The sequence below is a fragment of the Amycolatopsis sp. NPDC051045 genome, from assembly GCF_040682955.1.
Classification (GTDB): Bacteria; Actinomycetota; Actinomycetes; order Mycobacteriales; family Pseudonocardiaceae; genus Amycolatopsis.
In genome coordinates this window covers 339,260-394,906 of sequence record NZ_JBFBCC010000006.1, presented here as the reverse complement: position 1 = coordinate 394,906, position 55,647 = coordinate 339,260, and the positions used below count along the sequence as shown (strand labels likewise).

General features: G+C 72.0%; 54 protein-coding genes and 1 pseudogene (2 of these 55 only partly in view). 33 read left to right on the top strand and 22 right to left on the bottom strand.

Going from position 1 to position 55,647, the window contains the following annotated elements; genetic code table 11:
• On the top strand, nt 1-771 hold the 3' portion of the coding sequence (locus tag AB0M80_RS18235) for a carbohydrate kinase family protein (RefSeq protein WP_364565675.1). The gene continues 222 nt to the left of window position 1, outside the view; only the last 771 of its 993 coding nucleotides appear in the window; the start codon falls outside the window, past its left edge; the stop codon is at nt 769-771.
• 73 nt (nt 772-844) lie between these two features.
• On the opposite strand, the gene asnB is transcribed toward AB0M80_RS18235, so the two are convergent.
• Nucleotides 845-2,779 (bottom strand): asparagine synthase (glutamine-hydrolyzing), encoded by a 1,935-nt coding sequence (gene asnB / locus AB0M80_RS18230; RefSeq protein ID WP_364565672.1) that lies wholly within the window; start codon nt 2,777-2,779, stop codon nt 845-847.
• 184 nt (nt 2,780-2,963) lie between these two features.
• Here asnB and AB0M80_RS18225 point away from each other — a divergent pair, with 184 nt between their 5' ends.
• On the top strand, nt 2,964-3,908 hold the full coding sequence (locus tag AB0M80_RS18225; RefSeq protein WP_364565670.1) for a cytochrome c oxidase subunit II: 945 nt from the start codon (nt 2,964-2,966) through the stop codon (nt 3,906-3,908).
• 32 nt (nt 3,909-3,940) lie between these two features.
• Complete coding sequence (locus AB0M80_RS18220) at nt 3,941-4,360, top strand: cytochrome c oxidase subunit 4 (RefSeq protein ID WP_364565667.1); 420 nt, start codon at nt 3,941-3,943, stop codon at nt 4,358-4,360.
• Between the two features lie 54 nt (nt 4,361-4,414).
• Here AB0M80_RS18220 and AB0M80_RS18215 read toward each other — a convergent pair whose 3' ends face one another.
• On the bottom strand, nt 4,415-5,374 hold the full coding sequence (locus AB0M80_RS18215) for a helix-turn-helix domain-containing protein (RefSeq protein WP_364565664.1): 960 nt from the start codon (nt 5,372-5,374) through the stop codon (nt 4,415-4,417).
• A gap of 83 nt (nt 5,375-5,457) precedes the next feature.
• Here AB0M80_RS18215 and AB0M80_RS18210 point away from each other — a divergent pair, with 83 nt between their 5' ends.
• Nucleotides 5,458-6,366 (top strand): DMT family transporter, encoded by a 909-nt coding sequence (locus AB0M80_RS18210; protein ID WP_364565661.1) that lies wholly within the window; start codon nt 5,458-5,460, stop codon nt 6,364-6,366.
• Here AB0M80_RS18210 and trpD read toward each other — a convergent pair.
• From trpD to AB0M80_RS18195, 3 genes are read right to left on the bottom strand one after another with little or no spacing between them, the layout of a single operon-like run.
• Entirely contained in the window at nt 6,359-7,393 is a 1,035-nt protein-coding gene (gene trpD / locus AB0M80_RS18205) for an anthranilate phosphoribosyltransferase (protein WP_364565658.1), read from the bottom strand. The two genes, AB0M80_RS18210 and trpD, sit on opposite strands and share 8 nt — an antisense overlap.
• A gap of 4 nt (nt 7,394-7,397) precedes the next feature.
• Nucleotides 7,398-7,808, bottom strand: coding sequence for a hypothetical protein (locus tag AB0M80_RS18200; protein WP_364565655.1), 411 nt, complete (start codon nt 7,806-7,808; stop codon nt 7,398-7,400).
• 59 nt (nt 7,809-7,867) lie between these two features.
• A complete protein-coding gene (locus AB0M80_RS18195; protein WP_364565654.1) occupies nt 7,868-8,281 on the bottom strand; it encodes a hypothetical protein in 414 nt (137 codons plus the stop codon).
• Between the two features lie 95 nt (nt 8,282-8,376).
• Between AB0M80_RS18195 and AB0M80_RS18190 the strand changes: the two genes are divergently transcribed.
• The 4 genes from AB0M80_RS18190 (at nt 8,377) to AB0M80_RS18175 (ending at nt 12,727) form a co-directional block, all read left to right on the top strand.
• Complete coding sequence (locus tag AB0M80_RS18190) at nt 8,377-9,003, top strand: heme-copper oxidase subunit III (protein WP_364565651.1); 627 nt, start codon at nt 8,377-8,379, stop codon at nt 9,001-9,003.
• 63 nt (nt 9,004-9,066) lie between these two features.
• A complete protein-coding gene (locus AB0M80_RS18185) occupies nt 9,067-9,885 on the top strand; it encodes a c-type cytochrome (RefSeq protein WP_364565648.1) in 819 nt (272 codons plus the stop codon).
• On the top strand, nt 9,882-11,048 hold the full coding sequence (locus tag AB0M80_RS18180) for a ubiquinol-cytochrome c reductase iron-sulfur subunit (protein ID WP_364565645.1): 1,167 nt from the start codon (nt 9,882-9,884) through the stop codon (nt 11,046-11,048). The genes AB0M80_RS18185 and AB0M80_RS18180 overlap by 4 nt, the downstream gene beginning before the upstream one ends.
• Nucleotides 11,045-12,727, top strand: coding sequence for a cytochrome bc complex cytochrome b subunit (locus tag AB0M80_RS18175; protein WP_364565643.1), 1,683 nt, complete (start codon nt 11,045-11,047; stop codon nt 12,725-12,727). Before AB0M80_RS18180 ends, AB0M80_RS18175 begins: the two co-directional genes overlap by 4 nt.
• A 50-nt stretch (nt 12,728-12,777) precedes the next feature.
• Here AB0M80_RS18175 and AB0M80_RS18170 read toward each other — a convergent pair whose 3' ends face one another.
• From AB0M80_RS18170 to AB0M80_RS18160, 3 genes are read right to left on the bottom strand one after another with little or no spacing between them, the layout of a single operon-like run.
• Entirely contained in the window at nt 12,778-12,966 is a 189-nt protein-coding gene (locus AB0M80_RS18170) for a YdeI/OmpD-associated family protein (protein WP_364565640.1), read from the bottom strand.
• Entirely contained in the window at nt 12,963-13,244 is a 282-nt protein-coding gene (locus AB0M80_RS18165; protein ID WP_364565638.1) for an Lrp/AsnC ligand binding domain-containing protein, read from the bottom strand. Before AB0M80_RS18165 ends, AB0M80_RS18170 begins: the two co-directional genes overlap by 4 nt.
• A gap of 50 nt (nt 13,245-13,294) precedes the next feature.
• Nucleotides 13,295-14,032 carry a maleylpyruvate isomerase family mycothiol-dependent enzyme gene (locus AB0M80_RS18160; RefSeq protein ID WP_364565635.1) on the bottom strand — a complete coding sequence of 246 codons (738 nt, stop codon included), beginning with the start codon at nt 14,030-14,032 and terminating at the stop codon, nt 13,295-13,297.
• Nucleotides 14,033-14,076: 44 nt separating this feature from the next.
• Between AB0M80_RS18160 and AB0M80_RS18155 the strand changes: the two genes are divergently transcribed.
• Nucleotides 14,077-14,982, top strand: coding sequence for a MerR family transcriptional regulator (locus AB0M80_RS18155; RefSeq protein ID WP_364565632.1), 906 nt, complete (start codon nt 14,077-14,079; stop codon nt 14,980-14,982).
• Between the two features lie 282 nt (nt 14,983-15,264).
• Here AB0M80_RS18155 and AB0M80_RS18150 read toward each other — a convergent pair whose 3' ends face one another.
• Complete coding sequence (locus AB0M80_RS18150) at nt 15,265-16,968, bottom strand: DEDD exonuclease domain-containing protein (protein ID WP_364565630.1); 1,704 nt, start codon at nt 16,966-16,968, stop codon at nt 15,265-15,267.
• A gap of 129 nt (nt 16,969-17,097) precedes the next feature.
• Between AB0M80_RS18150 and AB0M80_RS18145 the strand changes: the two genes are divergently transcribed.
• From AB0M80_RS18145 to AB0M80_RS18130, 4 genes are all read left to right on the top strand, one after another.
• Nucleotides 17,098-18,495: an NYN domain-containing protein gene (locus AB0M80_RS18145; RefSeq protein ID WP_364565627.1), complete on the top strand. Its 1,398-nt coding sequence runs from the start codon at nt 17,098-17,100 to the stop codon at nt 18,493-18,495.
• A 67-nt stretch (nt 18,496-18,562) separates the two neighbouring features.
• A complete protein-coding gene (locus AB0M80_RS18140; RefSeq protein ID WP_364565625.1) occupies nt 18,563-18,820 on the top strand; it encodes a hypothetical protein in 258 nt (85 codons plus the stop codon).
• Nucleotides 18,821-19,258: 438 nt separating this feature from the next.
• Nucleotides 19,259-20,314: an NlpC/P60 family protein gene (locus AB0M80_RS18135; protein ID WP_364565623.1), complete on the top strand. Its 1,056-nt coding sequence runs from the start codon at nt 19,259-19,261 to the stop codon at nt 20,312-20,314.
• A gap of 85 nt (nt 20,315-20,399) precedes the next feature.
• Nucleotides 20,400-21,557 (top strand): glycosyltransferase family 4 protein, encoded by a 1,158-nt coding sequence (locus AB0M80_RS18130; RefSeq protein WP_364565620.1) that lies wholly within the window; start codon nt 20,400-20,402, stop codon nt 21,555-21,557.
• Between the two features lie 4 nt (nt 21,558-21,561).
• Here AB0M80_RS18130 and AB0M80_RS18125 read toward each other — a convergent pair whose 3' ends face one another.
• Nucleotides 21,562-22,185, bottom strand: a complete 624-nt coding sequence (locus AB0M80_RS18125) for a uridine kinase (RefSeq protein ID WP_364565618.1) — start codon at nt 22,183-22,185, stop codon at nt 21,562-21,564.
• 64 nt (nt 22,186-22,249) lie between these two features.
• Here AB0M80_RS18125 and AB0M80_RS18120 point away from each other — a divergent pair, with 64 nt between their 5' ends.
• The 10 genes from AB0M80_RS18120 (at nt 22,250) to AB0M80_RS18075 (ending at nt 34,221) form a co-directional block, all read left to right on the top strand.
• A complete protein-coding gene (locus AB0M80_RS18120) occupies nt 22,250-22,663 on the top strand; it encodes an SRPBCC domain-containing protein (protein WP_364565615.1) in 414 nt (137 codons plus the stop codon).
• 23 nt (nt 22,664-22,686) lie between these two features.
• Entirely contained in the window at nt 22,687-23,901 is a 1,215-nt protein-coding gene (locus AB0M80_RS18115; RefSeq protein WP_364565613.1) for a cytochrome P450, read from the top strand.
• Between the two features lie 133 nt (nt 23,902-24,034).
• Nucleotides 24,035-25,315, top strand: a complete 1,281-nt coding sequence (locus AB0M80_RS18110; RefSeq protein WP_364565611.1) for an adenosylmethionine--8-amino-7-oxononanoate transaminase — start codon at nt 24,035-24,037, stop codon at nt 25,313-25,315.
• A 207-nt stretch (nt 25,316-25,522) separates the two neighbouring features.
• Nucleotides 25,523-27,754, top strand: coding sequence for a bifunctional SulP family inorganic anion transporter/carbonic anhydrase (locus AB0M80_RS18105; protein ID WP_364565609.1), 2,232 nt, complete (start codon nt 25,523-25,525; stop codon nt 27,752-27,754).
• Nucleotides 27,755-28,033: 279 nt separating this feature from the next.
• Complete coding sequence (locus AB0M80_RS18100; protein WP_364565607.1) at nt 28,034-30,217, top strand: bifunctional SulP family inorganic anion transporter/carbonic anhydrase; 2,184 nt, start codon at nt 28,034-28,036, stop codon at nt 30,215-30,217.
• 82 nt (nt 30,218-30,299) lie between these two features.
• On the top strand, nt 30,300-31,019 hold the full coding sequence (gene bioD / locus AB0M80_RS18095; protein WP_364565811.1) for a dethiobiotin synthase: 720 nt from the start codon (nt 30,300-30,302) through the stop codon (nt 31,017-31,019).
• A gap of 165 nt (nt 31,020-31,184) precedes the next feature.
• A complete protein-coding gene (gene bioB, locus AB0M80_RS18090; protein WP_364565808.1) occupies nt 31,185-32,174 on the top strand; it encodes a biotin synthase BioB in 990 nt (329 codons plus the stop codon).
• Nucleotides 32,161-32,376 (top strand): hypothetical protein, encoded by a 216-nt coding sequence (locus tag AB0M80_RS18085; protein WP_364565605.1) that lies wholly within the window; start codon nt 32,161-32,163, stop codon nt 32,374-32,376. The genes bioB and AB0M80_RS18085 overlap by 14 nt, the downstream gene beginning before the upstream one ends.
• 158 nt (nt 32,377-32,534) lie before the next feature.
• Entirely contained in the window at nt 32,535-33,131 is a 597-nt protein-coding gene (locus AB0M80_RS18080; protein ID WP_364565603.1) for a DUF2567 domain-containing protein, read from the top strand.
• A gap of 46 nt (nt 33,132-33,177) precedes the next feature.
• A complete protein-coding gene (locus tag AB0M80_RS18075; protein WP_364565602.1) occupies nt 33,178-34,221 on the top strand; it encodes a M48 family metallopeptidase in 1,044 nt (347 codons plus the stop codon).
• Between the two features lie 8 nt (nt 34,222-34,229).
• Here AB0M80_RS18075 and AB0M80_RS18070 read toward each other — a convergent pair whose 3' ends face one another.
• Nucleotides 34,230-34,946, bottom strand: a complete 717-nt coding sequence (locus tag AB0M80_RS18070) for an LON peptidase substrate-binding domain-containing protein (RefSeq protein ID WP_364565600.1) — start codon at nt 34,944-34,946, stop codon at nt 34,230-34,232.
• A gap of 83 nt (nt 34,947-35,029) precedes the next feature.
• A complete protein-coding gene (locus AB0M80_RS18065) occupies nt 35,030-35,662 on the bottom strand; it encodes an NUDIX domain-containing protein (protein WP_364565598.1) in 633 nt (210 codons plus the stop codon).
• A gap of 111 nt (nt 35,663-35,773) precedes the next feature.
• Between AB0M80_RS18065 and nadA the strand changes: the two genes are divergently transcribed.
• The 4 genes from nadA (at nt 35,774) to AB0M80_RS18045 (ending at nt 40,544) form a co-directional block, all read left to right on the top strand.
• Nucleotides 35,774-36,787: a quinolinate synthase NadA gene (gene nadA, locus AB0M80_RS18060; protein WP_364565596.1), complete on the top strand. Its 1,014-nt coding sequence runs from the start codon at nt 35,774-35,776 to the stop codon at nt 36,785-36,787.
• Entirely contained in the window at nt 36,784-38,427 is a 1,644-nt protein-coding gene (locus AB0M80_RS18055) for an L-aspartate oxidase (RefSeq protein ID WP_364565595.1), read from the top strand. The genes nadA and AB0M80_RS18055 overlap by 4 nt, the downstream gene beginning before the upstream one ends.
• Complete coding sequence (gene nadC / locus AB0M80_RS18050) at nt 38,424-39,317, top strand: carboxylating nicotinate-nucleotide diphosphorylase (RefSeq protein WP_364565593.1); 894 nt, start codon at nt 38,424-38,426, stop codon at nt 39,315-39,317. Before AB0M80_RS18055 ends, nadC begins: the two co-directional genes overlap by 4 nt.
• A gap of 87 nt (nt 39,318-39,404) precedes the next feature.
• On the top strand, nt 39,405-40,544 hold the full coding sequence (locus AB0M80_RS18045; RefSeq protein ID WP_364565806.1) for a S8 family serine peptidase: 1,140 nt from the start codon (nt 39,405-39,407) through the stop codon (nt 40,542-40,544).
• Nucleotides 40,545-40,800: 256 nt separating this feature from the next.
• Here the strand turns inward: AB0M80_RS18045 and AB0M80_RS18040 are convergent, their stop codons facing one another.
• The 6 genes from AB0M80_RS18040 to AB0M80_RS18015 form a co-directional block, all read right to left on the bottom strand.
• On the bottom strand, nt 40,801-41,157 hold the full coding sequence (locus AB0M80_RS18040) for a hypothetical protein (protein ID WP_364565591.1): 357 nt from the start codon (nt 41,155-41,157) through the stop codon (nt 40,801-40,803).
• The gene (locus AB0M80_RS18035) at nt 41,154-42,425 is read right to left on the bottom strand and encodes an alpha/beta hydrolase (RefSeq protein WP_364565589.1); all 1,272 of its coding nucleotides are present in this window, start codon (nt 42,423-42,425) and stop codon (nt 41,154-41,156) included. Before AB0M80_RS18035 ends, AB0M80_RS18040 begins: the two co-directional genes overlap by 4 nt.
• Before the next feature lie 13 nt (nt 42,426-42,438).
• Nucleotides 42,439-43,752: a WXG100 family type VII secretion target gene (locus AB0M80_RS18030; protein ID WP_364565586.1), complete on the bottom strand. Its 1,314-nt coding sequence runs from the start codon at nt 43,750-43,752 to the stop codon at nt 42,439-42,441.
• A complete protein-coding gene (locus AB0M80_RS18025; protein WP_364565583.1) occupies nt 43,749-44,135 on the bottom strand; it encodes a hypothetical protein in 387 nt (128 codons plus the stop codon). Before AB0M80_RS18025 ends, AB0M80_RS18030 begins: the two co-directional genes overlap by 4 nt.
• A gap of 101 nt (nt 44,136-44,236) precedes the next feature.
• Nucleotides 44,237-44,539, bottom strand: a complete 303-nt coding sequence (locus tag AB0M80_RS18020) for a hypothetical protein (protein ID WP_003057455.1) — start codon at nt 44,537-44,539, stop codon at nt 44,237-44,239.
• An 18-nt stretch (nt 44,540-44,557) separates the two neighbouring features.
• Complete coding sequence (locus tag AB0M80_RS18015) at nt 44,558-44,902, bottom strand: WXG100 family type VII secretion target (protein WP_143264192.1); 345 nt, start codon at nt 44,900-44,902, stop codon at nt 44,558-44,560.
• A 218-nt stretch (nt 44,903-45,120) separates the two neighbouring features.
• On the opposite strand from AB0M80_RS18015, the gene AB0M80_RS18010 reads away from it, so the two are divergent.
• Nucleotides 45,121-46,104 (top strand): hypothetical protein, encoded by a 984-nt coding sequence (locus tag AB0M80_RS18010; RefSeq protein ID WP_364565581.1) that lies wholly within the window; start codon nt 45,121-45,123, stop codon nt 46,102-46,104.
• Nucleotides 46,105-46,136: 32 nt separating this feature from the next.
• Nucleotides 46,137-47,543 carry a fatty acid--CoA ligase family protein gene (locus AB0M80_RS18005; protein ID WP_364565578.1) on the top strand — a complete coding sequence of 469 codons (1,407 nt, stop codon included), beginning with the start codon at nt 46,137-46,139 and terminating at the stop codon, nt 47,541-47,543.
• On the opposite strand, the gene AB0M80_RS18000 is transcribed toward AB0M80_RS18005, so the two are convergent.
• From AB0M80_RS18000 to AB0M80_RS17990, 3 genes and pseudogenes are all read right to left on the bottom strand, one after another.
• On the bottom strand, nt 47,544-47,630 hold the full coding sequence (locus AB0M80_RS18000) for a YdeI/OmpD-associated family protein (protein ID WP_364565804.1): 87 nt from the start codon (nt 47,628-47,630) through the stop codon (nt 47,544-47,546).
• A gap of 179 nt (nt 47,631-47,809) precedes the next feature.
• Nucleotides 47,810-47,986 (bottom strand): annotated as a pseudogene (locus AB0M80_RS17995) (DUF1905 domain-containing protein); the annotation flags it as partial.
• Between the two features lie 56 nt (nt 47,987-48,042).
• The gene (locus AB0M80_RS17990; protein ID WP_364565575.1) at nt 48,043-48,741 is read right to left on the bottom strand and encodes a trypsin-like serine protease; all 699 of its coding nucleotides are present in this window, start codon (nt 48,739-48,741) and stop codon (nt 48,043-48,045) included.
• Between the two features lie 566 nt (nt 48,742-49,307).
• Here AB0M80_RS17990 and AB0M80_RS17985 point away from each other — a divergent pair.
• Together AB0M80_RS17985 and AB0M80_RS17980 are read left to right on the top strand one after the other, a co-directional pair.
• Nucleotides 49,308-49,709: a hypothetical protein gene (locus AB0M80_RS17985; RefSeq protein ID WP_364565572.1), complete on the top strand. Its 402-nt coding sequence runs from the start codon at nt 49,308-49,310 to the stop codon at nt 49,707-49,709.
• Nucleotides 49,710-49,826: 117 nt separating this feature from the next.
• Nucleotides 49,827-50,459, top strand: a complete 633-nt coding sequence (locus AB0M80_RS17980) for a hypothetical protein (RefSeq protein WP_364565569.1) — start codon at nt 49,827-49,829, stop codon at nt 50,457-50,459.
• A gap of 43 nt (nt 50,460-50,502) precedes the next feature.
• Here the strand turns inward: AB0M80_RS17980 and eccCa are convergent, their stop codons facing one another.
• Nucleotides 50,503-54,429 (bottom strand): type VII secretion protein EccCa, encoded by a 3,927-nt coding sequence (gene eccCa, locus AB0M80_RS17975; protein WP_364565566.1) that lies wholly within the window; start codon nt 54,427-54,429, stop codon nt 50,503-50,505.
• A gap of 143 nt (nt 54,430-54,572) precedes the next feature.
• Between eccCa and AB0M80_RS17970 the strand changes: the two genes are divergently transcribed.
• Both AB0M80_RS17970 and AB0M80_RS17965 read left to right on the top strand, forming a co-directional pair.
• A complete protein-coding gene (locus AB0M80_RS17970; protein ID WP_364565563.1) occupies nt 54,573-55,343 on the top strand; it encodes a WXG100 family type VII secretion target in 771 nt (256 codons plus the stop codon).
• Between the two features lie 31 nt (nt 55,344-55,374).
• Nucleotides 55,375-55,647, top strand: the start of a protein-coding gene (locus AB0M80_RS17965; protein WP_364565560.1) for a hypothetical protein. 777 nt of this gene lie beyond the right edge of the window; the window shows 273 of its 1,050 coding nt (coding positions 1-273); its start codon is at nt 55,375-55,377; its stop codon lies off the right edge, out of view.

Below are 55,647 nucleotides of genomic sequence, written 5' to 3'. Positions count from 1 at the left end.
GGCGCCGACTTCGCCGACTACCGCTCCTGGCTGGAGCGGCACGGTGTGGACACCTCGGGCGTGCACGTGTCCGAGGTCGCGCACACCGCGCGGTTCGTCTGCACCACCGACGAGGACCTCTGCCAGATCGCGACGTTCTACGCCGGCGCGATGGCCGAGTCCCGCAACATCGAGCTGCAGCCGATCGCCGAGCGCGTCGGCGAGCTGAGCCTGGTGCTGATCAGCCCGGACGACCCGGAGGGCATGATCCGCCACGCCGCGGAGTGCCGCCAGCGCGGGTACGCCTTCGCCGTCGACCCGTCGCAGCAGCTGGCCCGGATGAGCGGCGAGCAGGCGCGCGCGTTCGTCGCCGGCGCGAAGTACCTGTTCAGCAACGACTACGAGTGGGAGCTGCTGCTCCAGAAGACCGGCTGGACCGAGGCCGACGTCCTCGACCAGGTCGGCCTGCGGATCACGACGCTGGGGGAGAAGGGCGTCGAGATCGTCGGCAAGGACGGCGTCGCCCTGCAGATCGGCGCGGTCCCCGAGCGCGTCAAGGCCGACCCGACCGGCGTCGGCGACGGCTTCCGCGCGGGCTTCCTGGCCGGCCTCGACGGCGGCCTCGGCGTCGAGCGCGCCGCCCAGCTCGGCTCGCTGATCGCGGTGCTGGTGCTGGAGACGGTCGGCACCCAGGAGTGGACGTTCGACCGCGCCGAGGCGCTGGCCCGCATCGGCGAGGCCTTCGGCCCGGACGCGGCGGAGGAGATCTCGGTGGTCCTGCCCGTCGCCTGACCCAAACGCCGTGAATGCCACCTTCAGGGATTTAACGTCCCTGAAGGTGGCATTCACGGCTTTCGGCAGGGGGTCAGAGCTTGACCGGGTACACCGGCTCCGGGATCTCGGGCTTGATCCGGTGCTCCACGAAGATGCCGTGCCACAGCATGAACACGATCAGGGCCCACAGCTGGCGGCTGCGGTCCAGCTGGCCCGCCTTGTGCTCCTCCAGCAGCGCCAGGATCGCCTTCTTGTCCAGCAGCTCTTCGGTCTTCGAGTCCGAGATGATCCCGCGGGCCCAGTCGTACATCTCGTTGCGCAGCCACAGCCGGATCGGCACCGGGAAGCCGAGCTTGCGCCGGTTCAGCACGTGCGCCGGGATGATCTTCGCCAGCGCCTGGCGCAGCGCGTACTTCGTCGTCCCGTGGGCGAGCTTCTGGTCCAGCGGGATCGACGCCGCGACCTTGAACACCTCGGCGTCCAGGAACGGCACCCGCAGCTCCAGCGAGTTCGCCATCGTCACCTTGTCGGCCTTGACCAGGATGTCGCCGCGCAGCCAGGTGTAGAGGTCGACGTGCTGCATCCGGGCCACCGGGTCCCAGCCGCGCGAGACCTCGTACCAAGGCGCCGTGACGTCCTTGAAGCCCACGCCTTCCTGGTAGGTGCGAAGGACGTTGCGCAGCTGGTCGTCGCGGAAGTTGCGGGCGTTGCCGTAGTAGCGGTCCTCCAGCGGCAGCGCGCCGCGGCGCAGCAGGTCCTTGCCGCGGGTCCCCTCGGGGATCTTCGTGGAAACCTTGCCGATCAGCTTCCGCATGCCGCCGGGGATCTTCTCGAACGGCGCCAGCGAGATCGGCTCGTTGTAGATCGTGTAGCCGCCGAACAGCTCGTCCGCGCCTTCACCGGACAGCACCGCCTTGACGTGCTTGCGGGCCTCGCGGGCGATGAACCACAGCGGGACCAGCGCCGGGTCGGCCACCGGGTCGTCGAGGTACCAGACGATGAGCGGCAGCGCCTCCATCATCTCGTCCGCCGACACCGTGCGGACCACGTGCTTCACGCCGATCGCCGCGGCCGACTCGGCGGCGACGTCGACCTCGGAGTAACCCTCGCGCTCGAAGCCGGTGGTGAACGCGATCAGGTTCGGGTTGTGCTCCTTGGCCAGCGTGGCGGTGGCCGTGGAGTCGATGCCGCCCGACAGGAAAGCGCCGACGGTGACGTCCGGGTCGGAGATCATGTGCTTGCCGACCGAGTCCCGCATCACATCGGCGATGCGCTGGTACAGCTCCTCGGCTTGGGGCTGGGTGGAAATGGGCTTCGCGCTGAACTGTGGGTGGAAGTAGCGCGTGAACTTCACCTCACCGCCGGGCACCACCTCGAACGACGTCCCGGACTCGACGCGCCGGATCGCCGTGTGCAGCGACTCGGGCTCGGGCACGTACTGCAGCACGAGGTAGTGCTGCAGGGCCTTCCGGTCCAGCTCCTGCGCGACACCGAGGACGTCCGACAGCTCCAGCAGGCTCTTCTTCTCGCTGGAGAAGGCCACCCCGCCGGGGCCGGCCGAGTAGAACAGCGGCTTGATGCCGAACGGGTCGCGTGCGCCGAAGACCCGCTTCTCCTGCGAGTCCCAGATCATGAAGGCGAACATGCCGCGCAGGCGCTTGACCCAGTCCGCGCCGAGGTAGTGGAAACCGGCGACGATGGCCTCGCCGTCACCTTCGGTCTCGAACTTCGCGCCGTGCTTACCGGCGAGCTCCGCCCGCAGCTCCAGGTAGTTGTAGATCTCGCCGTTGAAGTTCATCGTGTAGCGGCCCGGCGCCTCCGGCGGGCCCCAGACCAGCGGCTGGTGCGCGTGCTCGACGTCGATGAAGGCGAGCCGGTTGAAGCCGTAGACGACCTCGGCGTCGGCCCAGGTGTCCTGCTCGTCGGGGCCGCGGTGGCGCTGGCAGCGCATGGCCGCGCCGACGGCGTCACGCGCGTCCGCCGCGCCGGTCTCGGTCGCGCAGATCAGTCCAAGCAGGCCGCACACGGGTACTCACACACCTTCGGGGTCTTCCGGGCTGGGGAAGTGCCCAGTATGCCGGGCGGGCCGTGGTGCGTAACACGCGCGTCGAGGGTTACCCCTTGGTCAGCGGAGCGCGCCAACTCGGCTAGGCTCCGCACCTGTCACGAAGATCGGTCGTAGGAGGCTCTGGGTGAAAGGGCGAGGCGCAGTGGGACAACCCGAGCGCACCCTGGGGAAGCGGACCGTGCGCGTCGCCGCGCTGGCCGTGCTGGTCGCGCTGACCGCGACGGGCTGCTCCGGAGACGAGATCCTGCGGTTCGGCTGGCCGGTCGGCGTCACGCAGCAGGCCGAGCAGATGCGCACGCTGTGGACGTGGTCCGTGGTGGCCGCGCTGGTCGTCGGCGTGATCGTGTGGGGCCTGATCTTCTGGACCGCGACGTTCCACCGCAAGAAGAAGACCGCCGACGGCGAGCCGGAGGAGCTGCCCCGGCAGTTCCAGTACAACATCCCGCTGGAGCTGTTCACGGTCGTCGTCCCGACGATCATGGTCTGCGTCCTGTTCTTCTTCACCGCGACGACGGAGTCGAAGGTCCTGGACAAGGTGCCCAACCCGGACGTCAAGGTGCAGATCGTCGCCTTCCAGTGGAACTGGGAGTTCAAGTACGAGGACGCCAACGCGGCGAAGCCCGACGGCAGCGGCCAGGTCAGCACGGTCGGCTCGTCCGGCGAGATCCCGCTGCTGGTGCTCCCGGTCGGCAAGACCATCCAGTACGACCTGGTCTCCACCGACGTCATCCACTCCTTCTGGGTGCCGGAGTTCCACTTCAAGCGGGACGTCTTCCCGAACCCGGAGAAGAACAACCAGGACAGTTCCTTCCAGAACAAGATCGACCGCGAAGGTTCCTTCGTCGGCCGGTGCGCGGAACTGTGCGGTACCTACCACGCGGTGATGAACTTCGAGGTCCGCGCGCTGTCGGCGGACAAGTTCGACCAGTACATCGGGCTGCGCAAGCAGGTGAACCCGGCGACGGGGCAGACGTTCACCGCCGCCGAAGCGCTGGCGAAGATGAACTGCGGCGAGCTGTGCACCCCGCACGCGGTGACCACCCAGCCGTTCAACACCGACCGCACGGCGCGGACCGCGTCCAACTGACGCCCCGGCGACAACAGGAGTAGGAAAGACCCATGAAGGTCGAAGCCCGCATCTTCTTCATCGTGGCGATCTTCGCCGTGTTCATGGCGGCCGTGTACTGGGTGTGGACCGCGGCGGCCGCGACCCACGGCCCGGAGCCGGTGGGCATCGTCTCGCTGTTCCTGACCGGCGGCCTGGCGTTCCTCGCGGGCAGCTACATGCAGTTCGTCTCCCGGCGCATCGAGCCGCGCCCGGAGGACCGTGAGGACGCCGAGATCAGCGACGGGGCCGGCGAGCTGGGCTTCTTCAGCCCGGGCAGCTACTGGCCGATCAGCATGGCGGCCACGGCGGCCCTCGCCGCGCTGGCGCTGGCGTTCTTCCACATCTGGCTGCTGGTGATCGCGCTGGTCGCGCTCCTCATCACGATCGGCGGCCTGGTGTTCGAGTACCACACGGGCCCGTCGCACGACTGACCCGCCGATTCCGGACCGGCCGTCGCACCTTCCGTGCGGCGGCCGGTTTCGTTTTCAGCCCCGGAACGCCGTGCGGTAGGACGACGGACTCGTTCCCCGCAGCCGGGTGAACTGGTGCCGCAGCGCCGCCGCCGACGCGTAGCCGCACGCCGTCGCGATGTCCTCCACCGACAGGCGGCCGTCCTCCAGCAGGGCCTGGGCCCGGTCCAGCCGCCGTTCGGTCAGCCACCGGTGCGGTGTCGTGCCCGTGGCCGCCGAGAAGCGGCGCAGGAACGTCCGTTCCCCGAGCCCGCTGCGGCGGGCCAGTTCCGCCACCGTGAACGGCTGGTCCAGCCGCCGCTCCACCCACTCCAGGGCCTCCGCGACCACGGCGTCGTCGGGCGCCGCCGTCGCCGGGACCGGAGCCTGGACGAACTGGGCCTGCCCGCCCGCGCGGTGCGGGGCCGCCACCATCCGCCGGGCCAGCGTCGTGGCCGCCGCGACGCCGCGCAGCCGGCGGACCAGGTGCAGGCACAGGTCGACCGCCGCGACCGTGCCCGCGCTGGTCAGGATGCCGCCGTCGTCGGCGTACAGCGCCTGCGGATCGACGTCGGCCGTCGGGAAGAGCGCGCGGAACTCCGGCTCGTACACCCAGTGGACCGTGCAGCGGCGGCCGTCCAGCAGACCCGCGTAGCCCAGCGTGAACACGCCCGCGCAGAACCCCGCGATCCACGCCCCGCGCCCCGCCGCCTCCCGCAGGACGTCCAGCACCGGCTCCGGCGGTGGCGCCGTCCGGGGCGCGCACGTCGGGACGATGAGGAGATCCGCCGCCGCGGCGTAGTCGAGGTCCTTCAGGCCGGAGAGGCCGAACCCGGACCAGCTGGCGACCGCGTCCCCGCCCGGCGAGCACACCCCGAAGTCCCAGCCCTCGATGCCGTCGGCGCTGCGGTCGGTGCCGAACACTTCACACGCGACGCCCAGCTCGAACGGCGAAACGCGGTCGGCCAGCACCACCGCGACCCGGTTGACGTCCATGCCGCCCACTCTGTCACAAGTTTTGCGGTCGTTGTCATCTCTGACACTGGTTGGGCACCCGCCACCGGACGAACCTGGTCCCCATGACGAACTCCGAAACCCGCCCGCTGCTGCAGTGGTCCGCGGCGATGGCGATGTCCGGCACGATCGGCGCGGTCGTCCTCGAGAGCGGCGCGGCCGCGCCGGCGGTGGCATTTGCCCGCTGCTTCGTCGGCGGCGCGCTGCTCGTGCTGTGGTGCGTTTCCCGTGGCTGGCTGCAGGACTGGCGGCCGTCCCGCCGCGACCTCGGACTGGCCGTGCTGGGCGGGCTGTTCCTGGTCGGCAACTGGGTGCTGCTGTTCGCCTCGTACGCGCTGTCGTCGATCTCGGTCAGCACGGTCGTCTACCACACCCAGCCGCTGATCCTGGTCGGCCTGGCGGCGGCGTTCCTCGGCGAGAAGTTCGCCAAGCGCCACCTGGTCCGGGCCGGCATCGCGTTCGGCGGGGTGGCCTTGATCTCGCTGTCCGCCCAGGGCGAGGACGGCAAGCCGGTGAAGCTCGCCGGGATCGGCCTGGCCCTCGGCGCGGCCGTGTTGTACGCGGGCGCGTCCTTCGTCGCGAAGCAGCTGACGCACATCCGCCCGCACCTGCTGGCCGCCGTGCAGACGACGGTGGGCGCGCTCGTGCTGGCGCCGCTGCTGCTGGTCACCCCGCTGCCGTCGACGACGTCGGGGCTGCTCTGGCTGGTGCTCCTGGGCACGGTCCACACCGCCCTGATGTACGTGCTGATGTACGCGAGCATCGGCAAGCTGCCGACCACGACGGTGGCGCTGCTGTCCTACCTCTACCCGGTGGTGGCGGTGCTGGTGGACATCACGTTCTACGGCCACCGCCCCAGCTGGCCGGAAGCGCTGGGCATGCTCGCGGTCCTGGCCGCCGCCCTGGCCCCCCGGCGCGGTCGCCGTCCCGCTGCCGCCCGAACCGAGGGGCCGCAGCGGGAACGGGTCAGCTGAAGGCGATCCAGCGGTCCAGGAGCGCGGCCGCGGCGCCCGAGTCGATCGCCTCGGCGGCCCGCGTCAGGCCCGCGCGCAGGTCGTCTTCCAGGGACTCGGAGAAGCCCGTGAAGGCCGCCAGCGCCGCGGCCGCGTTGACCAGGACCGCGTCGCGGACCGGGCCCGGCTTGCCGCCCACCAGCTCGCGGACCACTTCCGCGTTCGCCGCAGCGTCGCCGCCGCGCAGGTCCTCCGCCGTCGCGCGGGGGACGCCCAGCGCGGCCGGGTCGAGGGTGCGCTCGGTGACCGTGCCGTCCGAGACCACCCACACGGTCGACGTCGTCGTCGTGGTGATCTCGTCGAGGCCGTCGTCGCCGCGGACCACCAGGGCGCGCGTGCCGCGGCGGGCGAACGTCTCCGCCAGCACCCGCGTCTTGTCCTGGTACGCGCAGCCGATCAGCGCGGCGCCCGGCTGGGCCGGGTTGGTCAGCGGGCCGAGCAGGTTGAACGTCGTCGGGATGCCGAGCTCGCTGCGCACCGGGCCGGCGTGCCGCAACGCCGGGTGGAACGCCGACGCCAGGAAGAACCCGACGCCGACCTCGGCGAGGCTGCGCTGCACGTCTTCCGGCGGCAGGCTGATCCGCACGCCGAGCGTCTCCAGCACGTCCGCCGCGCCGGACTTCGACGACGCGCTGCGGTTGCCGTGCTTGGCCACCGGCGCGCCGGCCGCCGCCGTGACGATCGTCGCCATCGTCGAGATGTTCACCGAGTTCGAGCCGTCACCGCCGGTGCCGACGATGTCGACCGCCGGGCGGTCCAGCTCGACGCGCCGGGCGTGCGCCAGCATCGTGGCCGCCATGCCCGCGATCTCCTCGGGCGTCTCGCCCTTGGCGCGCAGCGCCACCGCGAACCCGGCGATCCGGGCCGGGCTCGCCGCACCGCTCATGATCTGGTCCATCGCCCACGCCGTGTCCTCCGCGGAGAGGTCGACGCCCGCGATGAGCTGCTTGAGCAGGGGTGGCCAGGTGCGGGGGACCGGGGTGGTCACCGGCTCAGCCGTTCACGACGGGGACCCGTCGCGCGCGCAGCACGTCGGCGACGGTCTCCGCGGCGGTCAGCGGGTCCAGCGGGTGCACGAGCACGGCGTCCGCCTGGGACCAGGTGGCCAGCCACCGGTCGTCCCTGCGCCGCACCGCCACCACGATGGGGGGACAGTCGGTGATTTCGTTCTTGAGCTGACGGCAGAGGCCGATGCCGCCGGTCGGCTGCGCCTCGCCGTCGAGGATGGCCAGGTCGACGTTCCCCGCGTCCACCTCGGAGAGCACGTCGGCGATGCCGGCCGCCTCGACGTAGTCCACGCGCGCCAGATCGGCGGCGGGCCGCCGGCCGACCGCGTTGACGATCGCTTCGCGCACCTCCGCCTTGTGGCTGAACACCAGGACCCGCATCGACCGCTCGGCCATTGAACGCCTCCGTCTTGTCGCCGCTCGACTCCACCGGATCGTATCGGCCGAGACCGACATCACGCGGGCGCCTCCGGCTGGAGTGCGTCCCAGCCGAGCGCGTCACCCCCGAGCCGCTGCGCCAGACCGGCCATCCGGGACCGTTCCTGGGCGCAGTGCAGGGCGTCGAGGACCTGGACGCGCACGGCGTGCACCTGCGCCAGTTCCCCGGAAACGCCCTGGTCACGCAGTTCGTAGCCGTCCTGGGCGAGGATCGCCGCCGCCTCGGCGAGCCGGTCCGGCGGCAGGAGCAGGTGGTGCCGCAGCACGGCCGGTGCCGTGCTGACCCAGGCGGGTGAACCGGAGAGGACGGCGGAGTCCGCGACGACCGGGTCGAAGGCCTCGGCAACGATCTTCAGACCGGGCGTATCGGCCGTCAGACCGGGCGTTTCCCGCTTCTTGACCAGGTCAAGCAGCCGGTCGAGTAAACCCATGAGTAGCTCTCACCTTCCCGGGCATCCGGTGTGATCGGTTACGCAGACGACCCGCCGTGGACCCACCCGGCGGAGCGGTGGTGCGAGAGGACATAATGCGACGCGTGACAACGGCAGCTCCCACCATCAGTCAGCGGGTCCACTCGCTGAACCGGCCGAACATGGTCAGTGTCGGCACCATCGTGTGGCTGTCCAGCGAGCTGATGTTCTTCGCCGGACTGTTCGCGATGTTCTTCACCGTCAAGGCGCAGAACCCGGTCGGGGAGACCTGGCCGCCGCGCCTGCACGGCGAGCATTTCGAGCTCAACGTGACGTACGCGATCCCGTTCACGGTGATCCTGGTGCTGTCCTCGCTGACCTGCCAGTTCGGCGTGTTCGCCGCCGAGCGCGGCGACGTCTACGGGCTGCGCCGCTGGTACATCATCACGTTGATCATGGGCGCCATCTTCGTCGGTGGCCAGGCCAACGAGTACCACAACCTGGTCGAAGAGGGGATGACGATCCCGTCCGGCCCGTTCGGCACGGTGTTCTACCTCGCGACCGGCTTCCACGGCCTGCACGTCATCGGCGGGCTCATCGCCTTCGTCTACCTGCTCATCCGCACGAAGCTGAGCAAGTTCACGCCCGCTCAGGCCACGTCGGCGATCGTCGTGTCCTACTACTGGCACTTCGTCGACATCGTGTGGGTCGGCCTCTTCGGTGTGATCTACCTCCTTCCGTAGGTCCCGCCTCAGCCGCCACTACCTTCACCATCGGCCTGAACTGACAGCAAGGGTTGCCGCAAGATGACCACCAGCACCAAGTCCTCGGAGCGCCGTTACCGCGCGCGGTCGAAGCTGCGGAGGCGGTTCGCCGGCCTGCTCGCGCTCGGTATCGCGCTGGTGGGCGCCGGCGCCCTGTACGCCGTGTTCGCCCCCGAGCCGCAGACCGCACAGGCCCAGGGCACGCCGGCGCAGCTGCGCCTCGGCGAGCAGGTCTACAACAACACCTGCATCGCCTGCCACGGCGCGAACCTCGAGGGTGTGAAGGACCGCGGGCCGAGCCTGATCGGCATCGGTGACGCCGCGGTGTACTTCCAGACTTCTTCGGGCCGGATGCCCGCCGCGCGCCAGGAGGCGCAGATCGAGCGGAAGCCGCCGAAGCTGACCGAGGCCGAGATCGACGCGGTCGGCGCCTACATCCAGGCGCACGGCGGCGGCGTCCAGCGGCCCGCCGAGAAGGGCGAGGCCCTGCGCGGCAACGACCCGGCCCGCGGTGGCGAGCTGTTCCGCCTCAACTGCGCGTCGTGCCACAACTTCACCGGCCGCGGCGGCGCGCTGTCCGCCGGCAAGTACGCGCCGAACCTGGACCCGGCCAGCGAAGAGCAGATCTACACGGCCATGCTCACCGGCCCGCAGAACATGCCGAAGTTCTCCGACCGGCAGCTGTCGCCGAAGGAGAAGAAGGACATCGTCGCCTACGTGAAGTCGGTGTCGGACGGCAACAATGACCCGGGTGGTAACGGCCTCGGCGGGGTCGGCCCCGCTTCGGAGGGCGTCATCGCCTTTATCGTCGGGATCGCCGCGCTGATCGGCGTGACGTTGTGGATTGGATCGAAGGCATGAGTGCCGAGGGGCCGAAGCCGCCGTCGGAGGCGGAGCTGGCTGAGATGGACCGGGACCAGCTGGTCAAGCTGGGCGGGGCGCTCGACGGCGTCGAGATCGTCGAGTACCCGACCCCGTGGCCCGTGGAGGGCACCCGCGCGGAGAAGCGGGCCGAACGCCTGGTCGCGTTCTGGTTCGCCCTGTCCACGCTGGCCGGGCTCGGGTTCGTCGTTTCGCTGATCTGGTGGCCGTGGAAGTACGAGGCGCCGGACAACGAGAGCGGCCACTTCTGGTACAGCCTCTACACCCCGATGCTGGGCCTCACGCTCGGCCTGGCCATCCTCGGCCTGGGCATCGGCGTGATCCTGTACACGAAGAAGTTCGTGCCCGCCGAGGTCGCCGTGCAGCAGCGCAGCGACGCCGGCGGCGAGGGTTCGCCCGAGGTCGACCGCGCGACGATCCTCGCGCACCTGGCCGATGCCGGGAGCCGCAGCACGATCGCCCGCCGGTCGCTGATCAAGCGCTCGGCGATCGCCGGTGCCGGCACGCTCGGCCTCGCGGCCGCGGCGCTGCCCCTCGCGTCCTTCATCAAGAACCCGTGGAAGGACAGCGAGTCCCGCGACTCGCTGTGGCACACCGGCTGGCAGCCCCTGTACCCGGGTGAGAAGGTCTACCTGCGCCGCGACACCGGTAAGCCCATCGAGGTGGAGCACGGCAAAGAGACCGAGGTCCCCCTGGTCAAGGCCGAGGACCTCGACGCGGGCGCGATGGAGACGGTGTTCCCGTTCCACGAGTCCGAGCGGAATGACGCCGAGGCGCTGGCCGCCGCGCTGACCCGGGTGGACAACCCGGTCATGCTGATCCGCCTGCGCTCGACCGACGCCGCCAAGGTGGTCAAGCGGAAGGGCCAGGAGGACTTCAACTTCGGCGACTACTACGCGTACACGAAGATCTGCAGCCACGTCGGCTGCCCGACCTCCCTGTACGAGCAGCGGACCAACCGCATCCTGTGTCCGTGCCACCAGTCGCAGTTCGACGCCCTCCACTACGCGAAGCCGATTTTCGGCCCGGCGACCCGTCCGCTGGCCCAGCTACCGATCACGGTGGACGAAGAGGGATACTTGATCGCGCGAGGCGACTTCATCGAGGCCATCGGTCCGGCCTTTTGGGAGCGTAAGTCATGAGTTCACTCACCACGCCGACCAAGGGGTCGAGTGCCGTGGAGCGGCACCTGGGCGAGGCCGCGAACAACGCCGACCAGCGGTACCAGCTGGCCAAGGGCCTGCGGCACCAGATGAACAAGGTGTTCCCGACCCACTGGTCGTTCCTGCTGGGCGAGATCGCGCTCTACAGCTTCATCATCCTGCTGCTCACCGGCGTGTACCTGACGCTGTTCTTCGACCCCTCCATGCAGGAGGTCATCTACGACGGCAGCTTCACGAACATGCAGGGCCTGGAGATGTCCCAGGCGTTCCGCACGACGCTGGACATCTCGTTCGACGTCCGCGGCGGCCTGTTCATGCGGCAGCTGCACCACTGGGCCGCGCTGATCTTTGTCGCGTCCATGGCCGTGCACATGCTGCGCATCTTCTTCACCGGTGCGTTCCGGCGCCCGCGTGAGGCGAACTGGGTGATCGGCGGCCTGCTGCTGATCCTGGGCTGCTTCGAGGGCTTCTTCGGCTACTCGCTGCCGGACGACCTGCTCTCGGGTACCGGTATCCGCGCGACGCTGTCGGGCATCGTGCTCTCGGTGCCGGTGGCCGGCACCTGGATCCACTGGGCGCTGTTCGGCGGGGAGTTCCCCGGTGACGTGATCATCCCGCGGCTGTACACGCTGCACATCCTGCTGCTGCCGGGCATCATGCTCGCGCTGGTCGGCGCGCACCTGGCGCTGGTCTGGTACCAGAAGCACACGCAGTTCCCGGGCGTGCGCCGCAAGGAGACCAACGTCGTCGGCGTCCGGATCATGCCGTACTTCGCGCTCAAGGGCGGGGCGTTCTTCACGCTGGTCATCGGCGTGCTGGCGCTCATGTCGGGCCTGTTCCAGATCAACCCGGTGTGGAACTTCGGCCCGTACAACCCGGCGCAGGTGTCGGCGGGCTCGCAGCCCGACTGGTACATGGCCTGGGCCGACGGCATGCTCCGGATCTGGCCGGCCTGGGAGGTCTACCTCGGGAACTACACGATCCCGGCGGTGTTCTTCCCCGGCGCGGTCGGCATGCCGATCCTGATCGGCCTGCTGCTGGCCTACCCGTTCCTCGAGCGCAAGCTGTCCAAGGACACCGCGCACCACAACCTGCTCCAGCGGCCCCGGGACGCCCCGGTCCGCACGGCGCTGGGTGCGATGGCGCTGGGCTTCTTCATGGTCATCGAGCTGTCCGGCTTCAACGACATCATCGCCGACAGCTTCGACATCTCCCTGAACGCGACGACGTGGGCGGGCCGCATCGGCGTGCTGATCGTGCCGCCGCTGGCGTACTACTTCACCTACCGCATCTGCCTGGGCCTGCAGCGGGCCGACCGCGAGGTGCTGGAGCACGGCGTCGAGACGGGCATCATCAAGCGGCTGCCGCACGGTGAGTTCATCGAGATCCACCAGCCGCTGGCCGGCGTCGACAGCCACGGCCACGCGGTCCCGCTCGAGTACCAGGGTGCGTCCGTGCCGAAGAAGATGAACAAGCTGGGTTCGGCCGGTCACGCCGTGCCGGGCACGTTCTGGTCCCCGGACCCGGCCGAGGAGACCGCGGCGCTGCAGCGCGCCACCGGCAACGGTCACTCCGGCGCCGAGAACGGCCAGCACGGTCAGCACGGCGAGTTCGACTCCGCCGAGACGGCCGCGGCCGCGAAGCGGACGGACCACTAGCTCTACGCACGCCGAAGGCCACCTCCCGCGGGAGGTGGCCTTCGTCGTTTCTACGTCTTGCCGGCGCGAAGCCGGGCGATGGCCTTTTCCGCCCTTGAGACGCGCGTCTCGGGCTTCTTCGCCTCGGCGACCCACTGGACGTACTCACGCCGGTGGGAAGGCGGCAGGGCCTCGAACAGCGCCGCCGCGTCCGGTGCGGTCGCGAGCGCGTCGGCCAGCTCCGCAGGGAGCTCGTTCAATCCTCCACGCCGATCGAGAAGGCCGACTCCGTGTCGGCGCGGGAGTACGACCGGAACGCGATGTGCGTGACGGTGTCCAGCACACCCGCCACCTTCCCGATCCGGCCGGGGATCAGGTCGGCCAGCTCCTCGTGCGTGGACACCTGCACCGTGGCGATGAGGTCGACGTCCCCGGCGCACGAGTAGACCTCGCCGACACCCTCGATGTCGGCGATCGCCTGCGCCGCGTCCGGGATCGCGTCCGCCTCTACCTGGATCAACACGATCGCGGTGATCACCTGGGTCCTCCAAGACTCGTCTGCGGGGTCGCCCGCGATCCTAGTGAGCCCTACGCCACGGTGTGCGCCAGCCAGTCCACGGCAAGGGCGCGGTCGCCGGTGATCGTGACGCGGTCGGCCGGCAGGCGCCGGGTCAGCACCAGCAGCAGGTCCCGGATGGGCCCGGCCAGCGTCACGTCCGCGGCTCGGGTGGCGCGAGTCCACCGGACGCCGTCGGGGGTGCGGGTGATCAGCCAGCCCGGGCCGTCCCCGGGGTTCAACTGGAGGGTCTGGCCGGTGCCGCGCAGCTCGGCGAAGTCCGGCTTGAGGCTCGCCGTGACGGGGTCGGACAGCAGTTCCAGCCACTCGCTGATCGCGTCGGCCGCGAGGTCCGGCGCCACGGTGAAGCCGGCGCCCGTGGCGAGCGCCGCGTCGGCGTGGTGCACGGTGGTGTCGTGGAGCATGCGGCGCAGCCAGAACGTCGCCGGCTGCTGGCCGAAGAACGTCCACACCGGTGTTCCGCCGGCGGCCCGTACCGCGTCTTCCAGGTCCGCGGCGCCCTCGAGGAGCCAGCCGGACCACTTCTCGGGGGCGCCGGGGTCGGCGTCGAACGGGTCCGGCACCGGCGACGGCCCGGACCGGACGATGCTCGCGGCCCAGCGGTGTGCCTGGCCCACGTGGCCCGCCAGCACCCGCAGCGGCCACTTCGGGCAGGTCGGCACCCGGGCGTCCGGGTCGGCGCCGGCCACCGCCGCGGCGAACCCGGCGGTGTGCTCGCGCAGTCCCTCGGCAAGTCTCGTGTTGTCCATGGCCGTACCGTAGGAACTCCACCCGGCTGGAGGTTCGACCGAAGGTGACCGGAGACACACTCGGCATCGGCGATCTGGCGCGGCGGACCGGCGTGCCCGTCCGCACGATCCGCTTCTACTGCGACGAGGGCGTGCTGGAGCCCGTGCGCAGCGCCGGCGGCCACCGGCGGTTCGACCGGGCGGCGATCGACCGGCTGAACCTGGTGCGGCGCCTGCGTGGGCTCGGGCTGGGCCTGCCGCCGATCACCGACGTCCTCGCCGGCCGCTGTTCCCTCGACGACGCCGTGGCGGCCGAGCGGACCGCGCTCGACCGCGAGCTGGCCACGCTGGCCTGGCGGCGCTCGGTGCTCCGCGCGGTCGAGGAGGCGTCCCCCACGGACCGCGCGGCGCGGCTCGAGCTGCTGTCCGCGGTGCAGGACGGCTACTCCGCGCACGACACGCTGGTCCGCCTCTGGCACCCGATGACCACGGGCCCGATCACGCCGGACACGGCCCGCATGTTCCTCGGCATCAGCGCGCCGGAGCCCCCGGACCAGCCCACGACGGCCCAGGTGGTGGCCTACGCCGAGCTGGTGCTCCTCGCGGCGGATTCTCGCCTGACGTCGGAGTTGCGGGCGAGCACGCTGGCCGGTCACGGCGGCATCGCCGACCTCGGCGCGCTCCACGCGGAGGTGGGCGAGGCGTGCGTACTGGCGGCCCCCCAGGTGGCGGCGGGCGCACGGCCATCCCCGGGACCGGCACTGGACCGGTTCGTGGCGGCCCACGCGGCGGCGCTGGGAGCCGGCGACAGCCCACCGTTCCGTCGCGCACTGAACCACCGGACGGCGCCGGACCGGCATCCCCGGCTGCGGCGCTACTGGCACCTGGCGGGTGAGGTCACGGGCGAGGCCGCGCCGATGGGTGTCGCCCACACCTGGCTCCTGGACGCCCTGGACAGCTCGGTCGCGTGAGGCCCTGCGGCCGCTGAGCGAGAGTTCGCCTCACGAACCTGAACGGTCGACCGGTGTGTTCGGAGAGTCGACTCGCGCCCTGGGCGGTCGGCTCGCGTCCCTGGACCGTCGGCCGCAAACCGACCCTCCAGGGACGCCAACCGACTCTCCGGGTACGCGAGCCGACTCTCCGGGTACGCCGCCCGGCTCCTGCGGGAGCTCTGAGGCCGGGCGGGTGCGCGGACAAGATTGCTCGGCCGGGAACCGGGATTGCGGCCGTGACGGGTCGCTCCAGGCGCCGGCTCAGCCGACGTGTTCCAGTGAATGGGCGCCCGCGACCAGGTTCAACCAGCCCTGCCAGCCCGCCACCGCCGCCGGCTCGGCCCAGGGGCGGGTCGTGCGGACCAGGCGGACGCCCGGGCGGGCCAGCCAGCGCAGCAGCACCCCCACCTCCTCCGGGGGCGCGCCGTGGAGCGGGCCCGGGTCCGGCAGCACCGTCTCCGCCGACGCCACCAGCGCCTCGACCACCGGCATCGGTGGCACGCCACGCCTGGCTACGCCCGCCGAAGCCAGCCTGCCGTAGCGGATCACCGCCAGCTCCCAGCCGCCCGCGCCGTCCGGGCCGGCCGCGATCAGCTCGCCGATCGAGGCCAGCGATGCCTGCCGGTGGGCCCGGCCCAATGCGCGGATCAGGCCCGCCAGCTCGTCGCGGTGGCGGGCCGCCTGCTCGTAGTGCTGACCCGCCGCCAGCCGCTCCACGTGCGCCGCCGCCGTGTGCAGGGGACGGCCGTCCAGGCCCGCGATCAGCCCCGACACCGACTCGACCGCCGGGCCGTACTCCGCCACGCTCTGCCGTCCCGCGCACGGCGCCCCGCACCGCCCCAGCTCCGCCAGCACGCACGGGGTCCCGTTCGCCGAACGGGGCGAGATCCGCTGCGTGCACGTCCGCAGGCCCGAGGCCCCGGCCAGGGTGTCCGCCGTCGTCCGCGCGTCCGCCTGGTTGCGGAACGGGCCCAGCACCCCCGGCCGCGGCAGCCGCACCACCGACAGCCGCGGGAACGCCTCGTCCGTCAACCCGATCCACCAGCCCTGGTGCCGGTTCTTCGACCGCCGGTTGTAGGCGGGCCGGTGCGCCGCGATCAGCCGCAGCTCCCGCACCTCCGCCTCCAGCGCGTGCGCGCACACCACGTGGTCGACGCGCTCGGCGAGCGCGACCATCTCCCGGATCCGGCTCCGCCCCTCCGAACCCGTGAAGTACGTCCGCACGCGCCGGCGCAGGTCCTTCGCCGTGCCGACGTACAGGACCTCGTCCTTCGGGCCCTTGAACAGGTAGACACCCGGAGCCGACGGCAGATCCGCCGCCAGGTGCCGCTTCGCCCGCTGGGCGACGGTCACCTCCGGCAGGTACCCCATCAGCTCCTCGAGCGAGTGCACGCCCAGGTTGCCGACCCGCTCCAGCAGCCCGTGCAGGACGTCCACCGTCGCCCGCGCGTCGTCCAGCGCCCGGTGCGTCGGCCGCGTCTTCGCCCCGAACAGCAACGCCAGCGCCGTCAGGTTGTACCGCCCGACCTCGTCCCGCGGCACCACCCGCCGCGCCAGCCGGACCGTGCACACCACCGTCAGCTTCGGCCACACGTACCCGTGCCCCTCGCACGCCGCCCGCATGTGCGAGGTGTCGAAGCCCGAATTGTGCGCCACCAGCACCGCACCCCCGATGAACTCCAGGAACGCCGGCAGCACCTCCTCGATCGGTGGCGCGTCGTAGACCATCGCCTGCGTGATTCCCGTGAGCGACATGATCTGCGGCGGGATCGCCATCCCGGGGTTCACCAGCGTCGCGAACTCACCCAGCACCTGGCCCCCGCGCACCTTCACCGCGCCGATTTCGGTGATCCCCGACGGCCCCGGTGGAGCCCCGGTGGTCTCGAGGTCGAAGACGACGAAAGTCGTGTCCCGCAAGGGAGTTCCGAGCTCGTCGAAGGCGAGCTGAGCCTGGACCGGACGCATGGGCGGGACTCTAGGGGCGACCCCCGACAGTTTTGGCCCCGCGTGGGCCGCTTCGCCGGGTCCGCCGGCCGGGGTGCGGTCCGTGTGGCGCGCGGGGCGGGATGCGGGGGCGGGGCCTACCCTGGACCAATGCACCCGCAGCCGCTCGTGCCGGAGCCGTCCGGGGACCCCGTCGGTCCTTCGGGCGTGGCGTCGCGCCCCGAGCAGGCCGAGGAGGCCGCTGACCAGGCCGGACATCCCGAACCCGCCACCTGGCCCGCCCTCCCCGAACCCGTCCGCGACCGCATCGCCGATCTCGCCGCGGCGGCCGTCGCCAAGCTGCCCGCCACCGACGTGCCCCGCCAGCTGCGGCCCGTCGCCAAGTTCGCCCCGGCCAAGCGCGCCAAGCTCGGCGGCGCCGCCCTGCTCGCGGCCCTCGGCGACTCCGCCCAGTTCCGGACCGCCGTCATCGAGTGGCTCCGCGAACACCGCACCGACGCCCTCGACCCGAACGCCACCGACTCCGTCGCCGCGGCGGCCGCCGCCGTTCTCCTCGGCGAGTCCGGGGCCGCCGGGCGCGTCCGGCTGGTCGCCAAGAACGCCGAGGAAAACGCCCTGCGCGCCGAACGCGACGCCGCGCTCGCCCGCAGCCAGCGGCTCGAAGCGGAACTCGTCCAGGTCCGCGCCGAACTCGCCGCGGCGAAACAAGCCGCCGAGAACGTCCGGGGTGAGCGCGAGGGCGAAGTCGAGAAGCTCCTGAAGCGCCTTCGCGAACAAGGCGTCCAGCTGCGCCAGGCCCGGGACGCGGCGGAGGCGGCGTCCGTCGAGGCCGAACGCGGTTCCGCCGCCCGGAGCGACGAGATCGCCGCCCTCAACACCCAGCTCGAACGCGAACGCCAGCGCGTCGCCGGTGAACGCGCCCGCGCCGAACGCGCCGTCGTCGACGCCGAGATCGCCCGCCAGTCCGCTCGCGAGGCCCGGCAGGCCGACGAGGTGCGGCTCGCCCTGCTCATCGACACCATCGACGGCGCCGTCACCGGCCTCCGCCGCGAGCTCGCCCTCGGCGCGCGCGGCGCCCGCCCGGCCGACATGGTCCGCGGCGCCAGCTCCGGGATCGGCCAGGGCGGCAAGATCGCCGACGTCTCCACGTTGGACCGCTACCTCGCGCTGCCGAACGTGCACTTGATCGTCGACGGCTACAACGTCACCAAGACCGGGTACCCCGAACTCGCCCTGGCCGACCAGCGCGACCGGCTGATCCACCAGCTGTCCGCACTGGCCGCGCGCACCTCCGCCGAGGTCACCGTCGTCTTCGACGGCGCCGGCGTGCTCTCCGTCCCCGCGTCCGTGCCCCGCGGGGTGCGGGTGCTGTTCTCCGACCGCGGGGTGCTGGCCGACGACGTGATCCGCAACCTGGTGGCGGCCGAACCCGCGGGGCGGCCCCTGGTCGTCGCGACCTCCGACCGCGCGGTCGCGGACTCGGTGCGCGGCCGCGGCGCCCACCCGGCGCCGGCTTCGGTGCTGGTCAGCCGCCTGTCCCGGGTGTGACGCCGCCGAAACTGTCGGTGGTGGCCCCTACCGTGTGGAGCAGCAGTTCCCACGTGAGGAGGACCACATGCCCGACACCCCCGAGCTGTCCGAAGTAGACGTCTCGCACATCGCCGTTTCGGACATCGAGAACCTCGTGGTCGATTGCGATCGCTGCGTCGTGCGCGGCATCTCGTGCCACGACTGCGTCGTGAGCGTGCTGCTCGGCGCCCCACTCGCCGTGGTGTGGGACGCCGACGAGCGCCGCGCGGTGGACGCGCTGGCCGAGGCCGGGATGGTGCCACGGCTGCAATTGGTCGAAGAACCGATCCGGCGCCCCGCCTGAGTCGCCCGTTTCGTGTCGGCGCGCCGAATGGTCGATTGCATCGGTGAACGGTCGGTAGTCGAAAAGCGCTCCGGAGAAACCCCAGCGTGTAACGCCCATCACATCTTTTCTCCGGTGCTGGTCCGATGGTGTGCAGCGGCGTTACGCACAGTTTTTGGCCGACAGGTGGTGGACGTGGTGGCGGTCTTTTCGTAACCTGTCCGAGATCTCGTGGCCCCGGCCGTCGATGTAGGCGGCGACGCGAGATTGCCGCCGGACGCAGCTTTGTCGGGAAGCTGGGAACCGGAACCACCACCGCGTGCATTCCCTGTTGCGGCTCGTGTTGCCCTTGGGTGCCACGATCCGCGCGCGAGTGGGGGACAACGGCGAAGAGGACTCCCCGGCCTCTTCTGCCCCGGTCCCGTCGGCGGCCGAGACGCAAAGGAGACCCGCGCGACCGTGCAGTCGCATCCAGTCAGGCGCGTGGTGTCAGGTGCCCTCGCTGCGGTTTCGGTGATCACCCTCGTCACCTTCTCCCAGCCGACGGCCATCGCCGCCCCCGTCCCCGTTCTCCAAACCCCACCCACCGGCTCCGACGCCCTCGCCAAGTACCGCGACCTCGCGGCCCAGGCCGAGAAGCTCAACGAAGACCTGCTGTCGGCCCAGGACGACCTGAAGAAGAAGCAGGGCGAGCTCGACAAGGCCACCGGCGACGTCAACGCGGCGAAGGAACAGGCCGCCAAGGCATCCGAGAGCCAGACGAAGTACCAGACCGAGGTCGACAAGTTCGCCGGTGCGTCGTTCACCAGCGGTGTCCAGCTGAACAAGCTGTCGGCGCTGCTGGCGGGCACGTCCACCCAGGACTTCCTCGACCGTTCCTCGGCGCTCGAGGTCATCGCGACCGGCAAGAACGCCGCGATGGGCAACCTCACCGGCGCCGTGCACGAGGCCACCGACGCTGCCGCCAAGGCCAGCGACGCGGCGAAGCGCGCGCAGGACGCGCGTGACGCCGCGGCCAAGCTGACCGAGGACATCAAGGCCAAGCAGAAGACGCTGAACGACCAGATCGATCAGCTCGAAGAGGCCAACAAGAACCTCAGCACGTCGGACAAGGCGGCCCGGAAGGACCGCGGCGGGACACCCCCCGCCGACATCAAGGCACCCACCGCCGCCGCCCAGACGGCGCTGAACGCGGCGCTGAGCAAGCTCGGCAGCGCGTACGTGTACGGCGCCACCGGCCCGACCAACTTCGACTGCTCGGGCCTGACGTCGTGGGCGTACAAGCAGGCCGGGCTGACCATTCCGCGGACCAGCCGCGAGCAGTCGACCTTCGGCACCGCGGTGCCGCGGGATCAGCTCCAGCCGGGCGACCTCGTGTTCTTCTACTCGCCGGTTTCGCACGTCGGCATGTACATCGGCGACGGCAAGATGGTGCACGCGCCCGACACCGGTGACGTCGTGAAGATTTCGCCGCTGCAGAGCCAGTACTCGGGAGCGCGCCGCCCGACGGCGTGACCCTCGAACAGCACCGGCCAAGGGGCGGCACCGCACACGCGGTGCCGCCCCTTCGCTGTCCGTAGCGGCCGCTAGCCTCTGGGGCGTGCTCAAGACCCTGCTCGTGACCAACGACTTCCCGCCCCGGCCCGGGGGGATCCAGAACTACCTGAACTCCCTCGCGACCCGGTTGCCGGCGGACGACCTGGTCGTCTACGCGCCGTCGTGGGAGTCGCGGACGGGGTCGCACGAGGAGTTCGACGCCGAAGCGCCGTTCGAGGTCGTCCGGCACCCGACGTCGCTGATGCTGCCGACGCCGGACGTGCTTCGCCGGGCGAAGCAGATCATGCGGGCGCGGGACTGCGAAGCCGTCTGGTTCGGCGCTGCGGCGCCGCTCGCGCTGCTGGGGCACCCGCTGCGCCGGGCCGGCGCGCACCGCGTCGTGGCGTCCACGCACGGCCACGAGGTCGGCTGGTCGATGCTCCCGGCGTCGCGGCAGGCGCTGCGGCGCATCGGCGACACCGCCGACGTCGTCACCTACGTCAGCCGGTACACCCGCGGCCGCTTCGCCGCGGCGTTCGGCCCGATGGCCGGGCTGGAGCTGCTGCCGTCCGGGGTGGACACCGAGGTGTTCCGGCCGGATCCCGCCGCCCGCGCGGAGATCCGCGCCCGGCACGGCCTCGGCGACCGGCCGACCGTCGTCTGCGTGTCCCGGCTCGTCCCGCGCAAGGGCCAGGACCAGCTGATCCGCGCGTTGCCGGGGATCCGCGAGCGCGTCGCGGACGCGGCGCTGCTGATCGTCGGCGGCGGTCCCTACCGCAAGAAGCTCGCCGAACTGGTCACCGGGCTGGGCCTGGAGCGCGACGTCGTGCTCACCGGGTCGGTGCCGTGGGCCGAACTGCCGGCGCACTACGCCGCGGGCGACGTCTTCTCGATGCCCGCGCGCACCCGCGGCAAGGGGCTCGACGTCGAAGGGCTCGGCCTCGTCTACCTGGAGGCCTCGGCGACCGGGCTCCCGGTGGTCGCCGGCAACTCCGGTGGGGCCCCCGAGGCGGTGCTCGACGAGGTCACCGGGCACGTCGTCGACGGCCGGGACGTCGGCCAGCTCGGGGAGACCGTGGCCGCGCTGCTCTCGGACCCGGTGCGCGCGCGCCGGATGGGCGAGGCCGGGCGGGCCTGGGTGAGCGAGCACTGGCGGTGGGACGTCCTGGCGCGGCGGCTGTCCGGCCTGCTGGACGGCGACCCGGTGGCCGCCGTCCGCTGAGCGCTCACGGCGTGTAGAGCGCCGGGTGCCGTGGATCGTCGACGCGCACGACGACGTCGGCGAGCGAGCCCGGGTCCACCTCCGCTTCGTAGCGTTCGTACGCCGGGACCGCCCAGGCGTCCGGTACGCGGCGGCGCACGGCGGCGGGGGAGAGCCACAGGTGCACGGCCAGGTCGAAGGCGAGCCCCGCGCCGAGCAGCAGTTCGCCGTCGACGAGCACGACCCCGCCTTCGGGCACCGGCACCCGTTCGGCGCGGGTCGCCCGGTCGCGCTCGGCGTCCCACAGCGACGGCAGCACTTCGCCGGAGCCGCCTTCTCGGAGGGGTTCGAGCACTTCGCGGCGGAGGGCGCCGAGGTCGAGCCAGTCGGTGTAGCGGGCGTCGGGGTTCGTGCGGCCGTGCTCGAAGCGCAGGGAAGCGGGACGCAGGAAGTCGCGCGCCGACACGCGCAGGGTCGCGCGGCCCCGCAGGCGCAGGGGATCGACGAGGGCGTCCGCCAGTTCCGTGGTTCCGGTCGCGCCCGCCGCGCCGTCGACGGCGACCGCGAGCCTCCGGCGTCCGGCGAGCGCGTCGATGCGTTCGGCCAGTTCTTCGGCCAGGACAGCGGGGGAGATCGGGCGGTAGCGCACGGGTACAGATCCTGCACCCGGGCCGGCGGCCGTTTTTGTCGTACCCCGGTGGGAGGATGCGGACATGACTTCTTCAGTGGGGAAGACGGCCGATGTGGGGTGGAACATCGGCGTTTCGCGGACCTTGCCGTACTCCGCCGGAACAGTCTGGGACTTCCTGGTCAGCCGCGAGGGCGTCGCGATCTGGCTCGGCCCCGGGGGCGAGCTGCCGCGGGAAGCGGGCGCGGAGTACGAGACGGCGAACGGCACGGTCGGCGAAATCCGCAGCTTCGTCGACGGCGACCGGGTGCGGCTCACGTGGCGGCCGAGCGACTGGGACCACGACTCCACCGTGCAGGTGCGGTTGAGCGCTTCGGGGGCCAAGACGATCCTGCGGTTCCACCAGGAATGGCTTACGGACGCGGAAGAGCGCGAGCAACAGCGGGCATACTGGCAGGACGTGACCGAACGCGTCGTGGCGGCACTCGCCGAACGCTGACGCGGTGAGCGCCGGGGGATGACATGACGACCGACGAAATCGTCGAGGTGGCGGAAGACTTCGCCCAGGACGCGCATCTGTTCTCGGAGCTGCTGCGCGGGGGCGGTCCGGTGCGCCGGGTGCGGATGCCGCGCGGGCTGCCGTGCTACCTGGTCACCGGGTTCGCGGAGGCGCGGGCGCTGCTGGCCGATCCGCGGCTGCGGAAGAACGGCCAGGGCATCCGGGAGCTGTTCGAGGCGAAGCTGCCCCCGGAGGCCGCGCAGAACGGCCTGAGCCTGGGGCAGGATTTGAGCCAGCACATGCTCAACTCGGACCAGCCGGACCACACGCGGCTGCGGAAGCTGGTGAACAAGGCGTTCACCGCGCGCACGGTGGCCCGGTTGCGGCCACGGGTCGAGGAGATCACCGGGGAACTGCTCGACGCGCTGGCCGGGCAGGAGCGGGCCGATCTGGTGGCGTCGTTCGCCGCACCGCTGCCGATCACGGTGATCTGCGAGCTGCTCGGGGTGCACGAGAAGGACCGCGCGGACTTTTCCGGCTGGTCCAAGACGCTGCTGAACGCGGCGGTGCGGCCGGAGGAGGTGCAGGCCGCGGCGTCGAACATGTTCGGCTACCTCACCGGCCTGATCGCCCAGAAGCGCGCCGAGCCGGCCGAAGACCTGCTGTCGGACCTGGTGCACGCGAGCGACGACGGGGATTCGCTGTCCGAGCCCGAGCTGGTGTCGATGGCGTTCCTGCTGCTGGTCGCCGGGCACGAGACCACGGTCAACCTGATCGCCAACGGCGTGCTGGCGTTGCTGCGCGAGCCGGCCCAGCTGGCCCGGCTGCGCGCGGAGCCGGAGCTGCTGCCGGGTGCGGTCGAGGAGTTCCTGCGCTTCGACGGCCCGATCCACCTGGCCACGCTGCGGTTCACGGCCGAGCCGGTGGAGGTGGCCGGCGTGACGATCCCGGAGGGCGAGTTCGTACTGGTCTCGCTGCTGGGCGCCAACCGCGACGCGGAGCGCTACCCGGAGCCGGACCGCCTGGACGTCACCCGCGCGGCGAGCGGCCACCTGGCGTTCGGGCACGGCATCCACTACTGCGTGGGCGCCCCGCTGGCCCGCCTGGAGGCCGAGATCGCCCTCGGCGGCTTGCTGGCGCGGTTCCCGGATCTCGCGCTGGACGCGAAGCCGGACGAGCTGGTGTACCGGATGAGTTCGCTGGTCCACGGGCTGGAGACGCTCCCGGTCCGGTTGTGACGGGTGCGGCCGGGTGGGCGGCGTCGCGCCGAGCTCGGGGTGATGCGGGTCGGCTGCGCTGAGCGGTCCAGTCCGCGGTGGTGGGCCGCCCAGGCCCGGCACCCGGCTCGAGCGGGTGTCGTAGGGTCCCCCCATGGACTCCGCCGACCTGCTCGCCTTGGACGCCCAGCACGTGTGGCACCCCTATGCGCCGATGCCGGCGAAGGTGCCCTCGCTGCTGGTCACCGAGGCGAGCGGGGTGCGGCTGAAGCTCGCCGACGGCCGGGAGCTCGTCGACGGGATGTCCTCGTGGTGGTCGGCCATCCACGGCTACCGGCACCCGGTGCTCGACGCCGCGCTCACCGCGCAGGCCGGGCGGATGAGCCACGTCATGTTCGGCGGCCTCACCCACGAACCCGCCATCACCCTCGCCAAGACCCTGGCCGACCTCAGCCCGGCCGGGCTGGAGCACGTCTTCCTCTGTGACTCCGGCTCCGTGTCGGTCGAGGTCGCCGCGAAGATGTGCCTGCAGTACCCGCGTTCGCGCGGCCGGCCGGGGAAACGGCGGCTGCTCACCTGGCGCGGCGGCTACCACGGTGACACCTTCACGCCGATGAGCGTCTGCGACCCCGAGGGCGGCATGCACTCGCTGTGGCGCGGGGTGCTCCCGGAACAGGTCTTCGTGCCCGCACCGCCGTCCGGCTTCGACACCCCGCCCGATCAGTCCTATGTGGACGTCCTGGCCGCGGAAATCGGGCAGCACGCCGGAGAACTGGCCGCGGTGATCGTCGAACCCGTGGTGCAGGGCGCCGGCGGGATGCGGTTCCACCACCCCGCCTACCTGCGTGCCCTGCGGGAGCTGACCGAGGCGCACGACGTGCTGCTGATCTTCGACGAGATCGCGACCGGCTTCGGCCGCACCGGCGCGCTGTTCGCCGCCGAGCACGCGGGCGTGACGCCCGACGTCATGTGCGTCGGCAAGGCGCTGACCGGCGGCTACCTGAGCATGGCGGCCACGTTGTGCACCCCGGAGGTCGCCGACGGCATCGCGCGCGGTGAACTGCCGGTGCTCGCGCACGGCCCGACCTTCATGGGCAACCCGCTGGCTTCGGCCGTCGCCAACGCTTCCCTCGGCCTGCTCGCCGGCGGCGGCTGGCGAAGCGACGTCGCCCGGATCGAGAAGGGCCTGCTCGACGGCCTCGCCCCGGCGCGCGACCTGCCCGCGGTCACCGACGTGCGGGTGCTGGGCGGGATCGGCGTCCTGCAGCTCGACCACCCCGTCGACCTGGCGGTGGCGACCGACGTCGTGACGGAGCACGGCGCGTGGCTGCGGCCGTTCCGGGACCTCGTGTACGCGATGCCGCCGTACGTTTCGACTGACGCCGACCTGGCCGTGATCACCCGCGCGATGCTGGCGGTCGCCGGGAAGGCCTGAATTCAGCACATCGGGTGTGACCGCGGGCACACCGAGACCCGAAGATCCCTCATCGTCGCGGAGCGTGGCAGACCGAGGTCGAAACCACGCGAACGGCGGAGGGGGTAGGTGTGAAACCCCCGGTCCACCGCTCGATCCTGTGCGCGGACGAACGCGAGAAATGCTTGCGTAGCAGACATTTCGCGGGGTTTCGGCGATCCTTCCCCCATGATCGAGATCGTTCGTGGCGAGCACGACACCGGACCCCCGAAGAACTCCGAGCACCTGGAGAACCTCAAACACGATTTCCTCGCGTCGATAGTCGTCTTCCTCGTCGCCGTCCCCCTGTCCCTCGGCGTGGCCTTCGCCGCCGGGGCGCCGCTGCTCTCGGGCCTGATCTCCGCCGTCGTCGGCGGGCTGGTCGCGAGCGTCTTCGGCGGATCGCCGCTGCAGGTCAGCGGCCCGTCCGCCGCCCTCACCGTGGTGCTGGCCGACACGATCGCCACCCACGGCTGGCCGGTCACCTGCGCGATCACCGTCGCCGCGGGCCTGCTCCAGATCCTCTTCGGCCTCACCCGGGTCGCCCGCGCCGCGCTCGCCGTGTCCCCGGCGATCGTGCACGGCCTGCTCGCCGGCATCGGCGTCACCCTCGTGCTCGGCCAGCTGCACGTCGTCCTCGGCGGCTCGGCGCAGGGTTCCGCGCTCGCCAACGTCCTGGCGCTGCCGGGGCAGGTCGCCGCGCACCACGACCAGGCCGTGCTGATCGGCGTGGCCACCCTCACCGTGCTGCTGCTCTGGCCGCGGCTCCCGAAAGCCGTCCGCCGCGTGCCCGCGCCGCTGGCCGCCGTCACACTGGCCACCGGCCTGTCCGTCGTGACCGGCATGAGCCTGCCGCGCGTCGACCTCCCGGCCGGGCTGCCCACCCTGCACGTCGTCCCGCGGCTGCCGGACGGCGGCTGGGCCGGCTTCGCCCTCGCCGCGGTCACCATCGCGCTCATCGCCGGCCTGGAGAGCCTGCTGTCCGCGGTCTCGGTGGACAAGCTCCGCGGCGGCCCGCGCACCGACCTCGACCGCGAACTCGTCGGGCAGGGCGCGGCGAACGTGGCCGCCGGCGCGCTCGGCGGGTTCCCCGTCACCGGCGTCATCGTGCGCAGCATGACCAACTTCGAGGCCGGTGCGCGCACCCGGGCGTCGGCGATGCTGCACTGCGCCTGGATCCTCGCCGCCTGCCTGCTGCTCACCGGCGTGCTGCGGCTGATCCCGCTGGCGGCCCTGGCCGCGCTGCTGGTGTACGTCGGGACGAAGCTGGTGAACCTCAACGGGCTGAAGGAAGTCCGCCGGCACGGCGATCTGCCGGTGTACGTCGTCACCCTCGCCGGCGCCGTGGCCGTCAACCTGCTCACCGGGGTCGCCGCGGGGATCCTGCTGGCCCTCGCGATGATGCTGCGGCGGATGATCTTCTCCGGCATCCACGTCGAACGCGACGGTGACCGCCACCGCGTCGTCATCGAAGGTGCGCTGACGTTCCTGTCCGTGCCGCGGCTGACCCGGGTGCTCGCCGAGGTGCCCCCGCACGTCGAGGTCACCCTCGAACTGCACGTCGACTTCCTCGACCACGCCGCGTTCGACTGCCTGCGGGGCTGGCAGCAGGCGCACGCCGGGTGCGTCACGGTCGACGAGATCGGGCACCCGTGGTTCGGACGCGGCCGCTCGGGGGAGCCGACCGTGCGCCGCAGCGTCGCCGCGCGCGTCGTGCCGCGGTGGCTCGCGCCGTGGTCGGAGTGGCAGGCCGAGCACGTCGTGCTGCCCGCCCAGCGCACCGCCAGCTCGCTGCTGTGCCGCGGCGCTTCGGAGTTCCAGCGCCGCACCGCGCCGCTGCTGCGTGACACGTGGAGCGGGCTGGCGCACGGCCAGCAGCCGCACACGCTGTTCATCACCTGCGGCGACGCGCGGATCGTGCCGAACCTGATCACCACCAGCGGGCCGGGCGACCTGTTCACCGTGCGGAACATCGGCAACCTGGTGCCGCCGGCCGACAGCACCGACTCGTCGGTCGGCGCGGCGATCGAGTACGCCGTCGGCGTGCTGGAAGTCGCCGAGATCGTGGTGTGCGGGCATTCCGGCTGCGGTGCGATGAAGGCCCTGCTGGGCCAGGCGCCGGACGGCCTCGAGCAGCTCGGCAGCTGGCTGCGCCACGGCGAAGCGACGCTCCGGCGCCGCAGCCGCGAGGCGCCGCTGCTGCTCGGCGGCGAGCGGCCGGCCGCCGAAGCCGACCAGCTCGCCCTGCAGAACGTGCTGCAGCAGCTGGAAACCCTGCACGGCTACCCGGTGGTCGCCGCGGCCCTGGACCGCGGCGCGCTGCGGCTCACCGGGATGTACTTCGACGTCGGCGCCGCGCAAGTGTCCCTATTGGACGGTACCGCGCGCGGGTTCGTCCCCGCGGGTGCGCTGGAGCACTGATCGGACGCGCCCGAGGTGGCCTTCGGTGCTCCTCCCTTGCCCCCGCCACCACCCTCGGCGGGGGCGCTTCGCGCCGTAGCCCTGATTCAGCGCACCGAAGGCCGCCTTGGGCGCCCGGGAACCCCTGTGTCGTACGGAATTCAACTGTCACGCGACAGATATTGGCGTGTTACTGACGTGTTAACGGCGTGTCCGGTTTATGACAAAAGAGTGAAATGTGGGCACTTGTCCACTCGAAAGGGTCGAACATAGCGGACATTTCACCCGATCTCCGGTTGCATGGTGATCATGAGACCCCTCGCCGTGCTCCGCCACGACCTGCCGGCCTCACTGGTCGTCTTCCTCGTAGCCGTCCCCCTGTCCCTCGGCATCGCCCTCGCTTCGGGTGCCCCGGTCGCCGCCGGGCTCGTCGCCGCCGTCGTCGGCGGCATCGTCGCCGGCGCCCTCGGCGGCTCCGCGCTCCAAGTCAGCGGGCCCGCCGCCGGCCTGACCGTGGTCATGGCCGAAACCATCCAGACCTTCGGGTGGGCCGTCACCTGCGCGATCGCCGTCGCCGCCGGCGCGTGCCAGATCCTGCTGGGGCTGAGCCGCATCGCCCGCGCCGCGCTGGCCATCTCGCCGGCGATCGTGCACGGCATGCTGGCCGGCATCGGCGTCACGATCGTGCTCGGCCAGCTGCACGTCATCCTCGGCGGCAAGGCCCAGAGCTCGGCCGTGCAGAACGTCGCCGAGCTGCCCGCCCAGCTCATCGCCCACCACGGCGCCGCCACCGCCGTCGGCCTGATCACCATCGCCCTCCTGCTGATCTGGCCGAGACTGCCGGCGGCCGTGCGGAAGGTGCCGGGGCCGCTCGCCGCGATCGCGGTGGCCACGGTGGTGTCGGTCGCGTTCGGGATGACGCTGCCGCGCGTCGAACTGCCCGGAGACCTGCTGAACGTCCACCTCGTCCCGCAGCTGCCGGACGGCGGGTGGGGCGGGTTCGCCCTCGCCGTCGTCACGATCGCGCTGATCGCCAGCGTGGAAAGCCTGCTCTCGGCGGTCGCGGTCGACCGCATGCACACCGGGCCGCGCGCCAACCTGAACCGCGAGCTGGTCGGCCAGGGCGCGGCCAACATGCTCTCCGGAGCGCTGGGCGGCCTGCCCGTCACCGGCGTCATCGTCCGCAGCTCCACCAACGTCACCGCCGGGGCGAAGTCCCGGGCGTCGGCGGTGCTGCACGGCGTCTGGGTGCTGCTGTTCGTCGTCCTGCTCGCCGGGCTGATCGAGAGCATCCCCCTGGCGGCGCTGGCCGGGCTGCTGGTGCACGTCGGTGCGAAGCTGGTCAACCCCGGGCACATGAAGACCGTCCTCGCCCACGGGGACCTGCCCGTGTACCTGCTCACCCTCGGCGGGGTCGTCGTGTTCGACCTGCTCACCGGCGTGCTCGCCGGCATCGGGCTGGCGCTCGTGCTGATGCTGCGCCGGACGGTCTGGTCGGGCATCCACGTCGAAAGGGAGGGCGACGACTGGCGCGTCGTCGTCGAAGGCGTCCTGACGTTCCTGTCGGTGCCGCGGCTGTCGAAGGTGCTCGGGAACATCCCGGGCGGCGTCACGGTGCGGCTGGATCTGGTCGTCGACTACCTCGACCACGCCGCGTTCGAAAGCCTGCACACCTGGCAGCAGGCCCACGAGCGCGCCGGCGGCACGGTGGAGGTCGACGAGGTCGGCCACCCGTGGTTCGGCGAAGGCAAGGCGGGCCGCCCGACGCGGTCCCGGATCGCCGCGAGCCGGGCGGTGCCGCGCTGGCTCGCGCCGTGGTCGGAGTGGCAGGCGTCCGAAGGGGTCGACATCCCGGCCCAGCAGACCCGCCGCGGGGCCACGGAGTTCCACCGCCGGGCCGCGCCGCTCCTCAAGGACACCCTGTCCGGGTTGGCCGACGGCCAGCGGCCGCGCACGCTGTTCATCACCTGCGGTGACTCCCGGATCGTGCCGAACCTGATCACCACCAGCGGGCCGGGTGACCTGTTCACCATCCGCAACATCGGCAACCTCGTCCCGCCCGGGCAGGCCGACCCGTCGATGAACGCCTCCATCGAGTACGCCGTGGGCGTGCTCGGCGTCGAAGAGATCGTGGTCTGCGGCCACTCGGGCTGCGGGGCGATGGCGGCGCTCGCCGACGGCCCGCCCCCGGGGCCGCTGTCGGCCTGGCTGCACCACGCGGAACCCAGCGCGCACCGGCTCGGCTCGGCCACCCTGGACGGCGGCGTCCCGGACGCCGAAGGCGACCGGCTCGCGCTGCACAACGTGCTCCAGCAGCTGGAGCACCTGCGGGAGTACCCGTCGGTGGCGGCGGCCGAGTCGGCCGGGAAGCTGCAGCTGACCGCGATGTACTTCGCGGTCGGGACGGCGCAGGTCTACCTGTTCGACGCCGCCGAGCGGACGTTCCGGCCCGCCGGGGCCTCGGTGGGGGTGCCGGGCGCCTGATCCGGAGGCGCACGCGGGCCGTGCTGAACGCGGCCCGCGTGCGCGCCGGAGCCCGGAGTCACTATGTTGATGGTTCGTGACCATGCTGGTGATGACGGGGACCGGGACCGGGGTCGGCAAGACGATCACCACGGCGGCGATCGCGGCCGTGGCGGCGGCCGGTGGACAGCGGGTGGCCGTGCTGAAACCGGCCCAGACCGGGGTGCGTCCCGACGAGCCCGGTGACCTCCAAGACGTCGTCCGCCTCGCCGGGACGGACGTCACGACGCGCGAGCTGCGCCGCTACCCGGATCCGCTGTCGCCGGAGGCCGCGGCCCGCCGCAGCGGGCTGCCGGCGCTCGACCCCGGCGAGATCGCGCAGGCCGCGTCCGACCTCGACACCGCACACGACCTCACCCTGATCGAGGGCGCGGGCGGGCTGCTGGTGCGCTTCGACCGCACCGGCGCGAGCCTCGCCGACGTCGCCTGGTCGCTCGGCTCGCTCGTGATCATCGTCGCCGAAGCCGGCCTCGGAACGCTCAACGCGACCGCCCTCACCGCCGAGGTCGCCACCAAGCGCGGGCTGACCGTCGCCGGCGTGATCATCGGTGCCTGGCCGGCCGAACCGGACCTCGCGGCGCTGTCCAACCTCGAAGACCTGCCGGTCGCGGCGGGCGCGCCCCTGCTCGGCGCCCTCCCCGCCGGCCTCGGCCGGGCCTCCCGCGAAGAGTTCCTGGCCGCGGCGCGGGCCGGGCTCTCGCCGTGGTTCGGCGGCGAATTCGACCCGGAGCTGTTCGCGGGATGCGCTTCCGCCGGGAAGTGACCTGCGTCGCTGTCCCCTTGAGGCACCTTCGTGCACGATGAGGGACGCTTTCCGCACCACCTCGATCAAGGAGCCGCCGTGACCGCAGTCCCGGACACCGACGTCAGTGACAGCCGGGGCTCCGCCCCGGGCCGGGGGCTCCGCCACCCGGAGCCCCCGAAAGACCTGCTCGCCCTCGCGCGCGAGCAGGTCCTCGAAAACGGCGTCGGCCTCGGGCAGCAGCAGGTCCTCGACGTGCTCCGGCTGCCCGACGACCGGCTGCCCGACCTCCTCGCCCTGGCGCACGAGGTGCGGATGCGCTGGTGCGGGCCGGAGGTCGAGGTCGAGGGCATCATCAGCCTCAAGACCGGCGGCTGCCCCGAGGACTGCCACTTCTGCTCCCAGTCCGGCCGCTTCCCGACGCCGGTGCGCTCGGCGTGGCTCGACATCCCGAACCTGGTCAAGGCCGCCCGGCAGACCGCCGAAACCGGCGCGACGGAGTTCTGCATCGTCGCCGCGGTCCGCGGCCCGGACCAGCGGCTGCTCTCGCAGGTCCGCGAGGGCGTGAAGGCGATCCGCGCGGACGGCAACGACATCCAGATCGCCTGCTCGCTCGGCATGCTGACGCAGGAACAGGTCGACGAGCTCGTCGAGATGGGCGTGCACCGCTACAACCACAACCTCGAGACGGCCCGCTCGCACTTCCCCTCGGTGGTCACGACGCACACGTGGGAAGAGCGCTGGGACACGCTGCGGATGGTGGCCGAGGCGGGCATGGAGGTCTGCTGCGGCGGCATCATCGGCATGGGGGAGACGGTCGAGCAGCGCGCGGAGTTCGCCGTGCAGCTGGCCGAGCTGAACCCGCACGAGGTGCCGATGAACTTCCTGATCCCGCAGCCGGGCACGCCGTACGAGAACTACGAGATCGTCGAGGGGCGCGATGCCCTGCGGACGGTCGCGGCGTTCCGGCTCGCGATGCCGCGCACGATGCTGCGCTTCGCCGGCGGCCGCGAGCTCACGCTGGGGGACCTCGGCGCGGAGCAGGGCATGCTCGGCGGCATCAACGCGATCATCGTCGGCAACTACCTGACCAACCTGGGCCGCCCGGCTTCGGCGGACCTCGAGATGCTGGACGAGCTCAAGATGCCCATCAAGGCCCTCAGTGACAGCCTCTGACGCTTCGCTTTCCGCGTCCTACTGCGTCCACTGTGGACAGGAGTCGCCGGGTGGGGCGGACCACCCGGCGTGCCACAACCCGAGGACGGCGCTGGAGCCGCCGCGGTACTGCACGTTCTGCGCGCGCCGGCTGGTGGTCCAGGTGAGCCCCCTCGGCTGGACGGCCCGCTGCAGCCGCCACGGCGAGACGGCGAGCGGCTGACGGGCGACGGGGGACGGGGGACGGGGGACGGGGGACGGGGTGGTGTAACGAACCGGATCGTTCACAACCGCCCGCGCGGGTGACACGGGCCGCGGCTCGCCCCACCCCCGCACCGACCGGTTACCCTCGGTGGCAACGTGCAGCAGGAGGGAGTCCGGGTGAGTGAGTCGTCGGGGCCCGCGCACCGGCCGTCGGCCGTGGCCGGTCCGTGGTCGGTGCCCGTGCTGTTCCGGGAGCGGCGGCCGCGGGTGGTCGTCAAGGCCGACCTGCTGCCCGCCGTCAGCGTGCTCGGCACCCTCAGCCTGCTGAGCTTCCCCCTCGCCTTCGCGTGGTCGCGGCTCGCGCCGCCGGAGCGGGTGCGCATCGTCGCCCCCGACGGCACCCAGGGGGCCCTGGAACTGGAGAGCTGGCACCGCTTCGACGACCTGGCGGTCTTCGGGTTCCTCACCCTCGGGCTGGGGATCGTCGTCGGCGTCGTCGTCTGGCTGCTGCGCGAACGGCGCGGGCCGGTGGTGTTCCTCGCCGCGGTGCTCGGCGTCGCGCTCGCCGGTGCGCTCGCCATGCTGCTCGGCGTCGGCTGGGCGAACAGCCACTACGCCATCGCCGATCCACCCGCGCTCGGCTCGGTGATCGAGCTGGCACCGCGCCTGGAGTCGTGGTGGGTGCTGCTCACCGGCCCGCTCGGCGTGTCGGTGGCCTACAGCCTGCTCGTCACCTGGAACGGCCGCGACGATCTGGGCCGCCGCCTCGGCTGACCGATTTGCCCTAGGCTGGCGACCTCGACTACAGGGGGTTCCAGCAGTGACCGAGGACATCGAAGTTTCGCGGCACAACGCCGTCCGCTTTCCCGGCATCAGCCCACGCGCGTACGAGCACCCGGTGGACCGTGGCGCGCTCGCCACGCTGCGCGCGGTGCCTGGTTTCGCCCAGGTCGTCAAGGCCGTTTCGGGCTTCTACAACGAGCGCGGCGAGCGGCTGATGGCGCTCGCGTCGTCGATCCGCGTGGGGCCGAAGCAGTACCCGGAACTCGACCGGCTGCGCCACGAATGCGCCGAGACGCTCGACCTGCCCGCGGTGCCCAACGTGTTCGTCTACCAGGATCCGCGCATCCAGGCGTCGGCGGTCGGCATGGACGAGCCGTTCATCCGGGTCAGCACCGGGCTCGTCGAGCTGATGAGCCACGAGTCGCTGCGGTTCGTGCTCGGGCACGAGATGGGGCACGTGCTGTCCGGGCACACGGTGTACCGCACGATCATGGTGCGGCTGATCGGCCTGCAGTCGGCGGTGTCCTGGACGCCGGTCAGCGCGCTCGGCATCCGGGCGATCATCGCGGCGCTGCGCGAGTGGTACCGCAAGGCCGAGCTGTCGTGCGACCGCGCCGGGCTGCTGTGCGGCCAGGACCCGACGGCGGCGCTGCGCGCCCAGATCCAGGTCGCGGGCGGCCTCGACCCGGCACGCATCGACGTCCCGTCGTTCCTGCAGCAGGCGACCGAGTACGAGTCCGTCGAGGACATCCGCGACAGTTTCCTGAAGCTGAAGTTCGTCGAGACGGAGACGCACCCGTTCGCGGTGGTCCGCGCGGCGCAGCTGCAGAGGTGGGCGGCGTCGGAGGAGTACCGCGCGATCCTGGCGGGCGACTACCCGCGCCGCGACGACGACACCCCGACGTCGGACTGGAAGGACGACCTGAAGTCGGCGGCCAAGTCGTACAAGGACTCGTGGAGCGCCTCGGCGGACCCGCTGACGAAGGTGTTCAGCGACGTCGGTGAAGCGGTTTCCGGCGCGGCGGGCAAGGTGTGGAACAAGTTCGGCAACAACGGGAACGATGCCGGCGACAGGAGCTGAGCCGGCGGTCAGTTCAGGCTGGCGGGGCGGCTGAGGTCGGTCAGTTCGCCCGGCGGCACCGGCACCGCGCCCAGGGTCTTCAGGAAGCCCGCTTCCCGCGTCAGCAGGCGGCAGGCGATGCGGAGGCGGCGCAGCGGGTGGCGCTCCTCCAGGAGCCGCTGACGGTCTTCCAGCGGGAGCAGGCAGTCCGCGGCCAGCGCGTAGGCGAGTTCGGCACTCGTGGTGTCCGGCTCCGGGGCGTGCCAGTCGTCGCTGCGCCACGCCGTTTCGCAGTAGCGCTGGTGCGCCGCGCGCGCGACCGTCGCGAGGCGCTCGGCCATGCCGCCGGCCGGGACCACCGGGTCGTCGTCGACCCACTCCACCGACGCGATCAGGTACGGCGCCGAAACGCAGTCGAGGTCGCGCAGCCGGAAGCGGCGCTGGGCCTCCGTCACGACGTCGAAGCGGCCGTCCGGCAGGCGTTTCGCCTCGCGCAGCACCGTGCTGCAGCCGATCTCGTACAACTGGTCCAGACCACGAACCTCACGGGTCAGCGACGACCGCAAGGCGACCACGCCGAACTCGCGGCCCGGCACGGTGCCGGTCACCAGGTCCGACGTCAGCTGCCGGTACCGCGGTTCGAAGATGTGCAGCGGAAGCTTGGTGCCGGGCAGCAGCACGGTTTGAAGCGGGAACAACGGCAGGATCGTCGTCCTCGCGTCACTTTCCGATTCCGGCTCGGTCACGCGTCCACCGTAAGGGGAGAACGCCCTCGCCGCAGTGCGGTGACAACCGGGGCCCCGCCGCCCGGACCCCCGGAATATCGCGGTCACCGGTTGGGCGGCCGGAACACCGCGAACGGATCGGTGATCTGCATGCCTTTGCCGGCGAAGGAGAACAGGGCCGCGGGCCGCCCGCCCGCCCGGCCCGGCGGTGCCGTGTGCCCGGTGGGGAGCAGCAGGCCGCGCCGGGAAAGCACCCGCTGCAGGTTGGTCGCCGACACGCGGTAGCCCAGCGCCGCCGAGTACAGGCCGCGCAGCGCGGAAATCGTGAACTCCTCGGGTGCGAGGGCGAACCCGAGGTTGGTGTAGCAGAGTTTCGACCGCAGCCGGTCCCGGGCGCGCAGCACGATCGCCTCGTGGTCGAACGCCGTGCGCGGCAGCTTCGCGACGTCGTGCCACTCGGTGTCTTCGGGTACCTCGGGGTCGACGTCGGAGGGAACCAGGCCGAGGAACGCGGTCGCCACCACGCGCGGTCCCGGGACGCGGTCCGGGTCGCTGAACACCGCGAGCTGCTCGACGTGCTTGAGCTGGCGGACGTCGACCTTCTCGGCGAGCTGGCGCCGGATCGACGTCTCGACGTCTTCGTCGGGCCGCAGCCGGCCGCCCGGCAGCGACCAGCGGCCGAGGTGCGGGTCGAGCGCGCGCCGCCACAGCAGGACCCGCAGTGTGTCCGAGCGCACTTGAAGGACCGCTCCCAAAACCTCGTGGGCCAGGGGGGCCTGGGTGTTAAGATGACTTCGCACGGTTTTCGATTATAAGGCGAAAACCGGAGACAGGTCCAGGAGGGCCCGATGACCACCACGTTCGTTCCGGAAGGTCTCATCCCGTTCGGCGGGGTCGAGGCGAACGCGGCCTGGGCCGAGGAGGTGCGGCGCCTGGCCAAGCAGCGCGACGCGGTCCTGCTCGCGCACAACTACCAGGTCCCGGAGATCCAGGACATCGCCGACCACACCGGCGACTCGCTCGCGCTCAGCCGCATCGCCGCGAGCAGCGACGCGTCCACCATCGTCTTCTGCGGCGTGCACTTCATGGCCGAGACCGCGAAGATCCTCTCGCCGGAGAAGACCGTCCTGATCCCGGACGCGCGGGCCGGCTGCTCGCTGGCCGACTCGATCACCGGCGAGCAGCTGCGCGCCTGGAAGGCCGAGCACCCGGGCGCGGTGGTCGTCTCCTACGTCAACACCACGGCCGAGGTGAAGGCCGAGACCGACATCTGCTGCACGTCGTCCAACGCGGTCGACGTCGTCGCGTCCATCCCCGCTGACCAGGAAGTTCTCTTCCTGCCCGACCAGTTCCTCGGCGCGCACGTCAAGCGCGTGACCGGCCGGGACAACATCCACATCTGGGCCGGGGAATGCCACGTCCACGCCGGCATCAACGGCGCCGAGCTGGCCGAGCGCGCGGCCGAGGCCCCGGACGCCGACCTGTTCATCCACCCCGAGTGCGGCTGCGCGACCTCGGCGCTCTACCTGGCCGGCGAAGGTGCCGTGGCGCCGGAGCGGGTCAAGATCCTCTCGACCGGGGACATGGTCCACGAGGCCCGGGACACCAAGGCCAAGACCGTGCTGGTGGCCACCGAGATCGGCATGATCCACCAGCTCCGCAAGGCCGCGCCGGGCATCGACTTCCGCGCGGTGAACGACCGCGCGTCCTGCCGGTACATGAAGATGATCACCCCCGCCGCGCTGCTGCGCTGCCTGCGTGACGGGCTCGACGAAGTCCACGTCGACGTCGAGACGGCCGCTCGCGCGCGGGCTTCGGTGCAGCGGATGATCGAGATCGGGCAGCCCGGCGGCGGCGAATGACCCCGCCGGTTGCTGCCCCTCAGGCGAAAACCCCCGTCTGGGAGGCCCGCGCCGACCTCGTCGTGATCGGCAGCGGGGTCGCGGGCCTGACCGCGGCGCTGCGCGCGCAGGCTCTCGGGCTGCACGTCCTGGTGATCACCAAGGCGGCCGTCGCGGACGGCAACACGCGCTGGGCCCAGGGCGGCGTCGCCGTGGTCCTGGAAAACGAGCACGACCTGGACGACTCCGTCGCGAAACACGCGGAAGACACCTTCACCGCGGGCGCCGGGCTGGTCGACGAGGTGGCCGCGCGCTCGATCCTCGACGGCGGCCCGGCCGCGGTCGCCCGGCTGCGGGCGGACGGCGCGAAGTTCGACGCTTCGGGGAACGGCATGCTCGCGCGGGCCCGCGAGGGCGGGCACAGCGCGTTCCGCGTGATCCACGCGGGCGGCGACGCGACCGGCGCCGAGGTCGAACGCGCCCTGGTCGCGCAGGCCGGGCAGGCGGGGGTGCCGGTGCTGGAGCACCACATCGCCGTCGACGCGCTGCGCACGCCGGGCGGGCGGGTCGCCGGGGTGACGGTGCTGGACCGCCACGGCGTGCCCGGCGTCGTCCGCGCTTCGGCCGTGCTGGTGGCCAGCGGCGGGATCGGGCAGCTCTACCAGGCCACGTCGAACCCGGAGATCGCCACCGGCGACGGCCTCGCGCTCGCGCTGCGGGCCGGGGCGACCGTGGCGGACATCGAGTTCGTCCAGTTCCACCCGACCGTCCTCTACACCCCGGGCGCGCGGGGACGCTGCCCCTTGGTCACCGAGGCGGTGCGCGGCGAAGGCGCGACGCTGATCGACGGCGCCGGCCTGCCGGTGATGCGGGGCGTGCACCCGCTCGGCGACCTCGCGCCGCGTGACGTCGTTTCGGCGGCGATCACGCGCCGGATGGCGACGGCGCCCGGTGGCGTCGACGACCACGTTTTCCTCGACGCGACCGGGATCGCGGGGTTCGCGCAGCGGTTCCCGACGGTGTTCGCGGCGTGCGGGGCGCTGGGCCTCGACCCCACCGTGGACCCGATTCCGGTGACCCCGGCGGCGCACTTCTCGTGCGGCGGCGTGGTGACCACTGCGGACGGACGCTCGTCGGTGCCCGGGCTCTACGCCGCCGGCGAGGTCGCGCGGACCGGGCTGCACGGTGCGAACCGGCTGGCCTCCAACAGCTTGCTCGAGGGCCTGGTCGTCGGGCAGCGTGTCGCGGAGGCCGTCGCGGCGGACCTCGCGGCCGGGCTGCTGGCCGATCCCGCGCGCGGCCGGCTGCCGTCGCGGGCGACCGCTCCGGCGGCCGAACGCGATTCCCTGCAGCGCGTGATGAGCCGGTACGCGGCCATCGGCCGGGACGCCGACGGTCTCGCGGCGGCCGGGTCCGCCGTGGATCTGTCGCTTTCGGACACTCCGTTGTGGACGCACGCGGCGGTCGAGGACGCGGCGCTGACCGTGGTGGCGCAGGCGTTGCTCGCCGCGGCCGTCCGGCGCACCGAGTCCCGCGGCTGCCACGTGCGGTCCGACTTCCCGTCGCGCGACGACGGCTGGCGGCGCAGCCAGCACATCCGGCTCAGCCCGTCCGGCCAGCCGGTGCTGGCCGACCCGATCCCCCTGGAGGGCGTGGCATGACGTTCCCGATCTCCGAACCCGTCCGCCGCCTGATCGCCGCGGCCGGGCTGGACGTCGCCGACGTCGAGCGCGTGGTCACCACGGCGCTGGGCGAGGACCTGCGGTACGGGCCGGACGCGACGACGGCGTCGACGGTGCCTGCGGCGGCGACCTCGGTCGCCGAGCTGACCCCGCGCGTCGACGGCGTGGTCGCCGGGCTGCCGGTGGCGCTCGCGGTGTTCGACGTGGTGCTGGGCCCGGACTACGAGGTCCTGGCCCGGCGCGAGGACGGTGATCGGCTGGTCGCGGGGGAACCCGCGCTGGTGCTGCGCGGGCCGGTCCGCGGGCTGCTCACCGCCGAGCGCACGGCGCTGAACCTGCTGTGCCACCTCTCCGGCGTCGCCACCGCGACCGCCGCCTGGGTGTCCGAAGTGGACGGTACCGGCTGCGCGATCCGGGACTCACGCAAGACGTTGCCGGGGCTGCGGCTGCTGCAGAAGTACGCCGTCCGCTGCGGCGGCGGGGCCAACCACCGGCTGGGCCTCGGCGACGCGGTGCTGATCAAGGACAACCACGTCGTCGCCGCGGGTTCGGTGACCGCGGCGCTGGCCGCGGCCCGTGCGCACGCGCCGGAACTGCCGTGCGAGGTGGAGGTCGACTCGCTTTCGCAGCTGGAGGAGGCCTTGGCGGCGTCCGCGGACGAGGTGCTGCTGGACAACTTCAGCCCGGAGGAGTGCCGGCGGGCCGTCGTCCGCCGCGACGAGGTTTCCCCCAAGACGCGGCTGGAATCCTCTGGTGGCCTCACCCTCGACCGTGGTAGGGCCTACGCCGAGTCCGGTGTGGACTATCTGTCGGTGGGTGGGCTGACCCACTCGTCACCCGCGTTGGATCTGGGCATGGACCTTCGCTGAACGGCTCTTCCCGGCTAGACTGACGGTGGCGGAAGTCCTTTTCCGCCACCGTCTTTCGGTTCGGGGGTTCGGGTGCGGTTACCGGCGGTGCTCGCGGCGGCGGGCCTGGTGGCGGTCACCGGCGTGTCCGGCGCGCCGCTCGCTTTCGCCCAGGGCCAGTGTGCGAACCCGTCCGGTACCTACGCCGGCGAAGTCCCGTGGGGCCAGCGTCTGGTGGACCCGGCGCGGCTGTGGCCGCTGACGCGGGGGGACGGCCAGCTGGTGGCCGTGCTCGGCACCGGCGTCGACGGGCAGAACACGCAGTTCGCGCCCGGACAGCTCGAAGGCGGCGCCGGCACCGAACGGACCGATTGCGACGGCCGCGGCACGATCGCGGCCGGGATCGTCGGCGCGCAACCGGATCCGTCGACGACGTTCGCCGGGGTCGCGCCCGGCGCGCACCTGCTGCCGATCCGGTACACCTCGGCCGACGGTGGTGACCCGGGCGCGCTCGCCGAGGCGATCGACACGGCCGTGGACCGGCACGCGGGCGTCATCCTGGTGGCCGTGCCCGTGGCGTTCGACAGTCCCGCGTTGTCGTCGGCGGTTTCGCGGGCGCGCTCGGAAGGCGCGGTGGTCGTCTCGGCGGCGTCGGCGACCCAGCAGGGCGCGCGGACGTACCCGACGGCGACGTCCGGGGTCCTGGCCGTCAGCTCGGTGAACGCCGCGGGCGAGCCGGTGCAGACCGAAGCGGGGGACCACGTCGGCGTCGCCGCGCCCGGCGCGGAGCTGGTCAGCACGTCGGCCGGAGCGGGCGGCGCGGTCGCGCACCGCTGGCCGGTGACCGACCCGGGCCTCGCGGCGGCGTACGTCGCCGGGGTCGCGGCGCTGGTGCGGGCCTACCACCCCGAGCTGACCGGCGACCAGGTCGTCACCCGGCTCACGCTCACCGCCCACCGCCCGCCTTCGGGTGGCCACGACCCGCGTCTGGGCTGGGGAGTCCTGGACGCCTACGCGGCGGTGTCTTCGACCCTCCCGGCCGACGTCGCCCCGCCCGGCTCCGTTCCTTCGCCGTCCTCGGCTCCGGCGGTGGTCCCGGCCGCCGCCCCCACGTCCCGTCCGCCGGACGTCGCGGCAGGCACGATCGCCCTGGCCGGGGTCGCCTTGGCCGCGGCCGCCGGCGTGGCCGTGGCGGCGGTCCGCCGCGCCCGCCGCCGAGGCTGGCGCCCCACCCGCTTCACCCCGTAACCACGCGAGATCCGTCCCCAATCACGCGAATGACGTGTCGGATCACGCGAGTTCGGTGTACCGGGACGGCGAACTCGCGTACCCGGAGGGTCGGTTCGCCGGAACTCGCGTGATTGGAGGCGGGACTCGCGTGATTGGAGGCGGAAGTCGCGTGATTGGAGGCGGGACTCGTGTGATTGGAGGCGGGACTCGCGTGATTGGAGGCGGGACTCGCGTGATTGGAGGCGGGACTCGCGTGATTGGGGGCGGAAGTCGGTCAGGCGGGGACCGGGCGGGTTGAGCCGATGATGGTGACCGCCCTGGCCACGTGCACCGTGAAGTCCGCGCCTTCCCGGGTGAAGCGGGTGATCAGCTCGCGGGGCGTGCTGCGGTCGTGGGACTCCCAGCCGTGGTGCCGCAGTGCCGGGAGGACCACCTCGGACAGACGGCGTTCCGGCTCGGCCGGGTGCTCCACGCGGACCCCGTACTGCCAGCACAGCACGTGCCCCGGCCGGGTCGGGTCGCAGTCGAGCTCGCCGTCGACCGTGCGGTCCGCCGGCACGCCGAAGGCCGCCGCGACGTCGTCGATCACCGAGGTCAGCTCGCCCGCCAGGCGGTTCAGTTCGGGGGTCATGGCTGCACACTCCCACCACCGGTGAGCACGCGGTAGATGTTCGTCCACGATTCCGAGCCCGGCTTCAGCACGTCGTTGTGCGACGAGACCCCCCACAGCGGAGAACCGGCGGCGTCGTGACCGGTCTCCAGCTCCGTGACGCCGGGGAAGACGTCCGGGTCCGCGCCGTGCCCGATGCCGGTCCACTCCAGGCCCCACGCGTTGCCCTGCGCGAGCACGATGGGGTCGAGCGGCGCCGTCATCGAGAACCGCTGGATGCCGGCCTGGCTCGGCGGCAGGTCGGCCGGCGACCACACGCCGTGTCCCATGCCGGCCGACTCGACGTGCAGGACGCGGTCGACGTCGAGGCCGTGCGTCTCGGCGAGCCCGACCGTCGCGCCGCCGTAGCTGTGCCCGATCGCCGTCAGCGTGACGTCGGAACCCGCGTGGCTCGCGATCTCGCCACGCAGGTCGTCGGCGAAGTTCTTCAGGTCCGGCGCCATCGTCTGCGCGTAACCCGCGTCCGGCCCCTGCGCCACCGGGTTCTGCGGGAACACCCCGTCGGCCCAGACGACCACCGCCGTGCGTCCGGCCGGGTCCGCGGCCACCAGGCTGCGCCCGAGACCGGCGTAGGCGTCGAAGTTCGCCATCTGCGTGTTGACGCCGGGCACGAACAGCCCGACGTTCCGCGTTCCCGGCTCGATGTGCCCGACGAGCTCGACGATCCGCCCGTTGCCAGCCGGGTCGAACTTCAGGATCTGCCGGTCGTTCGCGAGGATGTCCTCGTACAGCTTGATCCGCGCGCGGGACCGCGCGATCTCGTCGCCGTCCGTCAAAGCAGCCAGCCGGGACCGCTCGGCGGTCAGCGCGTCGGCGACCTTCCCGCGGTTGCCCGCGATCGCGGGCGCCCACGCACCGGTGTCGGCGGCGCCGCCGATCCCGGCCGGGTTCCCGGCACGGGGCAGGGGGTCCTCCGGCAGCAGCGCCCGGTACATCGCGGCGACCTGCGCGTCCGCCCGCCGGTACCCCGCGGCCGACGCGGTGAGTCCACTTTGGATCGTCCGGAGCCGTGTCACGTGCGAGCCGAGCTTCCCGCCCAGCTCCGTCATGGTCTTCTCGAACGTCTTGGCCGCGGCGGCCGACGCGCTGACCTGACCGAACGCGGTGGCGGGCACCTTCTCGCCGTCCACCGCGGACTGCGCCGTGGAAAGCGCCTCGGCGCGGGAGCCGGATTCGCCGGCCACCGTGTCGAGGCGGGCGGGAGCCACGCGGTATCCAGCAGCCGTCACCGGGCCACTCCCCTCAGTAGACGTCGGGCTCTTCGCCGATCACCGGCGGCGCGACCGGAGCCGACTGGCCCCAGACGTTCTCCGTCTCCACCAGCCACGCCGGGATCCGCCGCCCGGACCCCATGTCACCGCCGCCGCCCATGCCCATCGGCATCATCGGCATCATCGGCATCGCGCCCTTGGCGGCCGCCGCGCCCGCGGCCCCGGCCGCGCCGCCGGCGAGCCCGCTCAGCGCGTTGCCCGCGCCGCCGTCGCCGGCCAAACCGGAATGCGCCGCCGGGACCTCGCCGGGGCCGGTGAGCCCACCGCCGCCGATCGGGACACCGCCGCCACCGCCGCCGAGCGACGGCGCGTCACCCCCGCCGATCGGGATACCGCCCCCGGACCCGCCCTCGACACCGGCGCCGCCCCCGCCGAGCTTCGTGCCGGCGGCCTCTTCCTTCTTCTCCTTGGGATCCTTGCCGGTCGCCCACGACGGGACCTTCGGCATGATCGAGCCGAACCGGCCGAACGCGGCGGCCGAGGCCGCGGCGAGCCCAGCGGTGAACATGTCGCCGAACAGCGGGTTCGACGTCGGCACGGTGGTTCCCGGCTGCGGCGTCGTGCCACCGGTCGACGGCAGCGGGTGCCCGTCCGTCGGCGTGACGACCACACCGGGACCGGTGACGCCGTTGCCGACGAGCCCCGGCGACCCGGCGCTGCCCGCACCCCCACCGGCCGGTGGGGTCGTCGGCGTCGGCACGGCGTTCGGCGAGGCCGGGATCGACTCCTCGGCGACGGTGTACTCCCCGGCGAGCTGCGTCATGACGACGATCGCTTTACCGTGCGCGGACCCCGCGGCGTTCGCGGCGGCCTGCTGCGCCTCGACGTTCGCGATGGCCTGCTGACGCTGCTGCGCCGCGGCCTGCACGACGGCGGGCGAGGCGTCCGGCGGCAGCAGCGGCGGGTTCACCGCGAGCGCGACGTCGGCGGGGGCGACGTCCGGCACCGCGACCGGCGGCGGCATCTCCTTCTTGGCCTTCACCAGCGCGTCGGCGGCGTCGCCGAGCATCACGTTCATCGCCTCCGCGGTCTGCGCCACCTTGGAGATGCCGTTCGCGAGGTCGATGATCATCCGCTGGTACTGCTCGGCCGCGCCGCCGGTCCACTGCTCCTTGAAGTCCGTCAGCTCGGCGTTGAGGTCGTGGGCCTGCTCGTGCAGGTGCAGCGCGGCGGACTTCCACTTGTCGGCGGCGTGCCGCGCGCTGTTCGGGTCGCCGGCCTGGAGCATCGCGTACAGCTGCTGGTGGCTGTACGCGGCGAAGTTCGTGTGCGCGGTGTTCGTCATCCCTTGCGGCTCCCCTCCGGATCACCGGCGCCCAGCAGGCCGAGCACCGGGTCGAGCAGGCCGGTGACGGCGCCCGAAGCGTGCAGGTCCCCGGCCACCGCCTGGTCGGCGTTCTGGTAGCCGTCGGCGACCGTGGTGGTGACGTCCTGGGCGAACCCGATCGCGCTGCGGACCTGGTCGAGCAGGCCCTGCATCTCCGAGACGGCGGCGCGGTGGGCGTCGGCCAGCGACCCGGCCTCGCCGAATTCGCCGAACAGCAGCGGCTCTTCGCCCAGGGTGAGCAGGAAGTCGTTCGGTTTCGCCATCGCGTGGATCTGGGTCTCCAGCTCCCGCACGAAGTCCTTCAGCGATTCCAGGTGGACGTAGTACGACTGGTCGTGCATCGGGTCCCGGCTCTCTTGTCGCACGGACGCGGAAGGGAAAGCCGGTCGACCGGTGCGAGCGGGGGGTTTCTCGCACCGGCCGACCGACGTCGTGGCGCGGATCAGCCCGCGAACAGCCCCTGGTTGCGGTTCTCCAGGGACTGCTGGAGGTCGTGCGCCTCGCCGACCTTGCCGCCGAACTGCGCGATGATCGCGACGATGTCCGCGGTGGCCTGGCGCAGGCGCGTCTCGGCCTGGCGGGCGGCGTCACCGGCGGAGCTGCCGGAGGCGTACCAGGTCGCGGTGATCGGCTGCAGGTTCTGGTGCAGCTGCTCCAGCTGCGAGGTGAGGGCCTTGGCCTTGGCGGCCAGTGATGCCGAGCTGTGCTGCAGTGCGGCGAAGTTGATTTCGACGACGTCGGCCATGGTGGGCGTCCTCTCGGGTCAGGGGTTGAGGCGGGGGAGCACGCCCGAGCCCTCGAGGGTGTTGCCGACCCCCTGGAAGCTCTGGTGGACGTCGGCGTCGCCGCGGCCGTAGTTCGCGTGGCTGGTGTGGACGAGCTGCGACATGGTGTCGAGTTCCTTCACCGCCGCGGTCATCTTCTCCTGCAGCCGCCGCTGGAGGTCCCAGAAGGCCACGGCCTGGTCACCCTTGTAGTTGCGCAGGGCCTCGGTCAGCTCGGACTCCAAGCTGGCCATCGTGGACTTGGCGTTCGTCGCGGTTTCCTCGAAACCCTGGACGGCGCGCGTCATGGCAGCGGAATCTGCCTGGAATCCCGGACTGGACATCGACGGGCCACCTCCTTCCTGAAGCGAATTCCCCCTGGCGCGGTGGTCCGCGCGGTGTGAAAGTCACGCTAGAAAGAAGGCCTGTGTGGTCAAACGGCACAACTGCCGGTCGTGCTGACGGCACTATTACCCACGTCGACGGCGGTAGGGCGCACCCCACCTCGGGACGGTGGCGCACTCCAGTGATCTTGGATCGCTCCGGCGCCAGGCTTGGGGCCATGGCAGACAAGGGAAATCCGCTGGTCACGCTCCGCGCGTGGCACCGTCCGCTGGTGGTGCTCGCCGGGGCGATGGGGGTGCTGTGCGCGATCTCGCTGCTCGGGCTCCTCTTCGATGATCGCACGCTGGTCAACGCGCCGATCTGGCTCAAGCCGGTCAAGTTTTCGCTCTCGTTCGGGATGTATGCGCTGACGCTGGCGTGGCTGCTGACGCACGTGCGCCGCGGCCGGCGCGCCGGCTGGTGGTTCGGCACGGTGTTCGCCGCGGGCATCGGCATGGACTTCGTCCTGCTGGTGTGGCAGATGATCTTCCGCGGCCGCACGCTGCACTTCAACCAGGCGACCCCGGCCGACGACGCGATCAACAACCTCGTCGCCGGTGGCGCGTACACGGCGTGGCTGATGACCGCGGCCGTCGCCGTCCTGCTGCTGTTCCAGCGCCTGCCGGACCGCGCCCTGAGCTCGGCGTTGCGCTGGGGCGCGGCCCTGGCGGTCGTCGGGATGTACGTCGCGACCCTGATGTTCTCGCCTTCGCCGGCGCAGCAGGCGGTGCTCGAGGCGAACGGCAAGTTCTCGACGTTCGGCGCGCACTCCGTCGGCGTGGAGGACGGCGGGCCCGGGCTGCCGGTGGTCGGCTGGAGCACCGTCGGCGGGGACCTGCGGATCCCGCACTTCGTCGGCATCCACGCCCTGCAGGTGCTGCCGCTGGTCGCGTTCGGGCTGCTCCTGCTGGCCCGCCGGTACCCCGTGCTCGAGTCCGACGTCGTCCGCCGCCGGCTGGTCCGGACCGCGGGCGCGGGCTACGCGGGCCTCATCGCGCTGCTCACCTGGCAGGCCGAGCGCGGCCAGTCGATCGTGCACCCCGACTTCCTGACCCTCGCCGCCGCCACCGGCCTGGTCGCGGCGGTCGCCGTCGCGGGCTCGCTGTCGGTGCGCGAGCAGCCCCGCGTCTTCTCTGCCGAAATTCTGAGATCCGCCCGGTAGACCGGGACGCCCCGGGCGAGAGGTGAGTCGAGATGGTCCACCCGCAGGCACTGCTGGACGAGCTGGCGCGCACCCCGGAGGTCCCCGCGTTCGAACACGGCTCGCGGGTCACCACCCGCGGCGAACTGCGGGAGCTGATCGGCCGGTTCACCGCGGGCCTGCGGGCGGCCGGGCTGGGGCCGGGGGACGGCGTCGGGATCGCCACCGCCGTCACGCCGGAGGGGTTCGCGGCGCTGGTGGCGGTGCACGTGCTCGGTGCCCGTGCGGTCGCGGTGCGCTCCGGGCTGCCGGAGACGCAGCTGCGGCACATCCTCGGCGACGTCACGGCGCTGGTCGCCGACGAGCCGGTGGAAACCGCGGTGCCGGTCCTGTCGGTGCGGCGCTTGCTGTCGGCGGCGTACGCCGAGCCGGTGCCGCAGGGACAGCCCGGCGACATCGCGACGGTCGTGTTCACCAGCGGCAGCACCGGCGTCCCGAAAGGGGTCGCCTACCCCTATCGCGCGCTGACCGAAGGCCGGGTGTGGCGGCCGCCGGTGCCGGGCTCGGCCCACGAGCGGCTGGGCGCGGGGTTCGGGCGGTACCTGCTGTTCGGGTCGCTGGCCAGCGCGGTGATGGTCGAGCAGCTGGCGGTGTGCCTGTTCGCGGGCGGCACCGCGGTGATCCCCGACGGGCTGCCGGACTTCCCGTGGGTGTTGCCGCGGCTGCGCGTCACGGCGGCGCTGACGACGGTGCCGCGGCTGCACCGGATCCTTGAAGTGCTGCGCGGCTCGGACGTCGACTTGAGTGCGCTGCGGACGCTGATCGTGGCCGGTTCGCCGGTGCCGCCGCACCAACTCGCCGAGGCGGCCGAGCGGATCGGGCCCGCGATGCACCACGCGTACGGGCAGACCGAGACCGGGATGCTGACGATCTGCCGAGCCGACGAGGGGCTCGGCTCGGTCGGGAAGCCCTGCGACACGGTGGAAATCTCCGTGCGGGACGGCGAGGTGTGGGTGCGCACGCCGTCGGCGTTCGCGGGCTACTGGCGCGATCCTTCCGGTTCCGCCGAGGTGCTGCGCGACGGCTGGGTGCGCACGCAGGACCTCGGTTTCGTGGACGCCGACGGCTACCTGCACCTGTCCGGCCGCGCGCGCGACGTCGTGATCGTGAACGCGATCATCCACTACACCGGGCCGATCGAGCGGGCGATGGCCGCGTGCCCGGACGTCGACCAGGCGTACGTCGTGGCGGTGCCGGACCCATTGACGGGGGAGGCGGCGCACGCGTTCCTGGTCCCGGTGCCGGGGCGGGAGCCGGACCTCGGCGAGGTGCGCAAGGCGGTGGCGGCCGAGCTGGGGGAGGCGGCGGTCCCGGCGCGGTTCAGCTTCGTGGACTCGGTTCCGGTGGCGCCGTCGGGGAAACCGGACAAGGCGGCGCTGCGGGCGTCTATTGTGGACTAGTCACTTCCCGGCGCGCAGGTCGGTGATCACCTTGGCCACGCGCCGTTGCCGGGTCTCCTCGGTCTTCGCCTGGCCGATCGGCAGCACGAAGCGCTGTTTCGCGTGTAGGAAAGACTTTCGAACCGGGCCTGTGCGGTGTCGTCGGCGGCGAGCGCTTCCGCCAGGTCGGCGGGGATGTCGAGTTCCCGTGGCGCGGTGTCGAGGGCGATCTCGACCTCGACGTCGTCCCCGGCGGCGACTCCGGCCCGTCCTCGGTTCTCCGCGCTGAGCGGCACCAGGAACTGCCCGCCGCGGCTCGCGACCGTCGTGCGGTAGGTGTGGCCGCCGAGCGTCACGGTGACCGCGGGCTTCTTGCCGGCGCCGAGCGCCTCGACGACGTCGGCGGGCACCGGCAGGCCGGTCGCGATCTTGCCGCCGAGCAGCACGTTCGTGCGGAACTTCATGGAGCGAGTGTGCCGCGTGCCGGCCGCCGTGGCCGCCGGCACGCGGTGTGGTCCCGTCAGACGCCGGTCGTGGTGCGGATCCAGCTGCGGCTCGAGGCGATGCTCGCGTAGTTCTGCGTGCCCTGCGGGTTCGAACCGGAGTTGTTCCCCGTGGAGCACACCCCGACCTGGACGCCGTTGGAGAGCTGCGGGCCGCCCGAGTCGCCGTGCCACGCCGAGCCGTTGACGCCCTGGCTGGCGATCGCCGTGCCGCCGTAGGCGTCCGAGCTGAGGCCCGTCACGCGCACGTTGGCGGTTTTGAGGGTGCTCGACGGCGGGCTGCTGCCCTGCGTGCGGCCCCAGCCGTAGATCTGGTTGGTCGACCCGGTCGGCGGATTGCCCGTGCCGAGCTTCATGTAGGTGGTGGTGACCGCCGTCGCCAGGTGCAGCAGCGCGATGTCCCCGTTCGGGGACGCCTTCTGCTGGTCGACGTTGGCGTTGGTGCCCTGCTGGAGCGTCACGTTGCCGACCTTGACGTGCATGCCCGGCGAGTTCAGGCAGTGCCGCGCGGTGAGCACCCACTGCGGGGCGATGATCGTCCCCGAGCACTCGAAACCGCCGTACGTCGTCACGTTGTTCCAGTAGATCTGGGCGCCCCACGGCGCGGAGGAGACCGTGCTCCCGCCGATGATGTCCTGCTGGGCGTCCGCAACCCCCGCTGAGACCAGACTCAGCGCCGCGGCGGCAGCTCCCACCGCGGCTACAGCCCTCGACATTCGCATGAAAATGCCCTTCGGCCCAGGTGATCCGGATATCCGTCCCGAACGGGACGACCAGCCCAACGTAAGAGCCGTGAAGGATTTTCGGAACCTACCGAAGTCGGTAACCCGCCCCGGCCACATGTGTGCCAGATGCGGTTTGACCAGAGGTCACGGTGGACCAAAGTACGCTGGTGGGCCGGTTCGGCGCGTACACCGATGCCGAGCCGACGTTTTCGAGGCCGTAGGGTGACTGCTTCCGGCCTCCGCCGGGATCGGGCAACACCGACGTGGTGCAGAGGTCGTGCACCGAGCCGCACACCGCCGAGGCCTTCGAGGTGCTTCCGTTGGGCGAGGGCCCGATGCCGACATCCTCGAGGTCTACCAGCGCACTCTGGCCGGTGCAAGGCCGACGCCCGGCAGCTCCGCGCGGTCTGCTCCTACCGCTTCGCCACTGAAATGACGGCGCCCGCGAGATGAGTGTTCCCCGACGATCGGCTCGGAATCGCTGCGCAACGCGCTGGAGTCGCCGGCGGTTCCTCGCCCGGTGAAGCCCGGCTTCGGCAATATCGGATGATGTGGACATGCAACCGATCGAGCGGCTCCCGATCTCCTTCGAGCGGAAGTTCAGGCCGTGGCGTTATCACCTGAGCCATTCGGAGCTCAGTCTCCGCAGCTTCGACCCCGCTTCGGTGGAAGATTCCGTCGAAATCACCTTCTACGGGGTGCTCGGGCTTAAGTTGAAGACGGTGTATTCGCCGTTGGAGATCGCGCGTGCGGACGACGACCAGGCGCGGGAGATCCTCGAAGTTGCCGGCATCGGCGTGGATCGTGCATCCGACGTCGTCACCCTGGCCCTCAAGTCGAGCGGGCCGGACGGGTTGGTGGCTTGCATGAGCTACTCGATCCGCTCGCGCCCGCGACCGCTGTCGGACGATGCATACGTTGCTTCGGAGGAGGGCTGGACCGTCATCGCCCGAGGGTGACGGAGGGCCTGCATGGCAGGTCGCCATCGCTGTTCCCGGCCGAGGCACGGAACCCGGTGCAATCCCGCTGGACTCCACAACTAGAGTTTTCGCGGGGCGAGGCCGCGAGGGGGAACCATGTCCGCACCACAGCACGATCCTGAACTATTCGACGAGCTGATGCGCGAGGAACTCCGTCATCAGCCGGTCAGCCGGTACGCGATCGCCACGCTCGTGGTGGGTCTGCTCGGCGGGCTGTTCGCCCCGGTGTTCGCGGCCGTCGCGGTGGTGCGGATCAGGAAACACCGGCAGCGGGGCTGGGCGCTGGTCATCTGCGGGCTGGTGGCTTTCGCCGGTTGGGTGGGCGTGGCCGCGTACAAGGTCGGCACCGGGACGGCGTGGTGGCAGCCGCAAGCACAGCAGGCGGTACCGGAACGGCTGCCCGAGGGAGTGGCGCACGGGTCCGATCTCGTCGCGGGTGACTGCTTCTGGTCCCCGCCGGCTTCCGGCGCCACCGATGTGGTGCGGAGGTCGTGCACCGACCGGCACAACGCCGAGGCGTTCGAGGTGCTTCCGCTGGAACCAGGCGCGATGCCCGACATCGTGGAGGTCTACCACCGGACCCTGGCCCGGTGCGAGGCCGGCGCCCGCCCGGTCCCCGGCGCCCGCGTCCAGGTCATCACGCCGGCCACCGAGAGCTGGGACCAGGGCAAACACCGGGCGGTCTGCTACTACCGCTTCGCCACCGACATGACCGCGTCCGCGCGCTGAGCCGACCGACGGTCCGGTCGGACGACGACCCGCTGGACGAGGCTCAAGACTCCACCGGTTTCGTCCAAGCCACCTGAACCAGCCCCGTCCCGTGCCGCCGCGACACCAGCGTCCCGCGCCCCGGCGGTTGCGGTGACGGCTTCACGTCCGCCAGCAACGCCCCTTCGTCCTTCGTCCCCGACATGATCAACCCCGGCGAGCCCAGCTCCCGCAGCCGCTGCAGGACCGGCTCGAACAACGCCCGGCCCGCGCCGCCGGAACCCCGGACGATCACCAGGTGCAGCCCGATGTCCCGCGCCTGCGGCAAGAACTCCAGCAACGGCTGCAACGGGTTCCGCCCCACCGTCGCCACCAGCTCGTAGTCGTCCACCAGGACGAACAGCTCCGGCCCCCGCCACCACGACCGGTTCCGCAGCTGCTCCGGCGTCACCGAAGGCCCGGGCAGCCGGTTCCGCATCGCCTGAGCGCACTCCGCGATCAGATCCGTCAGCTTGCCCTCGGCGCCCGCGTACCCCAGCAGGTGCGGCTCCGGCACCGCGCCGAGCAGACCGCGGCGGTAGTCCGCCACGATGATCGCCGCTTCCTCCGGCGTGTACGCCGACCTGATTCCTGCGGCGACAGCCCGCAGCAGCGAAGTCTTCCCGGACTCGACGTCGCCGAAGGCCACGAAGTGCGGGTCCGCCGCGAAGTCCAGGTACACCGGGCGCAACGTCGATTCCGCGATGCCCAACGTCACCTGGCGCGACGGCGCCGCGGGCAGCGTGTCCAGGGGCACTTCCGGCGGCAGCAGCCGCACCTGCGGGGCGCGCGGTCCCTGCCACGCCTCCGAGATCCGCCGGGTCAGGTCGACGCCGCCGGTGCCGATCGTCTCCGGGCGCTGGTCGGCGTCGATGCGGGGCAACGCCGCCAGGAAGTGGAGCTTTTCCGCGGTGATGCCGCGGCCCGGGCGGTCGGCGGGGACGTTGGCCGCCACCTTGCGGTCGATCGAGGAGTCCATCGGGTCGCCCAGGCGCAGCTCGAAGCGCGTGCCGATCGCGTCGCGCAGCTGGGCGCGGACGCCGATCCACTGGTTGAGCGAGACGATCACGTGGATGCCGAACCCGAGCCCGCGCGCCGCCAGCCCGGTGATCTGCTCCTCCAGCTGCTCGTACTCCTGGCGGATCGTGGTCCAGTTGTCCACGAACAGGAACACGTCGCCGAACTCGCGGCCGTCGGTGCTCTCGGTGAACTCCGAGCGGCGCTGGCGGAACGTCGCCATCGACTCGATCCCCCGCTCGGCGAAGAACTCCTCGCGCTGCTCCAGCAACGTCGTCAGCTCGGCGACGACGCGGCGGCAGCGCTGCGCGTCACGGCGGGTGGCGTAGCCGGACACGTGGGGGAGACCCGCGATCGGCGCCAGCGCGCCACCGCCCATGTCCAGCACGAACAGCTGAACCTCGGCCGGGGTGTGCGTCAGCGCCAGCATGCCCGCGATGTCCTTCATGAGCGTCGACTTCCCGCTCTGCGGCGCGCCGACGATCAGCGCGTGCCCGGCCGCGCCGGAGAAGTCGGCCCACAGCATGTCCCGGCGCTGCTCGAACGGCTTGTCCACCAGCGCCACCGGGATCGTCAGCTTGCCGTTGCCGCCCCAGCCGAGCGGGCACAGGCCGCGCGCCGCGTCCTCGCCCAGCGGCGGCAGCAGCTGGGCCAGCGTCGGCGGCTCGGCCAGCGGCGGCAGCCAGATCTGGTGCGCGGCCGGGCCGCGGCCCTCCAGTCGCGACAGCATCGCGCCGATGATCGTTTCGCCCGTGCCCTCGGCCGACAGGGCCGGAGCGATCTCGGTCGTCACCGGGATTTCCACCGCCGCCAGGGAAAACGGCAGCACGCCCAGTTCCTGCCCGTCCTCGCGCACGACCGTGCTCCGCGGGGGCAGCTGCCCGGAAACGTAGGCCGCCTTGAGCCGGACCAGCGTTTCGGTGTCGGACTTCAGGTACGCCGAACCCGGCACCGGCGGCAGGTGGTAGGCGTCCGCGACGCCCAGCACGGCCCGGCTTTCCGCCGCGGAGAACGTCCGCAGCCCGATCCGGTACGACAGGTGCGAGTCCAGCCCGCGCAGCCGGCCTTCCTCCAGCCGCTGCGAGGCCAGCAGCAAGTGAATGCCCAGCGATCGCCCGAGCCGGCCGATCGCGACGAACAGGTCGATGAATTCCGGGCGCGAGGACAGCAGCTCGCTGAACTCGTCGATGATCACCAGCAGCGACGGCAGCGGTTCGAGCGCCGCGCCGTCCGCCCGGGCCTTCTCGTAGTCGCGCACCGACGCGTAGTTCCCGGCCGCGTGCAGCAGTTCCTGCCGCCGCAGCAGCTCGCCGTTGAGCGCGTCGGCCATGCGGTCGACCAGCGCGAGGTCGTCGGACAGGTTGGTGATGACGGCGCACGTGTGCGGCAGCCCGGTCATCCCGGCGAAAGTCGCGCCACCCTTGAAGTCGATGAGCGCCAGGTTGAGCGTCTCCGACGAGTGCATCACGGCCAGCGCCGTCACCAGCGTCCGCAGCAGCTCGCTCTTGCCGGACCCGGTCGCGCCGATGACCAGGCCGTGCGGGCCCATCCCGCCCTCGGCCGACTCCTTGAGGTCCAGCTCGACCGGACGGCCCTCCGGGTTGACGCCCAGCGGGATGCGCAGCCGGTCGCGCGCCGCGCGCGGCGCCCACGTGACGGCGGTGTCGGTGTCGCGCGGGTCGCCGATGCCGAGCAGCCCGGCCAGGCCGAACGTCGCCGACATCGGCTTCTCGCCGACGACCGCGGCGGGGGTGTGCAACGGCGCCAGCATCCTGGCGAGGGCTTCCGCGGCGCCGCGGTCGAGGACGTCCGGGCGGCCGAGGAAGCCGAGCCGCTGCTCGCCGCCGTCGCCGACGACCATGCCGAGGGAACCCGGTGCGGTGTGCAGGCTCAGCAGCTTCTCGGTCGAGGACGCCCGCGGGTGCTCCTGGCCGACCTCGATCACCGTGACACCGAGCCGGCCGTCTTCGCCGATCAGCCGGGGCTCGCCGTGGGCGGTGCCGCCGTCGACGACGACCACGAGGTGGGGCAGGTCGAGCTCGGCCGCCGCGCGCCGGCTGAACGCGGGGCGTTCGCCCAGGTCGGTGCCCAGCAGCTCGGCCAGCCCGGCCGCGGTGTCGGCCGCGAGCCGCCGCAAGCCGACGGCGTCGGCCGCGCCGGCCGCCGTCGCGTGCGGCAGCCACTTCGCCCATTCCCAGTCGTGCCGGCGGTCCGGCGGCACGCAGACGGCGACCCGCAGGTCCGCGGGGGAGTGGAAGGTGACGAGCTGGCACAGCAGCGCCCGCACCAGGCCGAGCACGTCCGGCCGCCGCCCGGCCACGGTGACCGCGGCGAACGACCGCAGCGACAACGCGACCGGCAGGCCGTCCACCGTCGAGTAGGTGCGGATGAAGTGCTTGAGGCTGGTGGAGGACACCGGGTCCAGGTCTTCCAAGGGCACGGTCTGCGGCGCCTTCAACGGCGTCGCGAGCCGCTGCGGCCCGGTGCCCGCGCGCACCTGCGCGAACTGGGAGTCGCCGCGCCGCCGGTCCCACAGCTTCCCGGCCTCGACGTAGGCCCACAGGTCGGCCGGGTCCGGCTGGACGGCGATCATGGCCGCGCGCTGGCCGTCGGCGATGTCCCGGACCTGGGCGCGCAGCCCGGAGAGGTACCGCTGGTAGTCCCGGCGTTCGTCGTTGATCTGCGCCTTCTTCGCCATCCCGCCGCGGCCCAGCGACATCACCACCATGCCGCCCATGGCGCAGAGGAACAGGGCGCCGAACACCCACGTCATCACGCCGCCGTCGCGTCCGATGTAGACGAACGACATCGCGCCCATGCCGAGCATCATCGGCAGGAACATCATCAGCTGCACCATGCCGCCGGACGAGCTCTTGGGGAGCATCGGCGGGGACTGCAGCACGATCTCGCTCGGTCGGTCGGACGGCAGGCTCATCTGAACAGGTTGCTCCAGTTCGAGGGCGGTCTGACCGGTATTTTGGCCACTTGCCGCCACGCCGCGGTGGGTACTTTTGCCGTCCGCCCGCTTCCGGGGCCGAACTTACGCTCAGCCGAGCACGCCACCCCGGAAGGAGACCCATGGCCGGCGAGTACCGGGCTGAGCCCGAGGCGATGCGCTCCGCCGTGGGCAACGTCGGGGGCATCATCGCCCACGGCATCAACGCCGTGGGCGACCTCGAAAAGCTCGTCGTGCCGCCGATGTCGTTCGCGAGCTTCGGCAGTGCGGTCGCCGCCGCGAACGCGGCCCTGCACTCGGGTCAGATCACCGCCGTCCGGACGCTCCTGCAGCTGCTGCAGCAGATCAACGGGCTCGTCAAGGCCAGTGCCGACGCCTACCAGGCGGCCGACCGGGACGCCGCCGCCGGCTACGGCGGCGGGCACGCTCCGACGAGCCCGGCGTCGTCGATCTGGGGCAGCTCGCACGCTTCCGAGCTCGCCACCCTGGCCATCAACGACAGCGCGGGCGCCCACGGCGAGCCGTCGTCGGTCGGGAACGTGTTGCGCTACCTGGGGGACGCGCGGCTCGGCAGGCTCGGCGACCACCCGATCACCGACGCCCGCTTCCACGGCGTCACCGACTTCAACGACTGGCTCGCCGGCGACGCCGGCAACCAGGCGCGGGTCGGGCTGATCGAGGTCTACGCGGGCACCGCGCGCACGTTCTCCGACGTGCCCGGCGGCGTGCACAGCGGCGACGTCGTGGTCGTCGAGCCGCTGCTGTTCTCCGACCGCCGGCCGGTCATCGGCGTCGCCGGCGACGGCGGCCGCCTCTACAACCACGGGCTGCTCGACGCCCGCACCGGCGGGCTGGCGAAGGTCAGCGTCTACCGGCCCGCTTCCGTCGTCTGATCGTCCGCCCCTCGAACTTATGTGAGGATCGATGCTGACTTTCCCGAACTCCAGCGCGATGGACGCGACCGCGTCCTCGGGCGGGCCGATCACCGTCCTGCCGCAGATCGTCACCGGCCGGCCGGAGCAGATCGCGAAGCACGTGGCCGACCTGGTCAAGAAGGCCGAGCAGTTCCTCGCCATGTACAACGAGCTGAGCAAGGCCGCCGACCAGCTCGGCAAGATCTGGTCGGGGGCGGCGAGCGAATCGGCGCTGAAGAAGATCAGCGACTCGCTGGACCAGCTGACGAAGATCATCGACGTC

Coding starts and splice junctions, on each gene's coding strand:
- AB0M80_RS18220 (WP_364565667.1), top strand. CDS start 3,941: ATGAAGGTCGAAGCCCGCATCTTCTTCATCGTGGCGATCTTCGCCGTG.
- AB0M80_RS18215 (WP_364565664.1), bottom strand. CDS start 5,374: ATGGACGTCAACCGGGTCGCGGTGGTGCTGGCCGACCGCGTTTCGCCG.
- AB0M80_RS18210 (WP_364565661.1), top strand. CDS start 5,458: ATGACGAACTCCGAAACCCGCCCGCTGCTGCAGTGGTCCGCGGCGATG.
- AB0M80_RS18200 (WP_364565655.1), bottom strand. CDS start 7,808: ATGGCCGAGCGGTCGATGCGGGTCCTGGTGTTCAGCCACAAGGCGGAG.
- AB0M80_RS18195 (WP_364565654.1), bottom strand. CDS start 8,281: ATGGGTTTACTCGACCGGCTGCTTGACCTGGTCAAGAAGCGGGAAACG.
- AB0M80_RS18190 (WP_364565651.1), top strand. CDS start 8,377: ATGCGACGCGTGACAACGGCAGCTCCCACCATCAGTCAGCGGGTCCAC.
- AB0M80_RS18185 (WP_364565648.1), top strand. CDS start 9,067: ATGACCACCAGCACCAAGTCCTCGGAGCGCCGTTACCGCGCGCGGTCG.
- AB0M80_RS18180 (WP_364565645.1), top strand. CDS start 9,882: ATGAGTGCCGAGGGGCCGAAGCCGCCGTCGGAGGCGGAGCTGGCTGAG.
- AB0M80_RS18175 (WP_364565643.1), top strand. CDS start 11,045: ATGAGTTCACTCACCACGCCGACCAAGGGGTCGAGTGCCGTGGAGCGG.
- AB0M80_RS18160 (WP_364565635.1), bottom strand. CDS start 14,032: ATGGACAACACGAGACTTGCCGAGGGACTGCGCGAGCACACCGCCGGG.
- AB0M80_RS18150 (WP_364565630.1), bottom strand. CDS start 16,968: ATGCGTCCGGTCCAGGCTCAGCTCGCCTTCGACGAGCTCGGAACTCCC.
- AB0M80_RS18145 (WP_364565627.1), top strand. CDS start 17,098: ATGCACCCGCAGCCGCTCGTGCCGGAGCCGTCCGGGGACCCCGTCGGT.
- AB0M80_RS18140 (WP_364565625.1), top strand. CDS start 18,563: ATGCCCGACACCCCCGAGCTGTCCGAAGTAGACGTCTCGCACATCGCC.
- AB0M80_RS18120 (WP_364565615.1), top strand. CDS start 22,250: ATGACTTCTTCAGTGGGGAAGACGGCCGATGTGGGGTGGAACATCGGC.
- AB0M80_RS18115 (WP_364565613.1), top strand. CDS start 22,687: ATGACGACCGACGAAATCGTCGAGGTGGCGGAAGACTTCGCCCAGGAC.
- AB0M80_RS18110 (WP_364565611.1), top strand. CDS start 24,035: ATGGACTCCGCCGACCTGCTCGCCTTGGACGCCCAGCACGTGTGGCAC.
- AB0M80_RS18105 (WP_364565609.1), top strand. CDS start 25,523: ATGATCGAGATCGTTCGTGGCGAGCACGACACCGGACCCCCGAAGAAC.
- AB0M80_RS18100 (WP_364565607.1), top strand. CDS start 28,034: ATGGTGATCATGAGACCCCTCGCCGTGCTCCGCCACGACCTGCCGGCC.
- bioD (WP_364565811.1), top strand. CDS start 30,300: ATGCTGGTGATGACGGGGACCGGGACCGGGGTCGGCAAGACGATCACC.
- nadA (WP_364565596.1), top strand. CDS start 35,774: ATGACCACCACGTTCGTTCCGGAAGGTCTCATCCCGTTCGGCGGGGTC.
- AB0M80_RS18055 (WP_364565595.1), top strand. CDS start 36,784: ATGACCCCGCCGGTTGCTGCCCCTCAGGCGAAAACCCCCGTCTGGGAG.
- nadC (WP_364565593.1), top strand. CDS start 38,424: ATGACGTTCCCGATCTCCGAACCCGTCCGCCGCCTGATCGCCGCGGCC.
- AB0M80_RS18040 (WP_364565591.1), bottom strand. CDS start 41,157: ATGACCCCCGAACTGAACCGCCTGGCGGGCGAGCTGACCTCGGTGATC.
- AB0M80_RS18030 (WP_364565586.1), bottom strand. CDS start 43,752: ATGACGAACACCGCGCACACGAACTTCGCCGCGTACAGCCACCAGCAG.
- AB0M80_RS18025 (WP_364565583.1), bottom strand. CDS start 44,135: ATGCACGACCAGTCGTACTACGTCCACCTGGAATCGCTGAAGGACTTC.
- AB0M80_RS18020 (WP_003057455.1), bottom strand. CDS start 44,539: ATGGCCGACGTCGTCGAAATCAACTTCGCCGCACTGCAGCACAGCTCG.
- AB0M80_RS18015 (WP_143264192.1), bottom strand. CDS start 44,902: ATGTCCAGTCCGGGATTCCAGGCAGATTCCGCTGCCATGACGCGCGCC.
- AB0M80_RS18010 (WP_364565581.1), top strand. CDS start 45,121: ATGGCAGACAAGGGAAATCCGCTGGTCACGCTCCGCGCGTGGCACCGT.
- AB0M80_RS18005 (WP_364565578.1), top strand. CDS start 46,137: ATGGTCCACCCGCAGGCACTGCTGGACGAGCTGGCGCGCACCCCGGAG.
- AB0M80_RS17990 (WP_364565575.1), bottom strand. CDS start 48,741: ATGTCGAGGGCTGTAGCCGCGGTGGGAGCTGCCGCCGCGGCGCTGAGT.
- AB0M80_RS17985 (WP_364565572.1), top strand. CDS start 49,308: ATGCAACCGATCGAGCGGCTCCCGATCTCCTTCGAGCGGAAGTTCAGG.
- AB0M80_RS17980 (WP_364565569.1), top strand. CDS start 49,827: ATGTCCGCACCACAGCACGATCCTGAACTATTCGACGAGCTGATGCGC.
- eccCa (WP_364565566.1), bottom strand. CDS start 54,429: ATGAGCCTGCCGTCCGACCGACCGAGCGAGATCGTGCTGCAGTCCCCG.
- AB0M80_RS17970 (WP_364565563.1), top strand. CDS start 54,573: ATGGCCGGCGAGTACCGGGCTGAGCCCGAGGCGATGCGCTCCGCCGTG.